This window comes from Nakamurella sp. GG22, assembly GCF_052976845.2.
The window spans coordinates 1-56,541 of sequence record NZ_JBRIIO020000028.1; the positions used below are offsets into that span (position 1 = coordinate 1).

Here is a 56,541-nt window from a genome sequence, read left to right on the forward strand (position 1 = left end):
TGTTGCCGGAGCGGGGACGGGAGTACCTGGACAGGAAGCCGGGGGCGGGCGTCCTGATGGCAGGGGACGCCGCCGTCCGGGCATTCGAGAGCCGCGGCTGGATTTGGGGCGGGTCGTGGACCGACCCGGTCGACTACCAGCACTTCTCGGTGTCCGGCCGCTGAACCGGTCTCAGCCGGTGATCGCCGGTTCCAGTCGATGGATCGTGAGCTGCCCGGGGTCGACACCGCTGACCACGACGTCGGTCTCCCTGTCGGCGGGCACCCTTAGAGCGGAACACCCGTCGCCGGCGAAGATCTCGACGATGCCGGCGTCGATGACGACCCGGATCACGTCGGCGGTCGCCGGCACGGTCGCAGCCTCGCCGAGACCGGGTCTGGTGATCGTCAGCCGGCCTTCCTCGGGCGAGGCCTCGATCGCGAGCACCTCATCGTGCCCGGCCGTGAGCGCGACTCGCCAGTCTGGTCGACGGCCCGGCAGTTCGATGTCGAGACCCCGACTCCCTCCCGCCACCACGAGCCCGCCGCGGCCGGCGTCGTGCGAGATGGGCACGTCCCGCCGCAGCGCTTCCAGATCCGGATGGGGCCGCAGGCGCACCGTCCGATCGTGGCCGACCTCGACCACCATCGGCAGCGAGAGAGCACCCGCCCAGGGTTTCGACACCGGCGCCTGCGACGGGTCCTCACGGAGCCAGGACATGACGCACGGCCGGCCGACGGAATCGGTGAAACTGGTCATGGCGTAGGCGGTCTCATCGTGGGTGAGCCGGCTCCACCGCTCCGCGGTGAACATCACACCGTCGTAGCGGCCGACCGCACCGGCGACGTAATACAGCGTGTCCTTGTCCCACACCGACACCACGAGCACCCAGTCGGCGCCGACCCGGAACAGCTGCGGGCACTCCCACATCGTGCCGGTCCAGACCCCGTCGACGTCCGCACTGCTGCGCGAACACAGCACCCCGCCGTAGGTCCAGTTCTCTCCGTCCGCCGAGGTGTACTGAACGGCGAGCCCAGTCCCATCGGTCACGCCCGCACCCACCACCATCGACCAGCCCCGTTCGGTGCGCACCAGGCAGGGATCGCGAAAGACCCTGGCCGCGAGGTCATCCGGCGGCCCGGCGATGAGGACACTGTCGGTCGGCCGTTCCCAACGCAGCAGTTCCCGATCGGGCAGGGCAACCGCGATCCGGCCGATGTCCCATTTGTCCGCGAGCACGCTGGTGTAGAGGATCCGGAGCACTCCGTCGGCGAGTTGGGTGGCGCCGGTCCAGCAGCCTTCCTCGTCCGCGCGGGGACTCAAGGCGATCGGTAAGCGTCGCCAGCGGAGCAGATCCGGCGCCACAGCGTGGCCCCAGTGAACAGCCGCGGCCCACTCGGTACCGGCCGGGACGTGCTGATAGAAGAGGTGGTACTCGCCGCCCGCCCAGATGATGCCGTGCGGATCGTTGAGCCAGCCGCGCTCCGGCGTGAAATGCAGCCGGGGCCTGACGTGGCCACCATCCTGAGAAACGACAACGGGCGGCGGATCTGTCGGCGACATCCCTCCATTCTCGGGCCTCGCATGCGAGCGCGGCCGACCCGTTCGGCGGTTGACCGGTTGAATTCGCCCGGCGCTACCGTGTTCGAGCCGGTCGGCAGTCAGCCGCCGACCCTGCTGAAAGGACCCCGATGCGGATCGCCCTGGCCAACGACCACGCCGGTTTCCCGTTGAAGGGCGAGATCTGGCAGCTCCTCGAGTCCGCCGGTCATGTGGTCGCCGATTTCGGCACCTTCGACGAGAACGCCTGCGACCTGCCTGATTTCGTCTACCCGGCAGCGCTGGCGGTCGCCCGCGGCGAATGCGAGCGCGGGATCTTTGTCGACGGCGTCGGGTACGGCAGCGCGATGATCGCCAACAAGGTGAGCGGGATCTTCGCGGCCGTCTGCCAGGACCCGTTCTGCGCCGGACTCGCCCGGTCGCACTCGAACACCAACGTGCTGTGCCTGGGCGCGAAGATCATCGGATCCGCGCTGGCGCTGGACATCGTCCGGGTCTGGCTGACCACCGACTACCTCGGCGGACCCGGCGGCGAGGAGAAATACCGGCGCCGGGTGGAGAAGGTGGCGGCGATCGACGACCGGCACCTCCGGCCGCTCACCGAACTCGACAGCCCGACCCTGGACTGACGGCGGCTCAGCGCGGGCGAGGCGGGGCAGGGAGACTGGGACCGTGCAGCTACCCGTCATGCCTCCCGTCTCGCCCATGCTGGCAAAGCCGGTCAGCGCCATCCCCGCCGACCAGTTGTACGAGCCCAAGTGGGACGGCTTCCGGTCGATCATCTTCCGCGACGGCGACGACGTGGAGATCGGCAGCCGGAACGAACGCCCGATGACCCGGTACTTCCCTGAGGTCGTCGAGGCGGTGAAGGCGAACTTCCCACAGCGGGCGGTGATCGACGGCGAGATCATCGTCGCAAACCTGGAGGGCAACACTCTCGACTTCGAGGCGCTGCAGCAGCGCGTCCACCCGGCCGCGAGCAGGGTCAAGATGCTGTCGAGCGCGACGCCGGCCAGCTTCGTCGCGTTCGACCTGCTCGCGATTGGCGACGACAACCTGATGGACCGACCGCTGATCGAACGCCGGCAGGCCCTCCAGGAGGCGTTGTCCGACGCGCAGCCGCCGATCCACATCACCCCCGCGACCACGGACATCACCGAGGCGGCGCGGTGGTTCGAGGAATTCGAGGGCGCCGGACTGGACGGGCTGATCGCGAAGAAGCTCGACCTGCGCTATCAGCCCGACAAGCGGGTGATGAGCAAGATCAAGCACGAGCGGACCTGCGACTGTGTGGTCGCCGGCTACCGGGTGCACAAGTCCGGGCCCGACACGATCGGCTCGGTGCTGCTCGGCCTCTACGACGACCGTGGCGTGCTGGCCTCCGTCGGGGTGATCGGCGCCTTCCCGATGGCGACCCGCAAGAAGCTTTTCGAAGAGCTGCAGCCGTGGGTGACGACGTTCGAGGGCCACCCGTGGAACTGGGCGGCGCACGAGGGTGGCGAGCGGACGCCGCGGAAGAACGAGACCAGCCGGTGGAACGCCGGCAAGGACCTGTCGTTCATCCCGCTGCGGCCCGAGCGGGTGGTGGAGGTCCGATACGACTACATGGAGGGCGTCCGGTTCCGGCACACGGCCCAGTTCGTCCGTTGGCGGCCCGATCGCGACCCAGAGTCCTGCACCTACGAACAGCTCGAGCGGCCGGTCCGGTTCAACCTCGCCGACGTCCTGACAAGCGGCTGACCGGCCGGATGGCCTCGACCGCGGATCCGCTCCGGTATCCCGCCGTCGTCGCCGAACTGCGTGCCGCGGGCTGCGTGTTCGCCGAGGACGAGGCGCGGCTGCTGCTCGCGGATGCGCGGTCGCCCGAGCATCTCGGGGAGATGGTCGTAAGGCGGGTGGCCGGCGACCCGCTCGAGTACATCCTGGGGTGGACGGACTTCTGCGGTGTGCGGATCGCCGTGCGGCCAGGCGTTTTCGTGCCGAGGCAGCGCACCGCCCTGATGGTGACCGAGGCGATCGTGCTTGCGCGGCAACGTCAGTCCGCCGCCAGCGGTCGGCCGGTGGTCCTGGACCTGTGTTGCGGCGCCGGAGCGGTCGGCGCCGCGGTGGCGGCTCGGCTGGGCCGCTGCGAGATCTACGCCTCCGACATCGATCCGGTCGCGGTGGCCTGCGCGCGGCTGAACCTGCCCCCGGACGCCGGCACGTTTGTGGGGGATCTCTATGCACCACTGCCGGACGCCGTCCGTGGACGGGTGGACGTCCTGGTCGCGAATGCGCCCTATGTGCCCACCGACGCTGTCCGGCTGATGCCTCCGGAGGCGCGGCTGCACGAACCGCGGGCGGCGCTCGATGGCGGCAGCGACGGCCTGGCGTTGGTTCGCCGGGTGATCCTGGAGGCTTCGGTTTGGTTGTCGCCCGACGGTGCGCTGCTCGTCGAGGCCAGTGACGGTCAGGCAGCCGCGGCGGTCGCCGCCGCTCGCGCCGCTGGTCTCGCGGCGCGGGTCGCCCAGGACGACGACATCGGCGCAACCGTGGTGATCGCCGGCCGGCGGGCGATGCACGAACCCTGATCGCAGAAGGCCCTGCGATGCAGGTGGCAGTCGACCGATGAGTTCCGGGCGGGTGCGGCGTCACGTCTGGAGGTAGACGCAACCCGCGGACGCCCACCACCACGTCGCTCCACCTGGAGGAACCTTGACGCTCAGCACCGGTACCGCCATCTCCGGCACCCTGACGGTGCCCGGAGCCAGGCTGTACTACGAGGTCAGGGGCACCGGTCCGGTGATCGCGTTGGTGGGTTCCCCGATGGACGCCCGGTCGTTCGAGCCGCTGGCCGAGATCCTGGCGGCCGATCACACGGTGCTCACGACGGATCCGCGCGGCGTCAACCGCAGCCCGCTCGACAATCCCGACGACGACTCCACTCCCGAACTGCGAGCGGACGACCTGTCGCGATTGCTCAGCCATATCCGGGCTGAGCGTGCCGTGGCGTTCGGATCGAGCGGCGGGGCAGTGACCGTGCTGGCCCTTGCCCAGGCCCGCCCCGACAAGGTGCACACGGTGATCGCGCACGAGCCGCCGCTGGAACAGTTGCTCGGCGACGCGGAGCAGCGCCGGGTCGCGATGGAGGACATGATCGCGACCTACCTGTCGGACGGGCCCGCCGCCGCCTGGGCGAAGTTCATGGCCGAGGCAAACATCGACATGCCGGAGGAGGGCGGGCCCACCGGCCCGATTCCGGAGCCGGCCGATCGCGACCCGCAGGAGGCCGCCGACGAGCGTCACTTCTTCCTGCACGAGTTGCGCGGCACAACCCTGTGGCGGCCGGATATCTCGGCGCTCCGGGCCGGCGCCACGCGCATCGTGGTGGGTATTGGTGAGGACTCCGCCGGCGAGGTCTGCGACGACACCTCACGGGCGCTGGCCGCCGCGCTCGGTATCGAACCCACGATGTTCCCGGGCGGGCACATTGCATTCGCGGAGGATCCCCCGAGCGCCGCCGACGCGCTGCGCGAGGTGCTGAACGCGGGCTGACCTTCCACGGGCCGGCAGCTAGCCGCGGCGGGCGGCGGCTTCTTCGTCCACGGTCCCGTCCCACTCCGACAGCGGCGCGGGGTGCCGGTGCCAGTGCACCTGACGCGGCCGGTCGTTGAGCTCCCGCCGGCCGTTTGCCCACAGCAGGGTCTGCCAGGTATCGGTGTCCTTCGGCGCCCAGGGGAAGAGTCGGCGGAGCACCGCCTGGCTGAGCACCTCCGATGGTTCGAACTCCAGACCGAGACCCAATGCAGCGTCGTAGGTGTGGATCAGGATCTCGTCACAGCCCATCGCCGCGAAACCCGTCGAATCGGCGAGCCCGTCCGGGTGCCAGCCGCGGTGTCCGGGTGGTACCCCGTCGGCGACGTAACCGAGCATCGCGCTGAACGCCGTGATGGTTCGGAGCAGGTCCGCCGGGTTGTCGGTCGGCCGGACCTTCAGGACCATCGTGCTGAGCTCCGTCTTCTCCGCGGACAGGTCGGTCGAGTACCAGAGCAGCACCTCACTGATGTGCGCGACGACCTCGCGCACCGACCAGGTCATGTCCGGGATCGGGCTGTCCCAATCCAGCCTCAGGGTCTTACTCAGGAACGATGTGCTGGCACGCGCTGACTGCTGAAGGCTCGATCCGTCCATGGCGGCAATTCTGAACCCAGGGCGCCCGCGAGGAGATTGTGGGTTCCGTCGGCGGTGAACGTCGTACGGCCTCGGGAACGTGACCTCGCTACCCCGGCATGGCCCGACCCCGGCAGATCGGCTTCGATTCATCGATTCTTGTCGTCGGCTCCGCCCAGTCTGCCGGATAGATCAAGGTGATGGACAAACTCGCATCGACCTTGCCGGTATTGGCGACAAAATGTGGACCGACTTCGGTGAAGCTCTCGCCTGGACCGAAAGTCTCCGCGCGTCCGCAACTCAGAGTTCGCTTGACTTTTCCGGTGATGACAGTGGCGATGACGATCCCTGGATGGCTGTGCCAGCCGGATGTGGCGCCGGGCTTATAGGTCAGCACGACATCATCGACCTTGACCGGCCCTTTGGTCTTCAGCTGGATCCCGTCGGCCTTCGACTTCTGCGGTCCATCGAGCACGCCGGATGATATTGGCGCCCGCCGGATGTCGCCGCTCGAAGGTGTTGCAGAGGCGGCGGTCGTCACGCCCAGCGCACCGGCAGTTGCGATGACGACCGCAGCGAACAACGCTTTCTTTCCCTGGCTGATGAGGTTGGGCATCTGAATTGGCCCCCTTTCATGAGGGTCCCATTCTGGCGTCGCAAGAAAACGCGGGCAATCCTGCCGTCAGAGTGATTCGGGTACGGACAGATGACTCATTCGGCGGTAGTCGTACGTCGGCGTGAGCCGCGTGTCATCTTGGACGGGATTGTCAGAAGGCACGGAATACGGGGGCCGCCTACTTCTCTATGCGGTTGCCCTCGTCATCCCAGTGCTCCGCAACCTTCTTGCTCGGCTGTACCCGCGGCGGTTCGCCCGGCTGCTTGGGGTAGTCAGGGGGCCAGTTCAATTCGCCGCCGGGCAGCGACTCCCAGAGCTGGAGCAGGGGTTCCAGCGAGTAGGCCTCCGCGTCCATCTCCGCCCACGGGTCACCGTCGGCGATGTAGTCCGGGATTGTCGTCAGGTTGAAGTCGCGAGGGTCCCCGACCTCCGACAGCCGGGCCCAGGACATCGGTGTGCTGACCGGTGCGCCGGGTCGGGCCCGAAGGCTCCAGGCGCTGGCGATAGTCCGGTCCCGGAGGTTCTGGTTGTAGTCCAGGAAGATCCGGGTGCCGCGCTGTTCCTTCCACCATGCGGTCGTCACGCCGCCGTCGCGTCGTTCGAGTTCGCGGCCCAGCCCGATCGCCGCGTGCCGCACCTCATCGAAGGTCCACCGGGGCTGGATGCGGACGAAGATGTGAATGCCCCGGTTGCCGCTGGTCTTGGCGAAGCCCCGCAGGCCCAGCTCCTCGAGCAACTCCCGGGTGACCTCCGCGACCCGCTGCGCGTCGGAGAACGAGGTTCCCGGCTGTGGATCGAGATCGAGCCGCAGCTCGTCGGGGTGGTCGACGTCGGGCCGCCGTACCGGCCACGGGTGCAGGGTCAGCGCACCCATCTGCGCGGCCCACACCAGCGACGCCACCTCGGTGGGGCACAGCTCCTCCGCGGTACGCCCGCTGGGAAAGGTGATCTTGACGGTCTCGATGAAGTCGGGCGCACCCTTCGGCAGCCGCTTCTGGTAAAAACCGTCGCCTTCCCGATCCATCGGTCCGGTGGCCAGCCGCATGCCCTCACGCCAACCGTCCGGCCATCGCTCCATGGCCGTTGGTCGCTCACCGATCGCCCGCATCAGCACGGTGCCGACGGCCGCGAAGTATTCGCAGACCTGGAGCTTGGTGATCGTCGGCGTCCGTTCCGTCGCCTCGTAGATGACCCGGTCAGGGCTGGAGACTCGCACTTCCCGCTCTCCGACCGTGACGAGCGCAGCGGGGGACTTGGCCATCGACGCAACCTATTACAGACCCGTAAGGAACGGGCCGGGAACGCCGAACCCGGTGTCGTTGTTGACTGAGGTATGACCACCAACAAGACCTACCAAGTTCAGAAGTCCGACGAGGAGTGGCGCTCGGAGCTCAGCCCGCAGGAGTACCAGGTACTCCGCAAGGCCGGCACGGAGCGGCCCTTCTCGAGTTCCTACGAGACCGACCCGACCGTCGGCGTGTACCGGTGTCGCGGCTGCGGCTCCGAGCTGTTCCGCAGCGAGCACAAGTTCGACGCGCACTGCGGCTGGCCGGCGTTCTACACCCCGCTGGCCGAGGACCGGGTGGAGCTGATCGAGGACCGTTCCTTCGGCTCCGTCCGCACAGAGGTGCGCTGCGCCACCTGCGGATCACACCTCGGGCACGTCTTCTCGGGTGAGGGCTACCCGACCCCGACCAACGACCGGTACTGCATCAACGGAGTGTCGCTGACCCTCGAGCCCGCCGAGGGCTGAGTGGCTGTGGCGCAATCGAGTGGGCGATTTCCGACGTTCCCGGGCCCGAAGAACGTCGGAATCTACCGAATGGATTGAACCCGGGGACGGGCGCTGCGTGGAAGGTCACCCCACGTGGCGCCCTTTCCGCGTCCGGACCCGCCCGCGCCGATGGAACACTCGAGACGTGAACTCCCGCATCGTGTCCGCCTTCCGCATCATCGCCGTCGTCGAGGCAATGACCTGGCTCGGCCTGCTCGTCGGCATGTACGTCAAGTGGGTCGCCGGCACCAGCGAGGTGGGCGTGAAGGTGTTCGGGCCGATCCACGGCGGCGTCTTCATCGCGTACGTCGTCCTGGCGCTGCTGACCGCGCGAATCCAGCGCTGGACCGTGTGGACGACACTGGCCGCGCTGGCCGCGTCCATCCCGCCGTTCTTCACCGTGTGGTTCGAACTCTGGGCGAAGCGGTCCGGCCGATTGGACCCCGTGCAGCAGCCCAGCGCGGCATTCGCCGGCTGACTGGCCACGGTCCTCCCGTCAGCGGACGATCGCTATCCCGTCCAGCAGTCGCTGCACGGACCAGACGAACTGCTCGGTGGAGATCCAGCCGGCAGTGACCTCTCTGGTGGCCACCGTCATCGGCCACTGACCACCGTCCAGCCATTCCAGCGCCGCCAGACGCCCGGCGATCCGGTCCTGCTCCGGCTGCAACGGCGGCTTTCCGTCCGTCTCCGCGACCTCCAGCGCGACCGCGCCGAGTACCTGGACGATGAGCGCGTAGCTGGCCCGGGACGCGTCTGCGGGTGTGAGCCCCCCGTCCACGATGGCCGCGATGAGCCGTTCGCCGACCAGCAGCGCCGTTGGTCCGTCCATCGGCGCTGTCATCATCAGCCGCGCAACTCCGGGGTGCCGCAGCAGCACCGTGCGCAGAGACGTCGCGTACTCCAGAACCGTTTGCTGCCAGGTCTTCTCGGAGCGGTCGAGCAGGGTGACGTCCGAATCGGACAGCACCCGCTCCACGATCTCCCGCTCGAGCGCCGCGCGGCTCGCCACGTAGGTGTAGAGCGCATTGGGCCGGACGCCGAGTAACGCCGCCACCGCGCGCACGGAGAGGGCGTCCGGCCCACCTTCGTCGACGACCTCGAGCGCGGCATCCACCACCTGGGCCAGGGCGAGGCTCCGCCGTGGACCACGCCGCCCTGGCGCCTTCCCGAGCTCGGCAGGTGCTTCGCCCACCCCATGGACAACTTCTGATTCGCCTCTTGACGTCTCGTCTGCCACGGGATTACTGTACAGCGTACAAACTCTGTACGCCGTACAACGAAGGAGCGGACATGATGACCACCACCCACCACGAGCAGCAGATCTCCCCGGTAACGCGCGACGGACGGCGACTGACCGCCGGACTGCTGATCGCCGGCGCCGCCGCCGTCAACCTGGCCTTTCTCGGGCTCGGGGCGGTCTTCGACTACCCGGACGTGCTGAACAAGCCCGCGGCCGAGGTGCTCGCCACCTTCGCGGCCAACCAACTGGTGATCAGCTTCTGGTTCCTGCTGCTGGCCGCCGGCGCCGGACTCCTCGCTCCGATCGCCATCCGGGTCGGGCGGCTGGGTACCTCGGCCGCGCTCCGCGCGTCGGTGCCGGTCGGAATCGCCGCGGCTGCCGTGCAGGTCGTCGGGTTGCTCCGCTGGCCGGTGCTGGTCCCCAGCCTCGCCGCACGAGCGGGTGATCCCGGTGCCGCCGACACCTTCGATTCCGCGAACCTGTGGCTGGGCACCGTGCTCGGAGAGTCCTTCGGGTACGCACTGACAGCCGCCTGGACAGTCCTGGTCGCCGTCGGCCTCTACAAGGCGGTGTTCCGCGGATCGCTGACCGGACGGGTCCTCGCCGTTACCGGCATACTGTCTGCCGCGCTGATCGCCGCCGGAATCGTGGAGCCGTTCGATGTCGCCGGGGCGGGGTTGGCCAACTTCGCCGGGTACGTCATCTGGAGCGGTTGGCTGGTCGCCGTGGCCGTCGTCATTCTCCGTGGAAAGTTCGCGGCCCCAGCTCCGGCGACCCGCAGCGCTGTCGAGGTCTGACCATGTCGCGCAGCCTCCTCGCTAACCTGACTTTCCGCAGCCGGGCGCTCTGGACCCTCGGATTTCTGGCTTTCCCGGTGGCCGGCATCGCCGGCGGCATCGTTGCCGGACCGGTGAACTCCCCCGCTGCCGCCCTGCTCGGCGGAATCGTCACCGGGGCAGTGATCGGCGCAGGTCAATGGCTGGCATCCCGCCGCCAACTCGAGTGGATCCGGTGGATCCCGGCCACCGCTGCGGGGATGGGCCTGGGCCTGCTGGCCGGTGCGGTCGCTGTCGACTTCGGCACCAGCCTGGCCGATCTGGCCCTGATGGGCGCCGTCACCGGTCTCGCCCTCGGTGGGGCGCAGGCCGTTGTCCTGCCGGTCGCGGCGCGACGACGCTGGATCTGGGCCGCTGCCCTGCCGGCGCTCTGGGCACTGGGCTGGACGGTCACCACCGCCGCCGGCGTCGACGTGGAAGCGCAGTACACGGTCTTCGGTGCCACCGGTGCGAGCACGGTGTCCGCGCTGAGCGGGGTGCTGTTGCTGTTCGTCCTGCCGCGCACTTCAAGGATCGCCGCGGGGAGTGCGGCATGAGTGGCCAGCACGTGGTCTTCGGTACCGGCGCCATCGGCCTCGCCCTGCTCGCCGCACTGCAGCGCCGGGACCTGGACGTACGACTTGTCAACAGATCGGGAGCAGCTCGGGTACCCGCCGACGTCGAGGTCGTTGCCGCGGACGCCTCCGACCCGGTACAGGCCGTCAGGGCGGCCCGCGGGGCCGCGGTGGTCTATCAGGTCAATGAACCCGCCGTACGCGGAGTGGTCGGCGAGATTCCCGGGCCTGCAGGCGGGCGTGCTGACCGCCGCCGAGGCGAGCGGGGCCCGGATGGTCAGCATGGAGAACGTCTACATGTACGGGCGTCCCGCCGGTCGGCCCTTGACCGAGGACCGGCCGAACGCCGCACACACCGCCAAAGGGCTGCTCCGCGGGCGAATGGCGGACGACCTGCTCGCTGCGCACCGGTCCGGCCGCGTTCAGGTCGCCATCGGCAGAGCGTCGGACTACTTCGGACCCGGCGGTGGTGCCCAGTCGAACCTCGGCGATCGGCTGTTCCCGCCCGCGCTGGCCGGGAGGACGGCATCGGTGCTGGGCGATCCCGATCAGCCACACACCTACAGCTTCATCCCCGACATCGCCGAAGGGCTGGCAGTCCTCGGCGAGCACCCGGACGCGGTCGGCGAAATCTGGCACCTGCCCAATGACCCGGCCACCAGTACAACGCGGGAGTTGGTCACCATCGCCTACCGGCTCGCGGGCCGGCCCGCCGCTCGACTGCGGACCATGCCGGGCTGGTTGCTGCGCGCGGGTGGATTGGTCAACCCGACGCTGCGCGAACTGGTCGAGATGCGGTACCTGTTCGACGAGCCGTTCGTCGTCGACAGCAGCAAGATCACCGACCGGCTCGGTGTCCGGGCCACCCCCGCCGAGCGGGCGCTGGCCATCACGTTGGCGAGCTACCAGGGCGTCAGGTAGAGCAAGATGCCGGTATGACGCCCCCGGACACCTACATCCACGGCCATCACGACAGCGTGCTGCGCTCGCACCGGTGGCGGACTGCCGAGAACTCGGCGGGCTACCTGCTCCCGCATCTGCGGCAGGGCCAGTGTGTCCTGGACATCGGTTGCGGCCCAGGCACGATCACCCTGGACCTCGCCCGGCTGGTCGAGCCCGGACAGACCGTGGGGGTGGACCGGGTCGGCCAGCCGCTGGTCGATGCCCGGCAGTCGGCCGCCGACGAGGGCGTGACCAACGTGGCGTTCACCGTCGGTGACGCCTATCAGCTCGACTTCCCGGCGAACACCTTTGACGTGGTGCACGCCCACCAGGTGCTTCAGCACCTGACCGACCCGGTCGCCGCCCTGAAGGAGATGGCGCGGGTGTGCCGGCCGGGTGGGGTGGTGGCCGCGCGCGACGCCGACTACGCGGCGATGACGTGGTATCCGCCGGATCCGCGGTTGGACCGCTGGCTGGAGCTGTACCACCAGGTGGCGGTGGACAACGGCGCGGAGCCCGACGCCGGCCGGCGGCTGCTGGCCTGGGCGCACCAGGCGGGGTTTGCGGACGTCGCCTGTTCGGCGTCGGTGTGGTGCTATTCGACCCCCGACGAACGCCGGTGGTGGGGGTCGACTTGGGCGGAGCGCGTGACCGAGTCGGCGTTCGCCCATCAGGCTGTGAGCGGTGGATTCACCGACCATGCCGAGCTGGAGCAACTGGCTGGGGCCTGGCGCGACTGGGGCTCGGCCGATGACGGCTGGTTCGCGATCCTGCACGGCGAGATCCTCTGCCGGGTTCAGTGACCTGAGCGGCCCCGATCAGCTGAAGCGCCACCTGGTCTGACCGTAGGTGCCCTTTGCGAATCCGTAGGCGGTCGACGGCCTGACCTCGTAGACATGGGCCCGGCCGGCGTGGTGGACGAACCCGCCGTCGGTCACCTCGAAACGCCAGTCGGAACCGTATTTCTCGAAGTAGGCGTCGGCAATCCTGCGCAGCCGTTCCGGATCCTCCACCGGGACGGCGTCACCTTCGACGACCAGGTCGAGGCCCTCCTTGAGCGAGTTGTTGCCTGTGGTGAGGACGACCTGCCGGTTCGCGTCCAGGTTCTTGGCCTTCCGCTCCTCCGGACCCGTACAGAAGTACCCCGCGCCGTCCAGCCACACCGCGATCAACGGTGTGACGTGCGGCCCTCCGGTTGGCCTGACGGTCGTCAGCCAGAAAAGTTCGGCTTCCGTGAGCTGCCGCCACGCGGTGTCCCAGGCGATTGCATCCGCCTCCGGATCGCTGTAACGGGCGTCGAGGTCGGTGCTCGGTGCTGTGCTGGCCATCGAATGATCCCTTCGGTCGGTCCAGCACAGACTGCGCCAACGTTGCCGATTCATCGGATCGGACCTCGATGGCGTGCGGTCTCACTGGGCAGGCACGGGCGCACCGAATCGAGCACCAGGCAACGTCGCAATAGGGAAACGTGGCAGTAGGGATCGTGGCAGCAGGGATCAGCGTGAACCCGGCTTCACGGCCGCCGCGAGGTCGACCCGTCGGTGCATGCCGAGCCCTTCGACGTCAGCGATGCGAGCGCTGCACGGCTCTCGGTCCTGCGCCGGCCGCACGGAGCAGGCCTCGTCCGGCGATTGCCAGGACAGCGACCGTGACCACCATCGGCGGCGAATTGGTGCCGCTGCGTTGCTCGCGCTTGTCGATCCACTTCGGGATCGCTGTGACGGTGAAGTGCATGGCATTGATGGTCGCCGGGAGGAGGTAATAGCGCCTCGGCAGGACGGCGACGGACGCCATCGACCTGCCGTACGTCAACGGCCCCTTCCGCCGAGGCTCGACGGTTGCACCGTCGCGCCGTCTGATGGATCGCACGGCCATGGGCGGTCTCCTCACGGTGCAAGGCTCAGCGGGCGGCGGTCCGGACCAGCCAGCTGCAGGTGCATCCATTCTCGGCCTGCTCCGGGATGGTGGCACCGCCCCAATTGGGTGATCCTCGCAGACCGGATCTTCAGGGCGTCCACCGTTGGACGGCTTGCCGCCGTGGCAGGTTGACCCGGAACCATGTGAGAGACGCTCGCCGGGCATTGGCGACGCGGAAGCGATGACGCGGCATCGGAGATGGAGAACGTCACCTGGTGCGATATATCAATCCGACTGTTGCGGCCTGACAGGCGTCCTGGTTGATCGGTTTGTTGTGGAATTCGATGGTGGCGCCGGAGAAGATGGCGGATTGACCGGGTGCGAGCGTACGTCCGATGTACATGTTGGGGTCACGAAGGTCGTAGTCGGTGCTGTCGCAGACACCGTCAACTGCGCCCGCCGCCTTCGTCACCGTCGCGATCTCCACTGAGATGGCCTCGACGTAGATCGCCTCGGGACCGCGATTGACAATCTGCCCGCTGATGGGCGTGGATGCGAGACCCGGCGCGATGTCGACATTCGTCGAGATCTGTCCGATGTCGAAGGGTGACACCGGGGCGTCGTCATTCCCGGGTGACCCCGACCCGGTCGGCGTGGGTTCGATGACGACATCGTCGGGGAGTCCAGCATCGCCGCACGGTGGCTCGGCCGCCCGGGCCTGGTTCGGCACGGCACCGCCCACGACGATCCCGGAACCGATCACCAGCGCGGCCACGAGCGCGACCCTCCGCCCTCTCCGGCCTCCTGCACCCACGGACAGCAGTACACCGACAATCAGCAAGGCCGCGGCCACCACCAGCAGAGTCGTGACGGGGGAGCCGGTGGCGGCCAGTAGGTCACATCCCGGACCTGACTCCGAGAGCTGCAACGCTGCAGCGCTTCTGACTTCGACGTGCACGCTCATGAGATGGTGAACCCCGAACTGGTGGCGCCGGTGAGTCCGGTGGCCGAGATTTGCAGGGTGTATCCGGTCCCGGCCGCTGGTGCGGTGATGTTCAGCGTGAAGGTGGCCACACCTGCCACGGCCGAGACCACCTTCGTGCCGTTGAGGGTGCCACCAACCGGATTGGTGGCGATCGCGATCGTCACCGGGGCGGTGCTGGTGGTCAGGTTGTTGAACTGGTCGAGGATCCTGGCGGTCACCGCCGGGGAGAGCGTCGCGCCTCTCGCCGTGGATGTCGGTTGCTGGCCGAACGCGAGTTTTGCCGCCGCGGCCGGCAGTACGGTGACTGCTTGGCCGGCACTGGTCACCCCGGCCCGGCTGACCGTGATGGTCGGCGTGCCCGCCCGGGTGTCACCGTAGTAGAACGTGGTGCTCGAGGTCCCGACCGGGATGGTGACGGTCGTGACGGACGTTCCACTCAGGGATGCCGCGAAGATCTTGGTCCCGGCCGAGGAAGACGACAACGTCAGGGCGGTCCCGCCGGCAGGCGCGTTCGCAAGGTTTCCGAACTGGTCCTTGGCCTGCACCGTGACCGGTCCGAGCGACGCAGTGGACGACGCTGTTCCCGACAGCGGCGCGGAGGTGATGAGCAATTGGCTGGCAGCGGCCGCGACGACCGTCTGATTCTGCGTGGCGCTGGTCAATCCACCCGCGGCGGCGGTGACCGTGGGCGTGCCTGCGGTGGTGTCCCCGTAGTAGAGGGAGGCACTCGACAACCCCGCACTGACAGTCACGGTGGCGATGGGAACTCCACTGGAGCTGGCCGAGAACACCGTCGTTCCAGTAGATGTGGACGTGGGGGTGATTGTCACGCCGCCGGTCGGCGCCGCCGCCGCGTTGCCGTAGGCGTCACGCAACTGGACCGACAGCGGACCCAGGGTTGCGTTGCTGGACGCCGCTCCGGACAGCGCCGTCGTGGTGAAGGCCAGGGCCACCGGTGCGCCGGCCGTGATGGTGGCCGTTTGGGTTGCACTGGTCAAGCCCGTGCCGCTGACTGTGATGGTCGGTGTGCCGACTTTGGTGTCCCCGTAGTAGACAGTGGCGCTCGATCCACCCGGGGCGATCGTCACGGTGGTGATGGAAGGACCGCCGAGACTGGCCGAGAACACCTTGCTGCCGGTGGATGTCGAGGCGAGCGTGAGCGTGTTCCCGGTCACCGGAGCGACCGCGGTGTTTCCGAAGGCGTCGCGCAGCTGCACGGTGATCGGCCCGAGCGATGCCGTCGCCGATGCGGCTCCGGATAGTGCCGTCGAGGTGACCGCCAGCACGGTCGCCGCTGCCGGCGTGATGGTGGTGATCTGGCTTGCGCCGGTCAGTCCGGTGGCCGTCAGGTTGATGGTCGGAGTCCCGACCCTGGTGTCGCCGTAGTAGAAGGACACCGTGGACGAGGCGGCGGAGATGGTTCTGGTAGTGACCGCCGCCCCGTTGGCGGTGGCCGAGAAGACTTTGGTACCAGTAGAGTTCGATGACAACGCGATGATCTGTCCACCGCTGGGGGCAACGGCGACGTTCCCGAAGACGTCCCGCAGTTGGGCGGTGTACGGGCCACGCGCCGCGGTGGAGGACGCAGCGCCGGTCACCGGAGCTGTGGAGAACACGACCGCCGACGCAGTCGCACCGGTGATGGTGGCGTTCTGGGTGGCGCTGGTCAGCCCCGGTGAGCTGGCGGTGATCGCTGCGGTCCCTGCTTTGGTGTCGCCGTAGTAGAAGGACACGCTAAACAAGGCGGCAGCGATGGTGACCGAGGTGGTGGCCGTTCCGGAGGCGGTGGCGGCAAAAACCGTTGCTCCGGTGGACGATGTCGACAGCGAGATGACGAGGCCACCCGCCGGCGCGACGGAGGCGTTGCCGTACTGGTCACGGCTCTGCACGGTGAACGGTCCCCGGGCGGCGGTGGCGGAGGCGGCTCCGGTGATGGCCGTCGAGGTGAAGGCCAGTTGCGCGACGGGACCGGCCGCTGTGGTCGTCGACTGGGTGCCGGTCGTCAGACCGGACGAGCTGACGGAGATGGTGGCCGATCCGGCCTTGGTATCGCCGTAGTAGAAGGTCGTGCTGGACGCCCCCGCCGGGATGGTCACCGTCGTCGTGGGCGTACCGGACAGTGCTGCCGAAAAGACCTTCGTGGTGCTGGTCGAGGACGAGGTGAGAGTCACCGTGCGGCCGCCTGTCGTGGCAAGCACGGGATTGCTGGTGGAGTCCTGCAACTGCACGGTGAACGGCCCTCGTGACGCTGTGGTCGACGGGGCCGCGAGGGTGATGGCCGTCGACGTGATGGCGAGTTTCGTGGCCACCGTCGAGAGGATCGTCTGCACCTGGGTGGCGCTGGTATAGCCGCTGCGGCTGACCGTGATCGTCGGTGTGCCCGCTCTGCTGTCGCTGTAGTAGAACGAGGCGGAACTACTACCGATGGCGAAGATCAGCGACGTCGTGGTCGGCGTGCCGCTGGCAGACAGCGAGAACCTTTTCGTACCAGTGGAACTCGATGCCATCGTCGCGGTGGTGGAGGACGTCGCGACCGCGGTGTTGCCGAAGGTGTCGGTCAGCCGGACGGTGAGCGGTCCCAGCGTCGGCACCAGCGAGGCGCTTCCGGTGACGGGTGCGGACGTGAAAGCAAATCTGGAAGGCGCTGCGGGGGTGATCGTCTGTGTCTGCCGTCCGGTGCTGAAGCCCGTCCGACTTGCACTGATCTGCGGTGTCCCGGCCAGACTGTCGCCGTAGTAGAAGGAGACACTCGACGCCCCTGCCGGAATCGTGATGGTGGTGATCGACGTTCCCCCCGAGGTGGCGGCGAAGATCTTCGTCCCGGTGGACGACGACGACAGCGACACGACGGTGCCGCCGGCGGGGGCACTGGTCGGGTTGTCGAACACATCCTGCGACTGGATGGTCAGCGGACCTCGACTGGCCGTCGATGTCGCGATGCCGGTGACCGGGGCGGTGGTGAACACGAACTTGTACCCGGAAGCGGGGGTGATGGAGAAGGTCGTCGACGTTGCGGTCGTCAACCCGGGACTTGCTGCGGTCAATGAGTAACCGGCGCCGGCCTTGTTGATGCTGACGTCCGGAAAGGAGGCCACCCCGGCGGCGTCGGTCAGCTCCGTCACGGTGCCGGCCAACGCGCCGCCGGCCGGGTTGGCCCCGAAGGAGAGCGTGATCGGCACCCCCGCCTGCGCTGCCGCGGTGCCGCCCGCTGTCCGCAGCGCCACCACCACCGGCGGGCCGATGTCCTCACCGGCAATGGTGCTGGTCGGCTGCGTGGTGATCGCAAGCGCAACGGGCTTGGCGACCAGCACGCTGTCGCTCGGGGCGCTTGCGGCCGTCCACGACCGGTAGACCGACGTGACGACGTAGGAGTAGCTGCCGTCCGGGATCGCACCGTCGACACAGGATGTCCCCACGACCGGCACGACCTGGCTGCTGCCGCAGGCAGGCACGGTGGTCGATCCGACCCGCTCGACGTAATAGCCGGTCGGCGCCGGCAGGGTCAGCGGCGGGGTCCAGCTGACGGTGAGCGTTGAACTGCTGTCTGTCGGCACGGTGACCGCAGTAGGCGGATCCAACGTGCCGGTGGCGACGGTATCGGCGTTGGCACCGGTCGAAGACCAGTACGCCGCCGCAGGGACCACCCCGAACATCAGCAGATTCAGTACGCCGAGCACGATGACCCGAGCTCGAGCGGTGTGCTTCTTCACCGCAGGCAGTCCTCACTGTCGCGCGTACCGAATGGCCGGGGCGGCGTCGGCAACGGCGACGACGCCCCGGACCCGGTCAGCTCGCGAGGAAGTAGAGCGGGACGGTGGCGCCCTTGCACCCGTCCTGGTTCGCCCCTGTGTCGTCCATGGTGATGGTCACCGTTCCGTCGACGGTCTCTCCCGGATCGAGGGAGCCATAAACAATGTCGGGGACGCCGACCGTGTAATCGGCCGCGGTACAGGTCAGGACAGGGGGGCCAGGCACAGTTCGAGTCCACTCCGCGCCGCCGGCGTTTGCGACGGTGACGGTCACATTGGCGAGCTGCTGCACACCGGAGCTGGGATTGGTCACCGTGAACGCAACCGTCTGCGTCGGCCCACCGGGAGTGAGCGGGTCGCCGGTCGCTGCCGTGCTGGCCACGATGAAAACGACACTCGTACCGGTGGTTGCCGTTCCGACACCCTGCCCTGACGAGGTCCAGTACGCAAACGCAGCACCGCCTCCCAGCAGGATCAGTGCGGCGGCGACAACGATGACGGTCAGTCGCTTCTTCGTGCTGCTGAGACGTGTGCTCACGGGGCGTCCAATCCTTGGTGAAAGGCGTTGCGGGCGTGCGACATCGGAACGACCCTGTCCCGATCCCTCGGGTGCAAAAGGGCCATACGTCAAACCGCGTCGGGCTGTATCGCGTGCCGAAAACTAGATGCACATGAATAGTTCGGCTGATGGACATACTGCATGGGCCGCTAGCGTAAAAGGGACATTTCTAGCTACAACCACTCAAAGCAGGGCAAAGTCACTCGCTCGGGATCTACGGGAGCAGCGGTGGGTCATGACGAGCGACACCCGGGGAGGCCGTCACGGCCTCATCAAGCCGAAGCGTCACCTGGTGTGACTGTCGGCGGGGAACACAGCCCGTGCACCTGGTACCCGGCAACCGATCGGCGTGCCTTCGGGAGAGTGGCTCAGCCGGTGGGCACCTCAGCGCCCACCCGACCGAGGAACGCGACGGTGGCGGCGGAGATCTGTGCGGACGCATCCCCCCGGCTGATCGAAGGCTGACCGTCCCCGGGTTGCTCGCTGTAGTCGCCGAAGTAGGCGTGCACCCCGCCCTCGATCTCGGTGAAGGTGGTGTCCGGCGGCAGTTTGCTCTTGCTGAGCTCGATGTCGGCGGGCGTGGCGAGCAGGTCGTTGCTGCCGGAGATCGACTCCACCTCGAGGGTGTCGTCGGCCGACATGTCGTCCTGGGGGAATGAGGCCCACAACAGCAGACCGTCAACGGCGTCGAGGTGATCGGCCGCGAACCAGGAAGCGCTCACCCCGCCGAGGGAGTGGCCGCCGACCGCCCAGCGGCCGATCTCGGTATGGTCGGCGATCGGGCCGGCCGACTGCCCGACCTGGGTGATCGCCAAGCCGTAAGGCTCCTTGAGGATGACCACGAGGTTGCCGGCTTCAGCCGCGGGCCGGAGCAGCGCTGCGTAGGCGCGGGCATCGACCCGGGCTCCCGGGGAGAACACCAACCCGACTCCGGTGGGCGCCGGCGTGGTCGGGATGAACTCGATGGAGGTCGGGTGGTCGACGACGGTGACCGATTGATCACTCTGCAGTGCGGCCAGCGCATCCGGTCCGGCGGTGAACGGTCGAAGCCAACCCAGCAGGCCGACCCACCCGATCGCGAGCAGCGCGATGACGACCCGGCCGGCCATCCACCAGCCGCACCGCCGAGGTGACGGTGCCTGCGGATCCCCGCCCTGGGCGGTGCGAGCGCCATCCTGTTCCCACGGCGCGCCGTCCGGTTCCGGGTCCCGCCGCCAGGGCGGGAAGGCCGTTGCGACAAGGGTTAGTCCGACGGCGACGGTCACCAACAGCGTCGCCGGATACGCCGGATGGCCGTTCCAGATCGCGTCGAGCCGGCTGAGCAGCGCCCATGACGGGACGACGAGCAGCAGGAGACCGACGCCCAGCCGGAACCACCGAGCGGGCGTCATCGTCCTCGAACCCCTTGCTGGTCGCCGGTTGTGCTGAGCCCGGTCATCATGAGCCACGCTCGACCTCGGTGCAGCGGGTGACACTCGTCAGCGGCGCCGGTAGCCGGTGGGCCGGCGGTCCTCGCGGTAGGACGGGTTGGCGCCCAACGGGTTGCGCGGCTTCCCGTCGTCGGTCGGCGTCGGTCCCGGCTGGCAGGACGGGCAGTAGAACGCCGGCCGCTCCTTCAGCACGGGGCCGATCGGCGCCACCCTGATGATCGTCCCGCAACGCTGACACGGCCGGCCGGAGCGGCTGTGCACCCAGTTCTCCAGCCCGCGGCGGGGATTGCCCGTCGTGGTGGGCTTGGCCTGGGTCGCGCCGCGGAGCAATTGCCGCCGCGCGGTCGCCAGCAGTGCGGGGACGTCGACCTCGCCGATGGGCATCCACGGGGAGGTCTTCTGCACGAACAGCGCCTCGGCCATGTACATGGTGCCGATGCCGGCCACAGTCGTCTGGTCGAGCAGCGCGGCACCGACGTGCCGCTCGGGGTCGACGGTGAGCCGGCGGGTCGCTTCGGCGAGCCCCACTGTTTCGAAGTCGTCGGCCATGATGTCCGGCCCGAGGTGCCCGACGAGCGTGTGCTCGTCCGCGGTCGGCAACAGGTCGAGCAGTCCCAGCCAGGTCCCGACCGCCGTCCACTCCGTGCCGCCCAGCACCGCCCGGACGCTGCCGCGGCCGCGCTGCGGCCATGGTTCGGCGTCACGCGCGTGCACGTACCAGCGCCCCTCCATCCGCAGGTGCGAGCGCAGCGTCAGCGGCACATCGGGGACGGTCGGGAAGCGCGGCCGAGTAGCTCCCTCATCGGCGGCGGCGAACCGGGTCAGGATCTGCTTGCCGTACGCCACCACTTCGGTGACCGTGCGGCCGGCGAGGTCCGCCTCGCCCAGCGTGGGCCAGCGCAGCTCGGAACGGACCAGCGGTCGACCGGCGAGCGCCTGATCCAGCCGGCGGGCGGTCCGCAGCACGGTGTCACCCTCGGGCATCGCTCACCTCCTGTTTCCAATGGGGCTCAATTGCGGCTTTGTCGTACGGGAGCGGAAACGGCGTCGAGTGATGTGTTCCCCGATCGCGGGACGTTCTCCGATCCCGCGGCGTTACCGATCTCGCGGCGTTCCCGATCGCGGGGATTCGGCCGATCGCCGAGGCAGATTGCCGTGGCCGGCTTCCGCTCACCGGGCGCTGCTGCGCAGGCGGAGTCCGCGCGGGGTCATGGTGAAGCCCGCCGCCGTCAGCGAATCCACCACCGGGCCAGTGGACGAGAGCGCGTCGGTGCCGTCGATCTTGGTGATCGTCAGCGATCCGATCCGGCCGGAGCGCACCCGCTCGGCGAGCGCTTCGGCCGCGACCGCGAGCAGCTCCGGCTGTCCGGAGAAGGTCAGCAGGGAACGCCCGCCGCGTTCGGCGAAGAACACCGCCTCGCCATCGACGAGCACGGTGAGGGCTCCGGCGCGACGGGCGGGTCGATGCCGGTCGGACGATCCTGCGGAGGGCTTCCCGTTCACCCGCTCGGGATCTTCGCCGGTGCCCGGCTCGGCCCTGGAACCGGTGCTCGCGCCGCCGACGGACGCACCGCCCGTGCTCGCTCCGCCGCTGGACACGCCGCCGCGACTCGCACTGCCGCTCGACGTACTGCCGGTGGTCGGCGGCCACGGGAGGGCGGCGCCGTACGGGTTCGCGGGATCAGCAGCGGCCAGCACGACGCCCTGCGGAACACCCTCCTGCTCACCCGGTCTCGCCGCGAACCCCCGGACCCGGTCGACCGCGCCGGCCGACGCGAACTGCGCGGCCCCGAGACCCTCGACGAAGTAGCCGCGGCGGATCCGGCCGGTCTCCTCCAGTGCGGCGAGCACCCGGTACACCGCGGCGAACCCGCCGACGGTGCCCTCGGCCACCACCGCGCCGCGGGTGACGATCCCGTGCCGGTCCAACAGCACCTCGGCGGCCGCATGCGCCCGCACCGTCGAGTCGGTCTCCTTCTCCGGGACCAGTGACCACCGGCCGGTCACCGACGGCGGGACACCGCGGCGGATCCCGCGCTCGCCCACCGGACGGCCGCGTTGCCCCGCCGAGAGCAGCGCCAGCCCGGACGGGCCGCGCATTCGGGCCCGCGGGGCAGGGGTTCTCGACCGGTGCGTGGTGCGGCCACCGACCAGCTTGGCGCGCAGCGGGGCAAGCGTGTCGCTGGTGACGAGCCCGGCGAACACCAGGTCCCACAAGGCGTCCGCGACGGACGAGTCGTCAGCGGCGACCTTCGGTGCCGATCCGTTGGTCGAGGTCGGGTCGCCGTTCGCAGTCCCGTGCTCCCGGTCGGCCGCGACGAACGCGGCGACCGCGTCGGCCAGCGACCGGAAGAAGTAGGCGCCGCCACCGGCCAGCACCTGCAGGATGGCAAAGTGCAGCTCGCCGGTCGGGGCGGGCGAGTCGGCATCCGGCAGCGGAATGGTGAGCGCCGATGTGTCGGCCAGGTGCAGTGCGATCCAGCCGTCGTCGCCGGCGAGTGAACCGTGCCCGGTCCACAGCACTTCGCCGGCGGTGGTGAGCTCGTCGAGCATTGCGGGGGTGTACCCCGAGACCCGGGCGGGCAGGATCAACGACTCCAGCGCCGAGGCGGGAACGACGGCGCCGGCCATCTGCTCGATCGCCCGCAGCAGCCCGTCGGTGCCACGCAGCGCCTCCGATCCACGGTGCACACCGATGCCGTTCCAGGCGGTGAGGAAGCGGGCCAGTGCCTGCTTCTCGACCGGTTCGACCTCAGCGCGCAGCGCGGCCAGCGACCGCCGGCGGAGCAGCCGGAGCACCTCGGCATCGACGAATTCCGGTCCGCCGGCGGCGTCTCCGCGCCGGTCGAGCGAGCCCAGCGGCCGGAACTCGCCTTCGGCGAGCCGGCCGGAACCGGCGAGGCGGCGCAGCGCGTCGGTGACGACGGCGATGCCGAGACCGAACCGGGACGCCGGCTCCGCCGCGACGAACGGCCCGTGAGTCCGGGCGTACCTGCCCAGCAGGCGACCGAGCGGGTCGTCGACCGACGTCAGCAACGATGCGGCGATGCCCGGCGGAAGTGCGGTGCCGAGGGCGTCACGGAGCACCGGCGCGTCGGTGGGATCGGCCCACATCACCTCGCCGCCGATCCGCACCTCTACCGCCCTGCGGGTGGCAGCGAGGTCGGCGAGGGCTCCGCCGACGTCCGGCACCGAACTCCGCAGGTCCACCTCGGTGGTCGTCAACGGGCCGATAATTCTGAGCAGGTCGGCGATCTCGTCGATGTTCCGGGCGCGCCGGTCCTCCGCGACGCGCTGCAGTTCCGCCTCGATGTCGGCGAGCGCCGTCGGGTCGAGCAGGTCGCGCAGCGCCAACCCGTCGCCGTGCCCGAGCAGTTCGGCGAGCAGGGTCGGGTCGACGGTGAGGGCGGCCGCCCGCCGCTCGGCGAGCGGCGAGTCACCCTCGTAGAGGAATTGCGCGACGTAGCCGAACAGCAGCGAGGACGCGAACGGGGACGGCGAGGGCGTCGTCACCTCGACGATCCGGACGGTCCGTGACTCCAGTTCCTTCATCAGGGAGACCAGCGACGGGACGTCGAAAACGTCGGACAGGCACTCCCTGACCGCTTCGGCGACGATCGGGAACGACGGGTACGCCGACGCGACCTCCAACAGCTGACTGGCCCGTTGACGCTGCTGCCACAGCGGTTGACGCTTGCCGATCTGCCTGCGCGGCAACAACAGTGCGCGGGCGGCACACTCCCGGAACCGGGCGGCGAAGATGGCGGCGCCGCCGATCTCCGCCGTCACCTCGGCTTCGAGGGTCTGCGGATCCAGGGCGACGAACTCGGCGAAATCCGGTGGCCCGTCCTCGTACTCGACATCGGGAAGCCGCAGCACGATCCCGTCGTCGGCGTGCATGGCCGCGACGTCGACCCCGTACCGCTCCCGCATCCGCGCCGAGATCACCAGCGCCCACGGCGCGTGCACCGCGGCCCCGTACGGCGAATGCAGCACGATCCGCCAGTCCCCCAGCTCGTCCCGGAAACGTTCGATCACCAGGGTCTTCTCATCGGGGACCACACCGATCGCGGCCTGCTGTTCGGCGAGGTAGCCGACGAGGTTGTTCCGGGCGTACTCGTCCAGGCCGGAGGCGGCGAGCATCCGATCGGCCACCTTCGGCTTCGCCGACGAGACCTCGCGGACGAACTCCCCGTGTGCGCGGCCGAGTTCGGCCGGCCGGCCGAGCGTGTCGCCCTTCCAGAACGGCAACTTGCCGGGCAGTCCCGGTGCGGGCAGCACGAGCACCTGATCGCGGGTGATGTCAACGATGCGCCACGAACTGGAGCCGAGCGCGAAGACGTCACCGACCCTGGACTCGTAGACCATCTCCTCGTCGAGCTCACCAACGCGCCGGCCCGGTCCGTCGCCACCGGCGAGGAAGACGCCGTACAGCCCGCGGTCCGGGATGGTGCCACCCGAGGTGACGGCCAGCCGTTGCGCTCCCGGCCGCCCGGTGAGCACCCCGGTGGTCCTGTCCCAGGTCAGCCGGGGCCGTAACTCGGCGAACTGCTCGCTGGGATAACGGCCGGACAGCATGTCCAGCACCGCTTCCAGCGCGCCACGGCCGAGCGCGGCGAACGGAGCCGACCGGCGGAGCAGTTCCAGCACCTCGTCGACCGTGATCGGTTCCATCGCACAGATCGCGACGATCTGCTGTGCCGCGATGTCCAGTGGGTTCGCGATGACGGAGAGCGATTCGATGGCCCCGACCTGCATGCGGCCGGCCACGACGGCGGCGGAGATCAGGTCCCCACGGAACTTGGGGAACATCACGCCGTGGCTGGGTGCGCCGACCTGATGCCCGGCCCGGCCGATCCGCTGCAGCCCACTCGCCACCGACGGGGGTGATTCAACCTGGATCACCAGATCCACCGCGCCCATGTCGATGCCCAGCTCCAGCGAGGAGGTTGCCACCACGGCGGGCAACAGTCCCGTTTTCAGCTCGTCCTCGATGAGCGCGCGCTGTTCCCTCGAGACCGACCCGTGGTGCGCCTTCGCCAGCACGGCGGGCGCACCGACGGCGGTGCCGGCCTGCGCCATCACTTGGGCCGCCGGGCCGGATACCTCCGCCGCCTCGCGGAGGTCCACCACGGCGAGCCGCTCGGCGTGGATCTCGTTGAGCCGTGCGGTGAGTCGTTCGGCGAGCCGCCGCGAGTTGGCGAACACGATCGTCGACCGGTGTGACTCGATGAGATCGACGACCCGCTCCTCGACGTGTGGCCAGATCGAGGTCCTGGCCACCTCGCCGGCGGCCTTACCGGTCAGGTCGCCGGTGGTCGTGCCGAGTTGGCTCATGTCCGCGACCGGCACCACGACATCGACGTCGATCTGTTTCGTGGACGGCGGCTGGACCACCGTCACGGGTCGGCCGCCGGCGAGGAACCGGGCCACCTCCTCCACCGGACGGACTGTGGCCGAGAGCCCCACCCGCTGGGCGGGCCGGTCGAGCAGCGCGTCCAATCGGTCGAGCGAGACTGCCAGGTGCGCGCCGCGTTTCGTCCCGGCGACGGCGTGCACCTCGTCCACGATGACGGTGCGGACGCTGGTCAGCATCTCCCGCGCGCGGCTGGTCAGCAGCAGGAACAGCGACTCCGGTGTGGTGATCAGGATGTCGGCGCCCTCCCGCGCGAAGATCCGGCGGTCGGATGCCGGCGTGTCCCCGGAGCGCACGGCGACGGAGATCTCCGGAAGCGGCAGCCCGCGCCGCGCGGCCACCTGGCCGATGCCGGTGAGCGGCGAGCGCAGGTTGCGTTCGACGTCGACGGCGAGGGCCTTGAGCGGGGAGAGGTAGAGCACGGTGCAGCGTTCCGCCGGCGGCGATGGCGCACCGGCCGCCGTCCGGGCCGAGCGCGAGACGAGGTCGTCGATCGAGGACAGGAACGCCGCGAGCGTCTTGCCCGATCCGGTGGGCGCCACCACCAGCGTGTGATCCCCGCGGCCGATCGCGTCCCAGGCACCGGTCTGCGCAGTGGTCGGCTCCGCGAACGCCGCGGTGAACCAGTCCCGGACCAGCGGATCGAACCGCGCCAGGGCAGCCGGGGACGCGGGGTCGCCGCCGGCCGCGTGCTTGGTCACCCAGCCATTGTGCTGGTGCCCACCGACAGCGGCGTCCGGACCAGGTGCCCGGCCCCGCCCACCCCGTTCGGGACCGCCGGGCCCATCCGGTTCGCGCGCAGCGCCAGGGGGAACTCCAGCACCATCGGCGACCGGAACGGAGTGCGTCCCGCATGCAGCGATCCAGCGACACCAGCACTGTCACCCGCCCCAGCGCAGCCAGGTCGATCCTGTCCGGTGTGCTGGTGGGCATCGGCGTCGCGGCGTTCGTCGACGAGGTGGTTTTCCACCAGTTGTTGCGCTGGCACCACTTCTACGACAAGTCGACGCCCGATGTGGGGCTGATCTCCGACGGGTTGTTCCATGCCGGTGGATGGCTGGCGATGGTCGCGGGCCTGTTCCTGTTCGCGGACCTGCAGCGGCGCCGGGCGACCGTGCCGAAACGGTGGTGGGCGGGCGCCTTCCTCGGCTGCGGAGGATTCCAGCTGTACGACGGCGTGATCCAGCACAAGCTGCTCGGACTGCACCAGATCCGCTACGACGTCGACCTGACGGCCTACGACCTCACCTGGAATGCGCTGGCGATTATCCTGGTGCTCGTCGGGGTCGCGCTGCTGTTCGGCACCGCCCTGGCGGTAGACGGCCGCCGCCCGTGACACCCCTCCGGGCCCCGGGCGTCCTGCTGTCGACGGCGCCGGTCGGGCATGCCGACATGACCCCGATGACGGGCCTGCCTGGTAGCGCGTTCTTCGTCATGAACGCAGTGCTGTTGGCCGCGGCCGGCTACGTGGTCGGCGTCCGCCGGTTGCGCGGTCGCGGAATCGGCTGGCCGGTGGCGAGATCGGCCGTGACGGCACTGGGGCTGGGCTGCGTGGTGATCGGTGTGCTGCCGGCACCCGGGCTCGATGCGTTTCCCGCGCACGTGCTGCAGCACCTGCTGATCGCGATGCTCGCGCCGTTGCTGCTGGCGCTGGGCGCGCCGATCACCCTCGCCCTGCGAACAGTGGGGCCTCGCGCCCGGCTGGGAATCCTGCGGCTCCTGCACAGTTCCCCGGTGCGGGTGATGACCCTTGCCCCGGTGGTGTTGGTGCTGCACATCGGGGGCCTGTACGCCTTTTACCTGACCCCGTTGTTCGACATCGCGCACGGCAACAGCATGGTCGCTGCGGTGATCCACCTGCACATGTTCCTGACGGGCTGCCTGCTCAGCGCTCTGCTCGTCGGCGCGGACCCGATCAGGAACCGACCGGGGCTGGTGACCTCACTGGTCGTGCTGTTGATCGCCGCGGCAACGCACGACATCCTGGCCAAGTTCATGTACGCGCATGGGTTGCCGGCCGGTGCCGGGCCCACCGATCAGCTCCAAATGGGCGCTCAGCTCATGTATTACGGCGGCACCGTTGTCGAGGTTGCACTCGGTATCGCGGTGCTGTCCCGCTGGTACGCCGCCTCGGGTCGGGAACTCCGTCGTCAGCAGCGCAGGCAGGTTGTCCCCGGATCCGCCTAGATCACCGAGCGGACCCCGACATTGCTTCGCTCACAGCAGTTCCCATGAAGCCAGGCTGACGGAAACGGCGATGCCGACGACGACAACTCCGGTCAGGGCGACGACCGGTACGAGAGTGATGGCGCTTTTCAGGATGCTCATGATGTCCTTCGGTGACAATGCAGGAGCGCGCACCGCGCCCGAGGATGAATCCGGGTGCCGGAGCGTGCGGGGCGAATACAGCAGCAGTACTTATTCACGGGTGCCGTGAAAGAAATGGCGCGGTGGGGAGGGCGGCTTGTTTCACCCGAGCAACTGGCTCACCGGGATACATCGTCAACGGTGACCGGCAGGCTGCAGTGCAAACCTCATTCTACGGTATAGGGATCGGTCACCGGCGCGACTTCGACCCGGTCAGCACCGAGCAGGCCACCGAAAGTGGCTGCCGCGACACAGAAACCGAGAAAGTCGGCCCGAGTTCGGGCGGTCGAGGCCCTCCTGCCCGTTTCCGAACCCACTGAAACCGGACGAGGTATCGCGAGTCTCACACCATTTCGGGAGCGGGCATGGGGGCACACCACCGCCCCGCCCCGCCCCGCCCCAGATCGAGCCCGAACCCCAGACCCAGACCCAGACCGGTGACAAGGTCCCTTGACACCTGTCCCGTGCAGCGGCATTCTGGGCTGATGATGACAAGGAACCTTGACAATGCCGACCGAAGCAACGGGGACCGGGCCAGGGCTCGGGCGTACCTGCGAGAGTTCATCCCGGGCATGGTGGCGTACGGCGTGGTGCTGATCTTGGTGATCAGCCTGGGCGGGCTCGACGGCACCGCGCCGTCACGGTTTGTCTGGGCGGTACTGCCCGCACTGCCGTTGCTGTGGGTCCTGGTTGCCGTGGTCAGGCATCTGCATCGGCTCGACGACTACCAGCAACGACTTCTGTTGGACGGCTTCGCGGTGGGGTTCGGCGTGGCGATGACTGCCGCGGTGACGATCGGACTGCTGGAGGCAGCCGGCCTGCAGAGTCGCATCACCGGGTGAGTGATCTTCGGGGCCGGCATGATCGGTTGGGGGGTTGCCAGCATCCTGGCTCCGCGGCGGTGAAGAACGCACTGAAGCTGCTGCGGGAACAGCGGGGATGGACCCAGGGCGCACTGGCAGATCAGTTGGAAGTGTCACGCCAGACGGTGAACGCACTCGAAACCGGTCGCTACGACCCGAGTCTCCCGTTGGCCTTCCGAATCGCAAGCCTCTTCGGAGTCACCATCGAGGAGGTCTTCTACCCGGAGAACTAGGCCAGCAGAGCAGAGCCGGCGGATCTCAGTCGGCCGCGTACTGCGCCGCCCCGTGCTTGAAATAGCCGTGGAAGCTGATGTCGCCGCGCGGGATGCCCTGTAGGACAAGCATTCTCCGGACGGCTGTCGTCATCCCGGACTCGCCGGACACCCAGGCGACCGGCCGGGCGCCCGCCGGACGCCACGACCGGACCGCCTCGGGCAGCAACGTCCCGGGACGGCTGCGCGGCGCACTCCGGATCAGATAGCGGATATCCGCGGCGCAGGAAGTCGGCAGGTCCCGCCTGTCACGCGGGTCGGGGACCTCGATCAGCACCGTGGCGTTGATCGCGTCCGGGAGCGCCGCCAGCAGTCCGGCCGCGGCGGGGAGCGCGCTCTCGTCACCGACGATCAGGTAATCGGTCGCCTGGCGCCGGATCTCGTGCAGCACGCCCTGGTCGATGAGTCCGACGTTCGCCCCCGGCACCGCGGTGGACGCCCACTCGCAGGCAGGTCCCGCCGGCTCGTGGCGGACGAAATCGATGTCCACCTCGGCGACGTCCGGCCGCACGTCCACGACCGTGTAGTTGCGCAGCACCGGTCGCTCGGCTGCGGGCATGGCGACCAACTCGGGCCACCACTGATCGGTGAGCGGCAGTCGCGGGGCGTCCTGGTGCTGCAGCGGGAACAGCATCCGCACGTAGTGATCACTCAGGAGGTACTGCCAGGCGGCGAACTCGGGCGCCGTGAGGGTGATCCTGATCATGTGGGGACCGAGCGGCAGCACGCGCCGGACCCGAGCCGCGACCGCATGCGGTGACCTCGTGACGGGAGCCCTGCGCGCCCGCGGGGCCACATCATCCGCCGTGTCAACGGCTGCATCGATCAGCGCCTGGTCCATGGATCTCCTCGAGAAGTGCGGCGGGGGGCGGATTCCGGATCCTCCGATGATGAGTTAGGTTAGCCTAACCTCGCCCATTCACCTAGCGCCCCGAAGGGTCCACACTCCATGCCCGCTCTCCGCTCCAGCCGCACCGCCGGGCCGATCGCACTCGCCACTGCCGCCCTGCTACTCGCCGCCTGCGGCAGCGATACCGGCTCGTCCGCCGCCCCAGCCCCGTCCAGCAGCACGGCCCTCGGCAGCGTCGGAGCGGATCCGGCCGGCTCCGCAGCCGCGGCCGCGGCCGCGACCTTCCCGGTCACCGTCACGCACGCGTTCGGCACGACCACCGTCGACGCGAAGCCGGAACGGGTGGCCACGGTCGCGTGGGCGAATCACGATGCCGCCCTCGCCCTCGGCGTCGTACCGGTCGGGATGGCCAAGCAGACGTACGGCGACGACGACGCCAACGGGATCCATCCCTGGACCGCCGAGCAGATGACATCGCTGGGGGCAGAGGAACTTCCGGTGCTGTTCGACGAGACGGACGCCATCGACGTCGAAGCGGTGGCCGAGACGCAGCCGGACGTCATCCTCGCGGCGTTCTCGGGGATCACCAAGGAGGAGTACGCGACGCTGAGCGAGATCGCGCCGACGATCGCGTACCCGGACGCTGCGTGGGGCGCTCCGTGGGACACGGCGTTGCTGACGAACGCGAAGGCTCTCGGACTGGAATCCGCTGCAGCGTCCTACATCGAGGGCATCGACGCCGACATCGCCACCGCCCTGGCGGAGTACCCGCAGATCGCCGGGAAGACCGCGATGTTCACCTACCTCGATCCCACGGACCTGAGTTCCGTCGGGTACTACAGCGCCATCGACGCGAGGGCGAGGTACCTGACGGACCTCGGCCTGACCACGCCTGCGAGCATCGAGAAGCTGTCCGCCGGGTCGGACGAGTTCTTCGGGTCGGTGAGCGCCGAGAAGGCCGACACCTTCGACGATGTGGACATCGTCTTCGGGTACGGCGACGAGACGCTGTTGGCCACCCTGCAGGCCGACCCGCTGCTCGGGACCATTCCCGCGATCAAGAACGGCGCCGTCGTCTTCATCGAGGACGGCACCCCGTTGGCGGCGGCGGTGTCCCCGCCGACCGCGCTGTCGCTGCGCTGGAGCCTGGACGACTACCTGCCCCTGATCGCGGCCGCCGCCGACAAGGTGCAGTGACCGCCTCGACGAAACCCGTGCACCCGCCGGACGCTGCCCGCACTCGGTCGGCGGGTGGCCGGTCGGGTGGGCGATCACGCACCCGCGGCCGGCGCATCGGCTGGCTCGCCGTCAGCGCCGGACTGGTGCTGATCGCCGCCACGCTGTCCGTCTCGCTGGGTGCGCGGACGGTCAGCGTTCCGGAGATCCTGTCGTCCTTTCTCGACCCGGCGCAGGAAGGCATCGCGCAGGCGGCCGTCCGCCAGCGACTTCCGCGGACCGTGCTGGCCATCGTGGTGGGCGCGGCGCTGGGGCTGTCCGGCGCCCTGATGCAGGGAGTCACCCGCAATCCGCTGGCCGACCCGGGCATCCTCGGGATCAACACCGGCGCTGCCCTCGCCGTCGTCGCCGGGCTGGCGTTCTTCGGCATTTCCTCACCTGCCCAGCACATGTGGCTCGCGATCGCCGGTGCGGGTGCCGCGGCGGTGGTCGTGTACCTGATCGGTTCGCTCGGTCGCGGCGGCGCGACGCCACTCAAACTCGCACTCGCCGGTGCCGCGACCATGGCGGCGTTGAGTTCGCTGCTCAGCGGGATCCTGCTGCCGCGGGTGGAGATCATCACCGTGTTCAGGTTCTGGCAGATCGGCGGCGTCGGCGGCGCCACCATGCCTGCCGTGCTGCAGATGCTGCCGTTCCTCGCCGTCGGCGCGCTGCTGGCGGCGTTCGCGGCCCGCAGCCTGAACAGCCTTGCACTCGGCGACGACCTCGCCGCCGGGTTGGGCGAGCGGGTCGCCCGGGCACGCCTGCTGGGCGGGATCGGGGCCGTTCTGCTCTGCGGCGCGGCAACGGCCGTTGCCGGCCCGATCGCTTTCGTCGGCCTCGTCGTGCCACATACGGCGCGCCTGCTGGCCGGGGTCGACCACCGTTGGCTGCTGCCGCTCTCGGCCATGATGGGCGCCGCATTGCTCACCGTGGCCGATGTGATCGGGCGACTGGCGGCCAGACCCACCGAACTCGAGGTGGGAGTGGTGACCGCGCTGATCGGTGCGCCGGTGTTCATCGCGATCGTCCGCCGCCGACGGGTCCGCGAGCTGTGAGCGCGCCGCCGATGGCGAGAACTGCGACGCCGACGACTCCTGGTTCGGGGACCACCCTGCGCCCCGCTCGGCGTCGCCGTGAGCGCCGCCGCGGGGTCGTGATGGCCGCGTTGGCGCTGTCGGTGGTGGTCCTGTTCGCCGTCACGCTCTGCTTCGGACGCACCGTCTACAGCCCGGCCGAGGTCATCCGGGTTCTCAGCGGCGAGCAGGTCGCCGGTGCGTCGTTCGCGGTCGGTCGGCTTCGGCTGCCCAGGGCGCTCACCGCGGTCCTGGCGGGCGTCGCCTTCGGAGTTGCCGGGGTCACCTTTCAGACGATGCTGCGCATGCCTTGGCCAGCCCGGACGTCATCGGCATCACGTCCGGAGCCAGCGCCGCCGCGGTGGCCGGGATCGTCGTACTCGGCCTAAGCAGCTCGGCCACCGCCGCGCTGGCGGTCGTTGCCGGACTGCTGACCGCCCTGGTGATCTACCTGCTGGCCTTCAAGGACGGTGTCTCGGGCGGCCGGTTGGTGCTCATCGGCATCGCGGTCGGCGCAATGCTGGACAGCGTTGTCGCCTACCTGCTGTTGCGCGCGAGCGCATGGGACGTCCAGGAGTCCCTGCGGTGGTTGACCGGAAGCCTGAGCACCGCCTCCTGGTCGCAGCTCCCGCCGCTGGCGATCGCGGTCGCGGCGGTGCTGCCGATCATGCTGGCGCTCGGCAGACGGCTGCAGATGCTGCAACTCGGCGACGACAGCGCCGCGGCGCTCGGTGTCGACGTGCAACCAACCCGGCTGCTGCTGGTGCTCGGTGCGGTCGCCCTCGCAGCCTTCGCCACCGCGACCACCGGCCCGATCGCCTTCGTGGCATTCCTCGCCGGGCCCATCGCGGTCCGACTGGTCGGCCCGGGCGGGTCCCTCGTCATTCCCGCGGCACTTGTCGGCGCGGCCCTGGTGCTGGCGGCAGACCTGTTGGGGCAGTTCGCGTTCGACACCCGATTCCCCGTCGGCGTGGTGACCGGCGCGGTTGGCGCGCCGTACCTGCTGTACCTGCTGATCAGGTCCAATCGCATCGGAGGCGCCCTGTGAGCAACCCCGACCACACGCAGCACGTTCCCACCCTCAACGTCGTCGGCGCGACCCTCGGCTACGGCGAGCGCACCGTCGTACAGGGCTTCGACCTCGAGGTGCCTGCGGGCCGGATCACGGTGATCGTCGGAGCCAACGCCTGCGGGAAGTCGACGCTGCTGCGGGCCATGGGTCGGCTGCTCAGACCGTCCGCGGGCACGGTCCTGCTGGACGGCAAGGACATCCACCGGACGCCCACCCGTGAGGTCGCCCGACGGGTCGGGGTGTTGCCGCAGACGCCGGTAGCGCCGGAGGGAATCGTCGTCGCCGATCTGGTCGGCCGTGGCCGCAACCCGCACCGCGGCCTGCTGAGCCGGTGGACCGCCGCCGATGACGACGCGGTCTATGCAGCGCTCACCGCGACCGGGGTCGCCGATCTCGCGGACCGCCCGGTGGACGAGCTGTCCGGAGGTCAGCGGCAGCGGGTCTGGATTGCGATGGCGCTCGCACAGGACACGGACATCCTGCTGCTGGACGAGCCGACCACGTTCCTGGACGTCACCCACCAGATCGACGTCCTGGATCTGCTCACCGAGCTCAACCGCCGCCGCGGCACGACCATCGTGATGGTGTTGCACGACCTCAACCTGGCCGCGCGTTACGCCGACGAGCTGGTCGCGGTCAAGGACGGTCGCTGCCACCGCCGGGGTACACCGGCCGACGTGGTGACCGTGGACTGCGTGCGGGAGGTGTTCGGCCTGGAATCGCGGATCATCGAGGACCCGACAAGCGGTGCGCCGCTGGTGCTTCCGCTGGGCCAGTTCCACGTGCGGCGCTGATCAGGCCGGGCTCGGTCAGCCGGCGTCCTGGCCTGCCTCCGCGCCGGCACTGTGGTCGGCGGCCGCGGCACGGGCCAGACCCTCCAGGATGACGTCGAGCCCGTACCCGAACTCGAGGCCGAAGTCGTAGCCGGGCACCATGATGTGCTGCATGGTGAAGTCGAGCAGGTGCGGGTAGGCGTCCGCGTCGAAGTACTGCTCCATCATCGAGGACGCCAGGTCCGGCACGCTCTCCGGACCGTTGATGGGCAGGGCCCGCTCGGACAGCGCGAACCCGTACACGTAGCTGTCGATGAGCGCGAAGGCGTGCGCGGTCAACCGCACGGAAAAACCTGCCGCCCGGAGTGTCCCGATGAAGGCGTTGTGGTGCCGCAAGGTCGCAGGCCCGGGATTCAGTCGCGACTGCAGCAATGCCGTCGCCCACGGATGACGGCGCAGCACCTCCCGCGCCGAGTCGGCCCGGCGCCGCATCTCGGTCCGCCACTCCCCGCCGATCACCGGGAGCTCGATCTCCGCGAAGACGAGATCCACAGCCGCGTCGATGATCTCGTCCTTGTTCGCGACGTAGTGATACACCGACATGGGCTTGACGCCGAGTTCCTGCGCCAAGGACCGGATCGTCAGCCCACCGATCCCGCCCGCGTCGGCGACGGTGACCGCGGCCCGGAATACCCGGTCGCGACTGAGCGGCGCCCGCTGCGGAGCACCCGACTCGACCGTGCTGCCCGAACTGACCGCTTTCGACATTTTCTCCCCGCTCCCTGGCGCCTTCGTACTAAGTACTATACAGTCTCGTACTAAGTAAGGTGAGACCGGCTCACCGGCTCGACAGGGAGTGAAGATCATGGGAACCGAAGCGCAGCGGACGACAGGCACCCAGACCACAGGCACCCAGACCACGGCCACCCAGACCCCAGGCACCCAGACCGGGACGGTCCTGCCGCGCTCCATGCGGGCGATCGTGCAGAGCACCTACGGCACGTCGGAGGTGCTGCAATTCGGCGAGACCGCGCCGCCGGCGATCGGCGAGAGTGACGTGCTGATCCGGGTCCGGGCCGCCGGCCTCGATCGCGGCACCTGGCACCGGATGACGGGCCGGCCGTACCTGATGAGGGTGATGGGCTTCGGGTTCCGCCGACCGAAGAATCCCGTTTCCGGTGTGGATGTCGCCGGCACGGTGGTCGCCGTCGGTGCCGCTGTCAGCAGGTTCGCGATCGGCGACGAGGTGTTCGGAATGAGCAGGGGCTCCTTCGCGGAGTACGCGGCGGCACCGGAGAACAAACTGGCGCACAAGCCGGCTGGAATCACGTTCGAACAGGCTGCCGCGTCACCGATCTCCGGCGGAACGGCGCTGCAGGCCCTCCGCGCGGGCAAGATCGAGCACGGGCAGGACGTGTTGATCATCGGGGCGTCGGGCGGCGTCGGCAGCTTCGCGGTCCAGCTGGCGAAGGCACTCGGGGCAACCGTCACCGGGGTGTGCAGCACCGACAAGACCGACATGGTGCGGGCGCTGGGCGCGGACCGCGTCATCGACTACCGGCAGGAGGACTTCGCCGACGGCACCCACCGCTATGACCTCATCATCGACATCGGCGGCAACGCACCGATCTCCCGGCTGCGCAGGGCCCTCACGCCCACCGGCACCGCCGTGATCGTCGGCGGCGAGAGCCGCGGCAACCTGACCGGCGGAATCGACCGGCAACTCCGCGGCGCCCTGCTCAGTCCGTTCATCGGGCAGCGGATCACCGGGCTCGTCTCGAAGGAACGGGCCAGCGACCTGGAAATCCTCTCCGGCCACCTCGAGGACGGCTCCGTCCTGCCGGCGATCGACCGCAGCTACCCACTTGCTCAGGCCCGGGACGCCATGCGGCGCATGGAGAACGGGCAGGTTCGCGGCAAGGTCGTCATCACCGTCTGACCCGGCGTCGGGCTCGACGCACCACATCACACCGCTCGCAACGGCTGCCGTCAGGGCAGGCCGGCAGTCCACCGCGCCCGCCGGGCCCGGGCACCCGCAACCACGGAAGGCACCGACATGATCGAGATCGACAACCTCAGCAAGCGGTACGGCGACAAGCTGGCGGTGGACGGCCTGAGTTTCACCGTCCAACCCGGAATGGTGACCGGCTTCCTCGGACCGAACGGCGCCGGCAAATCCACCACCATGCGGATGATCGCCGGGCTCGACAATCCCACCGCAGGAACGGTTCTGGTCAACGGCCGCGAGTACCGATCCGCCGCCGCACCGATGGCCGAGCTGGGGGTCCTGCTCGAGGCGAAGGCGGTGCACACCGGCCGATCGGCGCGCAATCACCTGCTGTCGCTGGCCCAGACCAACGGCATCGGCCGGCACCGGGTGGACGAGGTGATCGACCTCGTCGGTCTGCGTCAGGTGGCCGGCAAGCGGGTCGGCGGCTTCTCCCTGGGTATGGGCCAGCGATTGGGCGTGGCATCGGCCCTGCTCGGCAACCCACGAACCGTGGTGCTCGACGAGCCGGTCAACGGCCTGGATCCGGAGGGTGTGCTATGGATGCGAACGATGCTCAAGCAGTTGGCCGCGGACGGCCACACAGTCTTCGTGTCGTCCCACCTGATGAGTGAGATGGCCCAGACCGCAACACGACTCGTCGTCATCGGCCGCGGTCGGTTGATCGCCGACACGACGGTCGACGACTTCGTCGCCCGGGCGTCCAACAAGTCCGTCACGGTCCGCACACCCGAGGCCGCACGATTGACCGACCTGCTGCAGGGACCGGACGTCACAGTCGGCCGGACGCACTCCGACGTCCTGCACATCACCGGCCTGACCCCCGAACATGTCGGCACGATCGCGTGGCAGGCCCGGCTCGCGATCTACGAATTGACCATCCATCAAGCCTCCCTGGAAGAAGCGTTCATGAAGCTGACAGGCGATTCCGTCGAGTACCGCACGAACGGCACCGAGATCACCTCCGCCGATGACGTCGCCGCGGCGGTGGCGTCATGACAACCGCTGCGATGACGCGGGTATGGACCGGGTCGCCGGAACTGCGGGTCACCCAGGCGCGCGTCGTGCTCTCCGAGTGGACCAAGCTCCGCTCGCTGCGCTCGACCGTCACCACCCTGCTGGTCGCCGCCCTGCTGATGATCGGTCTCGGCGCAATGTTCGCGGCCATCACGGCGAGCGAGGGCGGCGGGTTCGCCCCCGGGACCAGCGCCATCTCCACCTCGCTCACCGGCACCTTCTTCGCGCAGCTCGCCGTCGGTGTGCTCGGGGTGCTGTTGATCAGCGGTGAGTACAGCACCGGGATGATCCGCTCGTCGCTGACGGTCGTGCCCGCGCGGCTGCCGATGCTCTGGGGAAAGCTGGCAGTCTTCGCCGGCACGGTGTTCCTGACGATGCTGGCGGCCGCGTTCGCCTCGTTCTTCATCGGCCAGGCCCTGCTCGGGACCGACCTCGACGTGTCGCTGTCCGATCCGGGTGCGCTGCGGTCGGTGGTCGGCGCTGCGCTCTACCTGACGGTCGCCGGCATGACGGCCCTCGCCCTCGGGGCCCTGCTGCGCAACACCGCCGCCACGATCACCACGTTCGTCGCCGTCTTCTTCGTCATCCCGCCCCTGACGAACCTGCTGCCCACCTCGCTCACCGACCACTTCGTCCAGTACCTGCCGTCCAACGCCGGCGCGATGCTGCTCGACGGGACGTACGGCGTCGCGAACCCGCTGTCACCGTGGACCGGGTTCGCGGTGATGGGCGGGTACGCGGCAGTCCTGATCGGGATCGCCGGATGGCGGCTGCGGCGGGTCGACGTCTGACCGTTCACCCAGCAGGAGCCCGATGGCGTCGCCGGTTCACGGCGGCGCCAGCGGGCTGTCTCCCCAGGCCGCGTGTTCGCCGAAAGAAAACCGACTGGCTGAGTGAGCACTCACTCAGTAGTGTCCTCGACCGTGACCCCCGCATCCTCGGCCTCCCGCGCCGCCCCCCTCCCACCGGACGAACGCCGGGCGGCCATCATCGCCGCGGCAGTGCCGCTGGTGTGCGACCACGGCGCCTCGGTGACCACCCGGGAGATCGCCGAAGCGGCCGGTATCGCTGAAGGCACGATCTTCCGGGTCTTCCCGGACAAGGACGCGGTGATCTCGGCGGTGGTGGCCAGCGTGCTGGACCCGGCGCCGCTGGTGGCCGACATGCGCGCGATCGACCCACAGCACGATCTGCGGCAGGTGCTGACCGAGGCCGTCGACGCGATGCGCCGGCGGATCGAGAGTGTCTGGCAGATCATGTGGATGCTGCGGGTCGCCGGACCGCCCGGACGCGAGTCGGACACCTCGAAGTTCGTAGTCGTGACCGCCGCGGGAGAAAACCAGAAACATCACCACGCGCCCGACCTGACCGAGGTCACGAACGCACTCGCCGACCTGTTGCTTCCCCACCGGGAGGAGCTCCGGACAACGCCGGCCGAGGCCGCGCGGCTGTTCCGGCTGATCACCTTCGCCGCGGCCCACCCCCGGATCACCGACGGACAGCCACTTTCCACCGAGGAGATCGTCCTCCTGCTGCTGAACGGCATCGGCCGGCACGACGGAGTTCCTGACGAACACGACGTAGCTCCTGAAGAACACGACGGAGCTCCCGAAGAAAGTAGCGCTGAGAAAACCGCTTCCACGCAGTCGGATCCGGCGACAGACTTCTCCCCCGGGGCACCCCCCGCCGGGGAGACGCACCACACCCCCACCCATTCCGATCCGGTCGGAGCCCGCTGATGTTGCTACGCCTGCTGCGCACCTACCTGCGCCCCTACCGCGGCCCGCTGACCGCAGTCGTGATCTTCCAGCTGATCGGAACGATCGCGTCCCTCTACCTGCCGGCGCTGAACGCCGACATCATCGACCAGGGCGTCGCCAAGGGCGACACCGCTTACATCATGTCGACCGGCGGCATCATGCTCGGCGTCACCGTGCTGCAGATCGTCTGCACGATCATCGCCGTGTACTTCGGCGCACGGACCGCGATGGGCTTCGGCCGGGACGTCCGCGCCGCGCTCTTCCATCAGGTCGGCAGCTTCTCCGACCGGGAGATCGCCAAGTTCGGTGCTCCGACGTTGATCACCCGGAACACCAACGACGTCACCCAGGTGCAGATGCTGGTGCTGATGACCTGCACATTGCTGGTCGCCGCGCCGATCATGTGCATCGGCGGCATCTTCATGGCCCTCAAGACCGACCTGGGCCTGGCCTGGCTGTTGCTGATCAGCGTGCCGGTACTGATCATCGCGATCAGCCTGATCGTCGTCCGGATGATCCCGCAGTTCCGCAAGATGCAGACCAGGATCGACGTGGTCAACCGGGTGCTACGCGAGCAGATCTCCGGCGTCCGGGTGGTCCGGGCGTTCGTCCGTGAACCGTTGGAGACCAAGCGCTTCGAGGACGCGAACGAGCAGCTGACCGACACCGCGGTGCGCGCCGGACGGCTGATGGCGTTGATGTTCCCGACCGTCATGCTGGTGCTGAACGCCTCCAGTGTCGCCGTGCTCTGGTTCGGCGCCGCGCGGGTCAACAACGGCGACATCGAGATCGGCGCACTGATCGCGTTCCTCAACTACCTGATGCAAATCCTGTTCTCGGTCATGATGGCGACCTTCATGGCCGTCATGGTGCCGCGGGCATCGGTGAGCGCGGACCGCATCACCGAGGTTTTGCACACCGATTCCTCCGTGGTGCCGCCGGCGAAGCCGGTGATGCCGGCTACCGCCACCGGCGAAATCGCCATGGAGAACGTCGAATTCAGCTACCCCGGGGCGAGCGAACCTGTGTTGCGCAACATCTCACTGCGCGCGCGACCCGGAACCACGACGGCGATCATCGGATCGACCGGAGCGGGCAAGACGACGCTGCTCTCGTTGATCCCACGACTGTTCGACGCCACCGGCGGTGCCGTCCTGGTGGACGGGGTGAACGTGCGCGACTACGACCCGGAAACCCTCTGGGACCGGATGGGGCTGGTGCCGCAGAAGCCGTTCCTGTTCACCGGAACCGTGGCCTCGAACCTGCGGTACGGGAACCCTGACGCGACCGACGAGGAGCTCTGGACGGCGTTGACCATCGCCCAGGCACGGGACTTTGTGGCCGCGATGCCGGAGGGCATCGACTCGCCGATCTCGCAGGGCGGCTCCAACGTGTCCGGCGGGCAGCGCCAGCGATTGGCGATCGCCAGGGCATTGGTGGCGCAGCCCAGCATCTACCTGTTCGACGATTCGTTCTCCGCGCTCGACCTGGCGACGGACGCCCGGCTGCGGGCCGCGCTCCGGCCGACCACCAGGGACAAGACGGTGGTCATCGTCGCGCAGCGGGTGTCCACCATCGCCGATGCCGACCAGATCATCGTTCTCGAGGACGGGTTGCTGGTGGGCGTCGGGACCTACGACGAACTGATCGAAACCTGCCCGACATTCATCGAGATCGTCCAGTCCCAGCTCGCAGCGGAGGTGCCGGCATGAGCACCTCGGCAACGAAACCGGATGTACCGAAACCAGCGGCGCCAGAACGTCCGAAGTTCGCCCCACCCGCGGGCCGCGGTCCCGGTGGGCACGGCCCGTTCGGCGGCGGCATCGGCATGCCGGCGGAGAAGTCGCTGAACTTCGGCCCGTCGGCGAAACGGCTGCTGCGCCGGATGAACCCGGAGCGGATCGGGCTGGTGTTCGTCATCCTGCTCGGTGTGCTGAGCGTGGTGTTCTCGGTCCTCGGACCGAAGCTGCTCGGCAACGCCACCAACATCATCTTCGACGGCATCATCAGCAAGCAGTTGCCGGCCGGGATCACCCAGCAGCAGGCCATCGACGGGGCACGGGCGCAGGGCAACGACACCTTCGCCGACCTGCTCTCGGGCATGACGCTGGTGCCCGGCCAGGGGATCGACTTCACCGCCCTGGGCACCGTGCTCTTGTGGGTACTGGCGCTCTACGTGCTGGCGTCGGTGTTCGGCTACCTGCAGGGCTATCTGCTGAACGGGATCGTGCAGCGGACGATCCTCAAGTTGCGCGCGGAGGTCGAGGACAAGCTCAACAAGCTGCCGCTGGCCTACCTCGACCGCAACCAGCGTGGTGAGGTGCTGAGCCGGGTCACCAACGACATCGACAACATCTCGCAGACCCTGCAGCAGACGCTGTCCCAGACGCTCACCTCGCTGCTCACCGTCGTCGGCGTGCTGGCCATGATGCTCATCATCTCGCCGGTCCTGGCCGTCGTCGCGCTGATCGCGATCCCGCTGTCCCTGGTGGTCACCACGGTGATCGCCAAGCGTTCGCAGCCGAAGTTCGTCGCGCAGTGGCGGAGCACCGGCGAGCTCAACGCCAGGGTCGAGGAGACGTTCACCGGGCACAGCCTGGTCAAGGTCTTCGGCCGGCAGGCCGACGCCGAGAAGGCTTTCGACGACAAGAACGCCGAGCTCTACCACAGCTCGTTCGGGGCCCAATTCATCTCCGGCATCATCATGCCGTCGATGATGTTCATCGGGAACCTGACATACGTCGCGATCGCCGTCGTCGGTGGACTGCGGGTGGCGTCGGGCACGATGTCGCTCGGTGACGTCCAGGCGTTCATCCAGTACTCCCGGCAGTTCACCCAGCCGCTGACCCAGCTGGCGTCGATGGCGAACGTGCTGCAGTCCGGAGTCGCTTCCGCAGAGCGGGTTTTCGAGTTCCTGGACGCCGACGAGCAGTCGCCGGACCCGGCGAACCCGAAGCGGGTCGCGACACCGCGGGGCCGGGTGGAGTTCACCGACGTGTCGTTCCGGTACGACGCGGAAACCCCACTGATCGACGACCTCTCGCTGGTCGCGGCACCGGGTCAGACGGTCGCCATCGTGGGCCCGACGGGTGCGGGGAAGACGACCCTGGTGAACCTGATCATGCGGTTCTACGAGATCGACGGCGGGCACATCACCCTCGACGGCGTCGACGTGGCCGAGATGACACGGGCGGACCTGCGGTCCCGGATCGGGATGGTGCTGCAGGACACCTGGCTGTTCGCCGGGACCATCAGGGACAACATCGCCTACGGCCGGCCGGACGCCACCGAGGACGAGATCCTGGCCGCCGCAAGGGCAACGTACGTCGACCGGTTCGTGCATTCGCTCCCCGACGGGTACGACACGCTGATCGACGACGAGGGCAGCAACATCAGTGCCGGCGAGAAACAGTTGCTGACCATCGCCCGGGCGTTCCTGGCCGACCCGGCACTGCTGATCCTGGACGAGGCGACCAGCTCGGTCGACACCCGGACCGAGGTGCTGGTGCAGCACGCGATGGCCGCGCTGCGCGCGGACCGAACGAGTTTCGTGATCGCGCACCGTCTTTCGACGATCCGCGACGCCGACCTGATCCTGGTGATGCAGGACGGGGCCATCGTGGAGCAGGGCACACACGACGAACTGCTGGAGCTCGGCGGGGCCTACGCCGACCTCTACAACGCGCAGTTCGCCGGCGCGATCGTCGACGCATGAGGTGACCGGCGCGGCGGCCGCTCCGGCGCCCGCCGCCCGGTCCCGCACCGAACCGCCCACCCCGAACGGGGTGATCTTGCCTACTGCGTGCCGGTTCCGGAGTCGCGGCCCGTAGGATGGACCGGACGCCGCCGGCATGGCAGCGTCGAGGTCGCTGCTGTGAACGCCGTCATCCCGACGAAGGGAAGGCGTTCCTTCTCTCTTCTTCGGTGTTCAGGCATCGCGAGTCGGTCAGCATCACGGCCAACCGCCCGCCCATCGATTGGACACCCCGCACTTCATGAGTTCTTCTTCGTTTTCTTCCGCGCGCCCCCAGTCGGCACAGTCGGCACACACCGCCCGCTCCAGCGCACAGCGTTCAGGCGCACAGCGCACCGGCGCCTTCTCGGTCGGCGCCTTCTCCTCGAGCATCCGCAGCACCGATACCGCAGGTTCCGACGCCGGGACCCGCCGGCCCGCCTCCTCCCGTTCGTCCGACCGGCTGAACCGGTCCGCCGGCGCGGCAGGCAACGGCGCGCAGGGTGGGAGTTCACCGCGCGGCGGTTCCGCCGGCAGCGGTGCCGCCCAGGGCTCGCAGTCCGCACAGTCCACCCAGGGTGGTGGCGAGGGTCGCCGTCGTCGTCAGCGTGGTGCCGAGAATCCGTCCGCGGGACGACCGGCCGGCTCTGGCAGGCAGTCCGCCCCCGCCCGGAACTCAGCGCCGCGACAGAACACAGCGCCGCGGCAGAACTCAGCGCCGCGGCAGAACACAGCCCCGCGGCAGAACAGCCAGCCACGCGTTGCCGAGACCGGCACTGCCTTCCCGGTCGCCGCGCAGCGCGTGACGACCGTCCCCGGCCAGCCGTCGGCCAGCTTTGCTGAGCTCGGCGTGCCGGCTCCGTTGCTCCCGGTGCTGACCAGGCTCGGCGCGATCTCGCCGTTCCCGATCCAGGAAGCCACCCTTCCCGAGACGCTGGCCGGGCGTGACGTGCTGGGCCGCGGCAAGACCGGCTCCGGCAAGACCATTGCCTTCGCCATCCCGCTGGTCACCAGGCTCACCGGCGGCCGCCGGGTCGCCGGCCGCCCACGCGGGCTGATCCTGCTGCCGACCCGTGAGCTCGCCCTGCAGGTCGCCCGCACCGTTGAACCGCTCGCAGCGGCCGCCGGTCTCCGCACCGTCGTCATCTTCGGTGGCGTCGGCTACGGCAACCAAACCTCGGCACTGCGCGCCGGTGTCGACATCGTCATCGCCTGCCCCGGCCGGCTCGAGGATCTCGTCAACCAGAAGGCCTGCGACCTCAGCACCGTCGAGGTCACCGTGCTCGACGAGGCCGACCACATGGCCGATCTCGGTTTCCTGCCGGTGGTTCGCCGGCTGCTCCGCACCACCCCGGCCGGCGGCCAGCGGCTGCTGTTCTCCGCCACCCTGGACAACGGGATCTCCGTGCTCGTCAAGGAGTTCCTGAACAACCCGATCCTGCACGCCGTCGACGACGAGACCTCACCGGTCGATCTGATGTCGCACCACGTGTTCGCGGTGAGCTCGGAGAACCGCCCGCAGGTCATCCGCGAACTCGCCGCCGGCGGCGGACGCCGGATGCTGTTCACCCGGACCAAGCACAGCGCGAAGAAGTGGGCAGCCGCTCTCTCCAAGCAGGGCATCCCCGCGGTGGACCTGCACGGGAACCTGTCCCAGAACGCCCGCGAACGGAACCTGGCAGCGTTCTCCACCGGTTCGGCGAAGGTATTGGTCGCGACGGATATCGCCGCCCGCGGCATCCACGTCGACGACGTCGAGCTGGTCGTGCACCTCGACCCGCCCACCGAGCACAAGGCCTACCTGCACCGCTCCGGGCGCACCGCCAGGGCCGGGGCCGGCGGCACCGTCGTCACCGTGATGCTGCCCGAGCAGGCGGCCGATCTCCGCAAGCTGATGAAGCTGGCCGGGATCACCGCCGCGACCACCCAGGTCGCCCCGGGTCACCCGGCGATCGCCAAGGTCTCCGGCTGATCTCAGTCCGAGTTCACGCTCAGGCTGATCTCAGCCGGAGTTCGGCAACCCGCTGGGCCTGTCCACTGCCATAACAGCAGGGAAATCCGCCGATCTGACGGCCGATTTCCCTGCTCCGGCGTCACTCGACCGGGGCGGGACTGGTGGCGTGGGCGGGACTGGTGGCGTGGGCGGGAATGGTGGCTTGGGCGGGGTGAGGCCGGGGGGCACAACGGCCTGTGGCAGGCCCCGTCAGTCAGGGGGCCGTGCGCCAGCGCTGGTCTTCCGGCAGCGCGGCGAAGAAGGCATCCACGTCCTCGTCGGTCACCTCATCCAGCCGGGCCGGTTTCCAGCGCGGGTTGCGATCCTTGTCGATCACCTGCGCCCGGATCCCCTCGGCGAGATCCGGGTGCGTCAGGAACCGGATCGCCAGCCGGTAGTCCTGTTCCAGAACCTCGTCCAGCGACATCGACGCGGCCAACCGGACAGCCCGCAGCGTCACCTTCAGCGCGGTCGGGGACATCGCCTTCAGCACCGCCGCCGTCTCACGCGCCGCGCTCTCTGGCGCAGCCCGAAGAGCCTGCACGATGTGCTCCACGTCGTCACCGGCGTAACACCGATCGATCCACTCCCGGTCCGCGGCCAGTTCCGGGTCGGGCGGGGTCCGTCCGATCGATGATGGGACCGTCCCCGCGCGCAGTGTGTCGGTGAGTGCCGCGAGGTCGGACCTCGGCACGAAATGATCCGCCAGCCCCGAGGCGATGGCTTCGCCCGGCCCGAGCCGGCACCCGGTCAGCGCGGCATGCGTACCCAGCTCGCCCGGCGCGCGGCTCAGGAGATACAGCCCGCCGACGTCGGGACAGAGGCCGATCGCCGTTTCCGGCATGCTCAGTTGGGAATCCTCGCTGACCACCCGAACACCGCAATGCCCGGAAATGCCCAATCCCCCACCCAGAGTCAAACCGGACATATAGGCGACAATCGGTTTGGGGTAGCGGGACAACAATGAATTCATCCGGTACTCGTCGGCGAGAAACGTCGCCGGCCCGGTCCCCCGGTCCAATCCCTCGTGCAGTTCCTTGATATCGGCTCCGGCGCAAAGCCCCCGTTCCCCGGCGCCGTCGATCAGCACCACGCGCACGGCGGGATCGTCGGCCCACCGGGACAACGCGGCGCTCACCCGGCGGACCATGTCGACGGTCAATGCATTGATCCGGCGCGGGCGGTTGAGGGTGATGTGTCCAAGCCGGCCATCGAGGCGGATGAGGATGTCGGGACTCGTCGCGGCTTCGTCGGTGGTCACCGGGTCACGGTAGCCAGTGGTCGTACGAGTCCGCCTCTCCCGGCCGGTCAGCGGCCGCTGAGGCCGGAATCCCCGCCGAGGCGCGCACTTTCCGAGACCAGTTCGTGATCATCGAACCGAGGTGACATGGCCAAACGGCACTCCGGGGCGTAATTCTCCATTTCGAGGTGCGGATCACATCAAGCGTGGAAAGCTCTCCTCCAGCCACCGTCGGTGAAAGGGGATGTCCATGGGTGAGCACGGTGCGTCCTTCAGCGGAGAGTCGATCTATGACGACACCGACGAAGGAAAGGGAGTCGTCCGAATAGCCTCTGTCGCGGCACTCGGCGGCTTCCTGTTCGGCTATGACAGCGCCGTCATCAACGGCGCCAACGCGGCGATCGAGGCGGAGTTCAATGCCGACGCCGCGTCGTTGGGATTCGCGGTCGCCTCCGCTCTGCTCGGTGCCGCGGCGGGCGCCCTGATGGCCGGGCGAATTGCCGACCACATCGGCCGGCTGATGGTGATGCGAATAGCGGCGATCCTGTTCTTCATCGCCGCGATCGGTACCGGCTTCGCGCCGAGCCTGTGGGTGCTGGTGCTCTTCCGGATCGTCGGCGGCCTCGGCGTCGGTATCGCTTCGGTGATCGCGCCCGCCTACATCGCGGAGATCGCACCGGCCAAACTGCGAGGGCGACTGGGCTCGCTCCAGCAGCTGGCCATCGTCACCGGCATCTTCATCTCGCTGCTGGTCGACTTCCTGATCGCTCAGGCGGCGGGCGGCTCCGGCGAGGTCTTCTGGCTGGGTCTGGAAGCGTGGCAGTGGATGTTCCTGGCGATGGCGGTGCCCGCTGTCGCCTACGGTCTGCTGGCGTTGACGATCCCGGAATCACCCCGGTTCCTGATCGCGAAACACCGGGTTCCTGAAGCGAAGGCGATTCTCACCGGACTGCTCGGGCCGCGCAACATCGACGCCAAGGTCGAGCGCATCCGGGAGACGATGGAGCGGGAGAAGGAACCGTCCTGGCAGGACCTCAAGAAGCCAGGGACGAACCGGATCGCGGCCATCGTCTGGATCGGCCTGGCTCTGTCGATCTTCCAGCAGTTCGTCGGTATCAACGTGATCTTCTACTACTCGAACATCCTCTGGGAGGCCGTCGGCTTCACCGAGGACCAGTCGTTCGTGATCACCGTCATCTCGGCGACGATCAACATCCTGACCACGTTGATCGCGATCGCGTTCATCGACCGGGTGGGCCGGAAACCGTTGCTGCTCATCGGCTCCATCGGTATGACGGTCACCCTGGCGACCATGGCCGTCATCTTCGGCACGGCATCGACATGTGCCGCGGTCACGGAGAACTGCTCGCAGGCCAACGTGGACGATGCCGTGCCGGATCTGACCACCGCCGCGCTCGGCAGCAACTCGGCCACCATCGCGCTGATCGCCGCAAACCTGTTCGTCGTGGCCTTCGGCATGTCCTGGGGCCCGGTGGTGTGGGTGCTGCTCGGCGAGATGTTCCCGAACCGGATGCGGGCTGCTGCGCTGTCCCTGGCGGCCGGCGGTCAATGGGTGGCGAACTGGATCATCACGGTCAGCTTCCCGAGCTTGAAGGACGTCTCGCTGGCGCTGGCCTACGGCCTTTATGCAACGTTCGCATTGCTGTCGTTCTTCTTCGTCCTCAAATTCATCGAGGAGACGAAGGGCAAGCAACTGGAGGACATGCACGGCTGATCGCCGTGGGGCACAACACCGTGCGACGAAATACTGTGCGGCGAAACACCGCGTGACAGCAGAACCCCCGGTGCGGCCCATCCGCACCGGGGGTTCTGTTTGTCACAGCCCCGGGAAGGCCCGCCGGGCCTGCCGGGGCGAGCGCAGCCGGAGCACTCCCGGACCGGTGGCGGCCGCCTCCCACTCGCGCATCGTGGCCCGCTTGCGCGCGAAGGATCGGAACTGGAAGACGAACAGCGAGTCCCGGCTGAGCACATTGCGCAGCGTCTCCCGGTTTCCGTTGCAGATGGAGCGCCCGTCGAGCACGCGCGCCGCGGTGCGTCTGGTCAGCCGAGCCAGTGATCTCCATCGGGCGTAGTCCAACCCGACGATCACCTGCACCCGCTCGAGCGGGATGTCCAGCCACGTGCTGTACGCCGCGTCGAGGATCCATTCGTCACGCTCGCAGATCGCCGAGATGCGCCGGCGCTGTTCGTCGAGCGGTACCGACACCCAACCCGGTTCCCAGGTCAGGTCGTCGACCGGTTGCCATGGGATACCGGTGACAGCGCTGAGGTGCGCCGCCAGGGTGGACTTCCCGGACCCCGTCACGCCGTACACGAAGATGCGTGACGCCGTGCCGAGGTCCGGGGCGATGGGCACGACCGGAAGGTACCGAACCGGTCACTCCCGGACGAACGCTATTCGGCCGTGATCGCCCGCAGCACGTCCATCCGCGCGGCGCGGCGGGCCGGCCACACCGCCGCCAGCACACCGACAATCCCTGCGAGTACGACGAAGATCAGTAGCTGCACGACCGGGACGTTGAGCACCGTGATGCCCTGGTCGGAGATCGCCTGCTGCAGGCTGATCCCGAAGATCAACCCGAGCAGGATGCCGAGCACAGCACCGAGCACCGAGATCGCGACCGACTCCAACCGGATCATCGAGCGCAGCTGACGCCGGCTCATCCCGACCGCACGCAGCAGGCCGACCTCGCGGGTGCGTTCGATCACCGACAGGGCGAGGGTGTTGACGATGCCCAGCACCGCGATGATCACCGCGAGACCCAGGAGGGCGTAGATGATCCCGAGCAACTGGTCCACCGGTGCCCGCTGCTGCTCGGCGAACTGGTCCTGGTCCTTGACCGACACGGTGGGCAGGTCGGCGAGCACGGCATTGATGCCGGCCAGGGTCGCCGCGGCATCGGCGTCCCCCGCGCGCTTGACGTAGACGATGGAGTCGACCGGCGCGATGCCGCCCTTCTCCAGCGCGGCGGGCGGCAGCACCAGGTCCGCACCGATGAACTGGCTCGCGGCGATGATGCCCGACACCTTCAGCGCCGCAGGACCGGCGGGGAAGTCGACCGTCACGGTGTCCCCCACCGACCAGCCCTCCGTTGCGGCCCGGTCGGAGGTGACCAGCATCCCGTCGGCCCCCGTTTCCAGGCTGCCCGATTGCAGGTCGATCGCGACCATCTCGCTCATCGCCGGGGCGTCGAAGGACGAGACGAACACCTGCTCGCCCTTCAGCTCGACCGCCGAGAAACGGAACGGCACCGCCGCGGCGACACCGTCCACCTCGGCGACCTCCGGTGCGACCGCGGCCGAAAACGGCGCCTGGATCGCGTTCGACACGACGTAGTCCGCCTTCAGTCCGGAGTCCACCAGTTCGTCGACGCTGGACTTCGTCGACTGGCCGAGGATCGCCATCGTGGTGACCAGCGCCAGCCCGATCATCAGGGCCGACGCGGTGGCCGCGGTCCGCCGCGGATTCCGCCGGGCGTTCTCCCGGGCGAGCAGGCCGACCGTGCCGAACAGCCGCGGATAACCGCCGGCGATCGCGGTGACGATCGGCTTGCCGATCACCGGACTGAGCAGCGCCACGCCGATGAACACCGCCAGCACACCGCCGCCGAGCGGCTGCAGGCCGCCGTCGAAGGCCAGCGCCCAGACCATCAGGCCGGCGCCGAGCACGGTGAGCGCGACCCCACCCAGGAGTCTGCGGTGCAGCGACGATTCGGGGATGGAGACGTCATCGCGCATCGCGGCCACCGGCGGCACCTTCGCCGCCTTGCGGGCAGGCAGGTACGCGGCCAGCAGCGTGACGATCACCCCTACTGCGTAGGCGGCGATGGCGGTCCGCGGCTCGAAGACCAGACCGGCCTCGCCGAGGTCCAGCCCGATGGCACCGAAGAGCGCCTTCAACCCGGCCGCGAGGGCGAATCCGAGGGCAAGGCCGACGGTCGCCCCGACGAGGCCGACGACCAGCGCCTCCAACAGCACGGACCGGGTGACCTGCGCCTTCGAAGCGCCGAGCGCCCTGAACAGGGCAAGTTCCCTGGTCCGCTGCGCGACGATGATCGAGAAGGTGTTGAGGATCAGGAAGGTTCCGACCACCAGCGCCACTGCCGCGAACACCAGCAGGAACGTGGTGATGAACGACAGTCCCTGTTGCAGCTGATCCTGGTTCTCGGTGGCGATCTGCTCGCTGTCCACGGCTTCGAACTCGGGTTGCAGGACGGCCGCGACCTCGTCGCGCAGGGCGACGTTGTCGATGCTGCCGTCGCCGGTGACCGCGACGTCGTTGAAGACATCGGCCCCACCGAGGTAGAGCTCCTGCGCGGTTCTGGTGTCGAAAAGTGCCAGCGTCGCGCCGATCAGGTTCCCGGATTCGCCGAACCGGACCGTCCCGACCAGCTTCCCGGTGACCGAGGGCTCGGCGCCGGTCGTCACCAGCCGGACGGTGTCGCCGATCTGGTAACCGCTGGACGCGGCGGACTTGTCGTCGATGACGAGCTCGCCCGGCCCGCTGGGCGCGGCACCCTGGGTGATGGTGATGACCGCCGTTCCGTCAGCGGACGGGGTGTCGGTGTAGTTCCCGCCGATACCCGGAGCGCCGCCGCCAGTTCCGACGACCTTGCCGTCTATGCCGATGATGTACGTGCCCTGGTCGGTGACGTTGCCGTCGACCCGGTCGACGCCCGGCAGGTCCTCCAACTCGGGAATGACGTCCGCCGGAACGGTCCGGGTGTCGGAGCCGGTGAACCCGCCCGACGAGGCGGCGGCGGCCTGTGCGGGCCGCACCGTGACGTCCGGTGCGGTCTGCCGGAACAGGTCCGTGAAGCTGCTGCCGAGGGTGTCGGTGAAGACGAACGTGCCGGCCACGAAGGCGACGCCGAGAACGATTGCGAAAGCACTCATGCCCATCCGGAGCTTGTGCGCCAGAAGGGATTTCAGTGTTGCTTTGAACATGTCAGGACCCGGCTGCGTGCTGCGGGGCGTGCTGCTGGGCGTGCTGCTGTGCTGAAGGGTGCTGTGCTGAAGGGTGTTGGGCATCGAAGTTCTTCATCCGGTCGAGCACCCGTTCGGCGGTCGGCTCCGTCATCTCGTCGACGATCCGTCCGTCGGCCAGGAACAGCACTCGGTCGGCGTATCCGGCAGCGTTCGGGTCATGGGTGACCATCACGACGGTCTGCCCGAAGTCGCGGACCGAGCCCGCGAGGAAGCCGAGGACCTCGGCGCCAGAGACCGAGTCGAGGTTGCCGGTCGGCTCGTCGGCGAACACGATGTCGGGGCGGCCGGCCAACGCCCGGGCACAGGCCACCCGCTGCTGCTGGCCGCCGGAGAGCTGGCTCGGCTTGTGGTTCAACCGGTCGCCGAGGCCGACGGTGCTGATCACGCTGTCCAGCCAGGCCTTGTCCGGCTTCCGTCCGGCGATGTCCATCGGCAGGGTGATGTTCTCGACGGCGGTGAGCGTCGGGACGAGGTTGAACGACTGGAAGACGAAGCCGATCCGATCCCGGCGGATCCGGGTCAGTTCCTTGTCGCCAAGGGTCGTCAGGTCGGCGTCACCGACGAATACCTGGCCGGACGTCGCCTCGTCCAGTGCTGCCAGGCAGTGCATCAGCGTCGACTTGCCCGAACCGGACGGCCCCATGATCGCGGTGAACTGGCCGGGGTAGAACTCGACGGTCACGCCGTCCAGCGCGGCGACCTTGGTGTCGCCGGAGCCGTAGATCTTGCGCAGGTCGACAGCTCGGGCAGCGGGTCTCCCGCCGTTCGTGGGCGGTGCTGTGGTCACATCGAGGGCGGGGGTGCTGCCGTCGACGAGGTCCGATGGGGTGGGTGCGGCGTGACTCATCTGTCTCTCCTGCAATGGGGGTCGGCGAGAACGGTAGGGCAATGGCCACCCCGACGACATCGGGTTTGTCCCTGATCCTCCCCCGCGACTGTTTCGGGGTCGCCGCCGCCTTGTTGCCCGAATGCTGCAGTTCACGCCCGTCGGGTCGGTCCGGGTCACCCCGAGGGGCATGCCCACCGGGCGCGCGAAACAATCAGTCCATGGAACATTTCGAGATCGCCACCGTCGCCGAGCAGAGCGGCGACTTCCGTCGCGTGCTGTGGACCGGCAAGCACACCCAGCTCGTCGTGATGACGATTCCGCCGGGCGGTGAGATCGGGCTCGAAACCCACGAGCACAACGACCAGATCCTCAACTTCCTGAGCGGGACCGGGGAGGCCTTCGTGGGCGGCGAGACGCGGGCCGTCAAGCAGGGCGACCTGGTGGTGGTCCCCGCGGGCACCGAGCACAACTTCACCAACACCGGCCCCAACCCGGTGGTGCTCTCCACGGTCTACGGACCGCCCGATCACGCCCCCGGCACCGTGCACGCCACGAAGGAAGAGGCCGACGCCGCCGAGGCCGCGGGTGAGGACGAACCGCCGAGCTGACGGGTCGGGATGCTCTGGTCCGGAGGCGGTTGGGTGCTCAGGTCCGGACGCGGTCGGGTCTGGGGTCGGGCGGGTGCGGTGGCGGGCGGGTGCGGGTCCGGGGCCACTCCCGGTGAAGGGCGTCCGGGTCCAGGAATGGGGCCGCTCCCGGTAAAGAGCGTCCAGTGCCACATCAGCAGTGAAAACCCGCGCCGGGACGGCCCATATCCCTGCTCACGTGACACTGGGCCGCGCCAGCACTCCCGCACAGGGCCAGCAGCACTGCCGCGCAAGGCCAGCCGCACTCGCGCGCCGGGCAGCAGCACTCCCGCGCCGGGCGCAGCACTCCCGCGCCGGGCGCAGCACTCCCGCGTCGGGCGCCTGCCGGCGAACAGCTACTACTGCTGCGGGGGCTCGGCCGGCCGCTCCCCCGGCTTCCACAGGTCCGACAGCGGCGGGGCGATTGACGCGCCAGGGTAGGCGTGTCCCAGTGCGGACGACCCGGTCTCTGCGGTCAGCCCCAACCGTTGGATGATTTCCGCCGCCTCCTCGGCCGGTCGCCGGCCGAGGTCGACCACCAGGGTGTTCTCGTCCGGTCCGGGCGGCTCCAGCGTGGCGAGCTGCGAATCGAGCAGGGTGCTCGGCATGTAGTGCCCGAGCCGGGCATTGAGCCGCTGGGCGATGGTTTCCTTGGTGCCGGCCAGGTGCACGAACACCACGTTGTCGCCGTCGCCGCGAAGCACGTCGCGATAGCTCCGCTTGAGCGCCGAGCAGGTGATGATCCCCGGCAGTCCGGCGTTGGTGTGATCCCTGATCCAGTCCGCGACTTTCTCCAGCCACGGCCATCGGTCCTCGTCGGTGAGTGGCGTCCCGGCGCGCATCTTCTCGACGTTCGACGCGGGATGCAGGTCGTCGCCCTCCTCGAGGTCCCAGCCGAGCTGGCCGGCGAGAATCGCTGCGACGGTGGTCTTCCCGGTGCCGGAGACACCCATGACGACCAGAACCGGCTGCTGTGCGTCGTCGTTGTGAGCCATCAGTTCCCCTTCGAAATGACGGTGTACTTGCTGAACAGTGCGTGCACCTGGCCGTGTTCGACGACCGGTTGTCAGGCGATGACGAACACCAACGACGCCAGCGCAAAGCCCATCAGGCCGATGGTCGTCTCCATCACCGTCCAGGTCTTGAGTGTGGTCTTGACGTCCATCCCGAAGAAGCGACCGACCAGCCAGAAACCGGAATCGTTGACGTGGCTCAGGCACACCGAGCCGGCGGCGACGGCGAGCACCACGGCGGCCAGTTCGACACCGTTCAACCCGGCGGAGGCGACCGCGGGCTCGATCAGTCCGGCCGCGGTGATCAGTGCGACCGTTGCCGAACCCTGTGCGACACGCAGCACCAGGGCGATGATGAAGCCGGCGACGATGACCGGGAGCCCGATGCCGTCGAGCACCTCGGCCAGCGCGTCTCCGATGCCGGAGGCGCGCAGCACCGCGCCGAACATGCCACCGGCGCCGGTGATCAGGATGACCGAGCAGACCGGTCCGAGCGCCGAGTCGAGGGTCTTCTCCAGTGCGGTCTTGTCCAGACCGCGCCGCCTGCCGAGAACGTAGGCAGCGACCAGGACGGCGATCAGCAGGGCAATCGGAGTGGTGCCGAGGGCGCGGAGGACGGCGACCCAGGTGTCGCCGCGGCTGACCCAGCCTGCTGCGGCGGCGAGGTCCAGGCCGGTGTTCAAGAAGATCAGCACCAGCGGGAGCAGCAGGACCAGCAGCACGGTGCGGAAGGACGGCGGGTTGGTGACGTCCTCGTCGTCGGCCGTACCCAGGAGCTCGGGCACCGGCAGTACCCAGCGCTTGCCCGCCCACAGGCCGAACAGGTAGCTGGTGACGTACCAGGTCGGGATGGCGATCAGCAGGCCGATGGCGATCACCAGTCCGACGTTCGCGCCGAGCAACTCGGACGCGGCGACCGGGCCCGGGTGCGGCGGGACGTAGATGTGCATGACGGAGAACGCACCTGCGACCGGCAGGCCGTAGAGCAGTACACCGCCGCCGAGGCGCCGCGCCACGGAGAAGACGATCGGCAACATGACGACAAGGCCGGCGTCGAAGAAGATCGGGAAGCCGAACATCAACGACGCGATGCCCAGTGCGAACGGCGCCCGCTTCTCGCCGAAGATGCGGATCAGGGTATCGGCGACAACCTTTGCCCCGCCGCTGGTCTCGATCAGTCTGCCGAGCATGGCGCCGAGTCCCACGAGGAGCGCAACAGTTCCCAGTGTGGTGCCGAACCCGGTGGTGAGCACCGGAACGATCGAGGCGAACGGGATACCGGTCGCCAGCGCCGTCAGGAAGCTGACCAGGATCAACGCCAGGAAGGCGTGCAGCCGCAACTGGATGATCAGGAACAGCAACAGCGCGATCGCGCCCGCCGCGATCAACAACAGCGGGGTTGCGGTCAGCGTCTGCGACCAGTCTTCCGGGACCATCAATTCCTCCGTCTGTGGAGCGCCGGTGGCGACGGCGCGGGAGCGCCGTCGTGCGGTCCCATGCGCCGATCGACCGGGATCGTTCGACCCGTGACCTGATGGACGTTTCACTGCGCCGGTCCATGGATACGTCGGAGGACAGCGCGGGAAGCAGCGGATAAGACATACGTAAGGTGCCGCACTCAGCCTATGTTTGCAAGGTTTGCATCCAATTCATACTATGTTTCACCCATATGGCCGTCGGTCGTCGCACACGTTGCGCACTTGCGAGCGCATACTTTCCTCATGACGGACGCGGATGGCATGCCCAACGGGCAGCTGCACGACTCGGTCGTGCAGCGCTGGGGCTGGGACATCGTCTCCGGCGCACTGCCACCCGGGACGCGCATCGTGGCGGACGACGCGGCGGCTCAGTTGGGGGTGTCCAGGACCGTCGTCCGGGAGGCCGTCCGGGTCCTCGAGTCGATGGGCCTGCTGACCGTCCGCCGCCGGGTAGGCATCACCGTCCTCCCGCCGCAGGACTGGAACCCGTTCGACCCCAACATCATTCGGTGGCGGCTTGCCGGTCCCGACCGGCTTTCGCACCTGCGGTCGCTGAGCGAACTCCGCTCGGCCATCGAACCGCTGGCCGCTCGACTGGCCGCCGCGCACGCCACCCCGGAGCAGTGCGGCGCGCTCACCGCGGCCGTGATCGGCATGTCGTCGACCGCCCGGTCGGCCAACGCCGCCTCCTACCTCGCACATGACTGCGACTTCCATCGGACGATGCTCGTGGCGTCGGGCAATCCCATGCTCGCCGGCCTGGCTGATGTCGTGGTCGAGGTCCTTGCCGGCCGCACCCGGCACTCATTGATGCCGACGGTGGCCGAGCCGGAGGCGATCCGCCTGCACGGGGTGGTGGCATCGGCCATTCAGGCCGGTGACGGCGCGGCGGCGGAACAAGCGATGCGCGCCATCGTGGTCGAGTCGGCCACCGCCATCACCGACATTGCAGGGGACCTGGCGACCGATGACGACCGTGCATCCCGAGCACCCATGCCGTCGATTCTGACCGCCTCGCCGCAACGCTGAGCAGCCGAGCCCGGCCTGGTGGCGTACGACAGGGGCCGTTCAGCGCGCGCCCGGGGCCCTTCAGCGCGCGCCCGGGGCCGTTCCTCACCAGATCGTTGCGCCGGGTCCTGGCTGCCTCGGCAGCTCCGGCCGCTTCGGCAGATCCGGCTGCCTCGGCTGATCCGGCTGCCTCGGCTGATCCGGCTGTCTCGGCTGATCCGGCTGTCGGGGGCCGGGAGTGGGCGGCAGATGCGGTGTGACGTCACCGGTCGTACTACGGCATGAAGGCCACCGGATACCTGTTCGGTGACAGCGCCAGGGCCGAGAACATCTTCAAGGCGATCTTCTGCGTCTTCACCCTGATCGGCGCCACGCTGTCGCTCGGCCCGGTGATCGGCTTCTCGGACTCGATGATCTTCCTCATGTCGGTGCCGAACGTGATCGGGCTGTACATCCTGGCCCGCGTGCTGAAGGCGGAGATCAACGGCTATTGGGCCAGGGTCAAGTCCGGCGAGATCCAGATGGTCAACAAGACCTGAAGGTCTCCGGGACAGCGACTCAGAACAGCGCCGCGGGCCGGCGGTCAAAAGGCGTCTCGAGGTCGAGCAGGAACGCCTTTCGCTGGACGCCACCGGCATATCCGGTGAGTTTGCCGTCGGCGCCGACCACCCGGTGGCACGGTACGACGA

General features: G+C 68.8%; 51 protein-coding genes and 1 pseudogene (1 of these 52 only partly in view). 30 read left to right on the plus strand and 22 right to left on the minus strand.

Translation table 11 applies throughout. From position 1 onward, the window contains the following. Nucleotides 1-2 precede the first annotated feature (2 nt). Complete coding sequence (locus tag ACVBEQ_RS22650; protein WP_447155716.1) at nucleotides 3-164, plus strand: M15 family metallopeptidase; 162 nt, start codon at nucleotides 3-5, stop codon at nucleotides 162-164. A gap of 7 nt (nucleotides 165-171) precedes the next feature. On the opposite strand, the gene ACVBEQ_RS22655 is transcribed toward ACVBEQ_RS22650, so the two are convergent. Next, nucleotides 172-1,542: a glycoside hydrolase family 32 protein gene (locus ACVBEQ_RS22655; RefSeq protein ID WP_447155664.1), complete on the minus strand. Its 1,371-nt coding sequence runs from the start codon at nucleotides 1,540-1,542 to the stop codon at nucleotides 172-174. Nucleotides 1,543-1,670: 128 nt separating this feature from the next. On the opposite strand from ACVBEQ_RS22655, the gene ACVBEQ_RS22660 reads away from it, so the two are divergent. The 4 genes from ACVBEQ_RS22660 to ACVBEQ_RS22675 all read left to right on the plus strand — a co-directional run bounded on the left by ACVBEQ_RS22660 (nucleotide 1,671) and on the right by ACVBEQ_RS22675 (nucleotide 5,073). Further along, entirely contained in the window at nucleotides 1,671-2,168 is a 498-nt protein-coding gene (locus ACVBEQ_RS22660; RefSeq protein ID WP_447155665.1) for an RpiB/LacA/LacB family sugar-phosphate isomerase, read from the plus strand. A gap of 43 nt (nucleotides 2,169-2,211) precedes the next feature. Continuing rightward, nucleotides 2,212-3,279, plus strand: a complete 1,068-nt coding sequence (locus ACVBEQ_RS22665) for an ATP-dependent DNA ligase (RefSeq protein ID WP_447155666.1) — start codon at nucleotides 2,212-2,214, stop codon at nucleotides 3,277-3,279. Nucleotides 3,280-3,287: 8 nt separating this feature from the next. Then, nucleotides 3,288-4,109 carry a putative protein N(5)-glutamine methyltransferase gene (locus ACVBEQ_RS22670; RefSeq protein ID WP_447155667.1) on the plus strand — a complete coding sequence of 274 codons (822 nt, stop codon included), beginning with the start codon at nucleotides 3,288-3,290 and terminating at the stop codon, nucleotides 4,107-4,109. Nucleotides 4,110-4,233: 124 nt separating this feature from the next. Then, nucleotides 4,234-5,073, plus strand: coding sequence for an alpha/beta fold hydrolase (locus ACVBEQ_RS22675; protein ID WP_447155668.1), 840 nt, complete (start codon nucleotides 4,234-4,236; stop codon nucleotides 5,071-5,073). An 18-nt stretch (nucleotides 5,074-5,091) separates the two neighbouring features. Here the strand turns inward: ACVBEQ_RS22675 and ACVBEQ_RS22680 are convergent, their stop codons facing one another. The 3 genes from ACVBEQ_RS22680 to ACVBEQ_RS22690 all read right to left on the minus strand — a co-directional run bounded on the left by ACVBEQ_RS22680 (nucleotide 5,092) and on the right by ACVBEQ_RS22690 (nucleotide 7,565). Beyond that, on the minus strand, nucleotides 5,092-5,709 hold the full coding sequence (locus ACVBEQ_RS22680; RefSeq protein WP_447155669.1) for a maleylpyruvate isomerase N-terminal domain-containing protein: 618 nt from the start codon (nucleotides 5,707-5,709) through the stop codon (nucleotides 5,092-5,094). An 88-nt stretch (nucleotides 5,710-5,797) separates the two neighbouring features. Continuing rightward, on the minus strand, nucleotides 5,798-6,304 hold the full coding sequence (locus ACVBEQ_RS22685) for a cupin domain-containing protein (RefSeq protein WP_447155670.1): 507 nt from the start codon (nucleotides 6,302-6,304) through the stop codon (nucleotides 5,798-5,800). A gap of 178 nt (nucleotides 6,305-6,482) precedes the next feature. Then, complete coding sequence (locus tag ACVBEQ_RS22690) at nucleotides 6,483-7,565, minus strand: DNA polymerase domain-containing protein (RefSeq protein ID WP_447155671.1); 1,083 nt, start codon at nucleotides 7,563-7,565, stop codon at nucleotides 6,483-6,485. Nucleotides 7,566-7,637: 72 nt separating this feature from the next. Between ACVBEQ_RS22690 and msrB the strand changes: the two genes are divergently transcribed. Together msrB and ACVBEQ_RS22700 are read left to right on the plus strand one after the other, a co-directional pair. After that, nucleotides 7,638-8,057, plus strand: coding sequence for a peptide-methionine (R)-S-oxide reductase MsrB (gene msrB / locus ACVBEQ_RS22695; protein ID WP_447155672.1), 420 nt, complete (start codon nucleotides 7,638-7,640; stop codon nucleotides 8,055-8,057). A gap of 166 nt (nucleotides 8,058-8,223) precedes the next feature. After that, nucleotides 8,224-8,556, plus strand: a complete 333-nt coding sequence (locus tag ACVBEQ_RS22700) for a DUF3817 domain-containing protein (RefSeq protein WP_447155673.1) — start codon at nucleotides 8,224-8,226, stop codon at nucleotides 8,554-8,556. Nucleotides 8,557-8,574: 18 nt separating this feature from the next. On the opposite strand, the gene ACVBEQ_RS22705 is transcribed toward ACVBEQ_RS22700, so the two are convergent. Continuing rightward, a complete protein-coding gene (locus ACVBEQ_RS22705; RefSeq protein ID WP_447155674.1) occupies nucleotides 8,575-9,318 on the minus strand; it encodes a TetR/AcrR family transcriptional regulator C-terminal domain-containing protein in 744 nt (247 codons plus the stop codon). 53 nt (nucleotides 9,319-9,371) lie between these two features. Between ACVBEQ_RS22705 and ACVBEQ_RS22710 the strand changes: the two genes are divergently transcribed. The 4 genes from ACVBEQ_RS22710 (at nucleotide 9,372) to ACVBEQ_RS22725 (ending at nucleotide 12,456) form a co-directional block, all read left to right on the plus strand. After that, nucleotides 9,372-10,118 (plus strand): DUF4386 domain-containing protein, encoded by a 747-nt coding sequence (locus ACVBEQ_RS22710; RefSeq protein ID WP_447155675.1) that lies wholly within the window; start codon nucleotides 9,372-9,374, stop codon nucleotides 10,116-10,118. A 2-nt stretch (nucleotides 10,119-10,120) separates the two neighbouring features. Then, nucleotides 10,121-10,693 (plus strand): hypothetical protein, encoded by a 573-nt coding sequence (locus ACVBEQ_RS22715; RefSeq protein WP_447155676.1) that lies wholly within the window; start codon nucleotides 10,121-10,123, stop codon nucleotides 10,691-10,693. Between the two features lie 204 nt (nucleotides 10,694-10,897). Continuing rightward, complete coding sequence (locus ACVBEQ_RS22720; RefSeq protein ID WP_447155677.1) at nucleotides 10,898-11,632, plus strand: NAD-dependent epimerase/dehydratase family protein; 735 nt, start codon at nucleotides 10,898-10,900, stop codon at nucleotides 11,630-11,632. A gap of 14 nt (nucleotides 11,633-11,646) precedes the next feature. Beyond that, nucleotides 11,647-12,456 (plus strand): methyltransferase domain-containing protein, encoded by an 810-nt coding sequence (locus tag ACVBEQ_RS22725; protein WP_447155678.1) that lies wholly within the window; start codon nucleotides 11,647-11,649, stop codon nucleotides 12,454-12,456. A 15-nt stretch (nucleotides 12,457-12,471) separates the two neighbouring features. On the opposite strand, the gene ACVBEQ_RS22730 is transcribed toward ACVBEQ_RS22725, so the two are convergent. The 8 genes from ACVBEQ_RS22730 to ACVBEQ_RS22765 form a co-directional block, all read right to left on the minus strand. Beyond that, nucleotides 12,472-12,981 (minus strand): pyridoxamine 5'-phosphate oxidase family protein, encoded by a 510-nt coding sequence (locus ACVBEQ_RS22730; RefSeq protein ID WP_447155679.1) that lies wholly within the window; start codon nucleotides 12,979-12,981, stop codon nucleotides 12,472-12,474. Between the two features lie 235 nt (nucleotides 12,982-13,216). After that, a complete protein-coding gene (locus tag ACVBEQ_RS22735; RefSeq protein ID WP_447155680.1) occupies nucleotides 13,217-13,528 on the minus strand; it encodes a hypothetical protein in 312 nt (103 codons plus the stop codon). 250 nt (nucleotides 13,529-13,778) lie between these two features. Next, nucleotides 13,779-14,474: a hypothetical protein gene (locus ACVBEQ_RS22740; RefSeq protein ID WP_447155681.1), complete on the minus strand. Its 696-nt coding sequence runs from the start codon at nucleotides 14,472-14,474 to the stop codon at nucleotides 13,779-13,781. After that, complete coding sequence (locus ACVBEQ_RS22745; RefSeq protein ID WP_447155682.1) at nucleotides 14,471-18,205, minus strand: hypothetical protein; 3,735 nt, start codon at nucleotides 18,203-18,205, stop codon at nucleotides 14,471-14,473. The genes ACVBEQ_RS22740 and ACVBEQ_RS22745 overlap by 4 nt, the downstream gene beginning before the upstream one ends. Nucleotides 18,206-18,281: 76 nt before the next feature. Then, nucleotides 18,282-18,782: a flagellar basal body-associated FliL family protein gene (locus tag ACVBEQ_RS22750; protein ID WP_447155683.1), complete on the minus strand. Its 501-nt coding sequence runs from the start codon at nucleotides 18,780-18,782 to the stop codon at nucleotides 18,282-18,284. Between the two features lie 389 nt (nucleotides 18,783-19,171). Next, a complete protein-coding gene (locus ACVBEQ_RS22755) occupies nucleotides 19,172-20,194 on the minus strand; it encodes an alpha/beta hydrolase (protein ID WP_447155684.1) in 1,023 nt (340 codons plus the stop codon). Between the two features lie 87 nt (nucleotides 20,195-20,281). Then, complete coding sequence (locus ACVBEQ_RS22760) at nucleotides 20,282-21,217, minus strand: DNA-formamidopyrimidine glycosylase family protein (RefSeq protein ID WP_447155685.1); 936 nt, start codon at nucleotides 21,215-21,217, stop codon at nucleotides 20,282-20,284. A 186-nt stretch (nucleotides 21,218-21,403) separates the two neighbouring features. After that, entirely contained in the window at nucleotides 21,404-26,350 is a 4,947-nt protein-coding gene (locus ACVBEQ_RS22765) for an ATP-dependent helicase (RefSeq protein ID WP_447155686.1), read from the minus strand. A 152-nt stretch (nucleotides 26,351-26,502) separates the two neighbouring features. Between ACVBEQ_RS22765 and ACVBEQ_RS22770 the strand changes: the two genes are divergently transcribed. The 4 genes from ACVBEQ_RS22770 (at nucleotide 26,503) to ACVBEQ_RS22785 (ending at nucleotide 29,112) form a co-directional block, all read left to right on the plus strand. Further along, nucleotides 26,503-26,985, plus strand: coding sequence for a DUF2243 domain-containing protein (locus ACVBEQ_RS22770; RefSeq protein WP_447155687.1), 483 nt, complete (start codon nucleotides 26,503-26,505; stop codon nucleotides 26,983-26,985). Beyond that, the gene (locus tag ACVBEQ_RS22775; protein WP_447155688.1) at nucleotides 26,982-27,836 is read left to right on the plus strand and encodes a cytochrome c oxidase assembly protein; all 855 of its coding nucleotides are present in this window, start codon (nucleotides 26,982-26,984) and stop codon (nucleotides 27,834-27,836) included. Before ACVBEQ_RS22770 ends, ACVBEQ_RS22775 begins: the two co-directional genes overlap by 4 nt. Nucleotides 27,837-28,501: 665 nt before the next feature. Further along, nucleotides 28,502-28,858 carry a hypothetical protein gene (locus ACVBEQ_RS22780; RefSeq protein ID WP_473163198.1) on the plus strand — a complete coding sequence of 119 codons (357 nt, stop codon included), beginning with the start codon at nucleotides 28,502-28,504 and terminating at the stop codon, nucleotides 28,856-28,858. A gap of 59 nt (nucleotides 28,859-28,917) precedes the next feature. Beyond that, nucleotides 28,918-29,112 (plus strand): helix-turn-helix transcriptional regulator, encoded by a 195-nt coding sequence (locus tag ACVBEQ_RS22785; protein ID WP_447155690.1) that lies wholly within the window; start codon nucleotides 28,918-28,920, stop codon nucleotides 29,110-29,112. Nucleotides 29,113-29,137: 25 nt separating this feature from the next. Here the strand turns inward: ACVBEQ_RS22785 and ACVBEQ_RS22790 are convergent, their stop codons facing one another. Next, nucleotides 29,138-29,992, minus strand: a complete 855-nt coding sequence (locus ACVBEQ_RS22790) for a siderophore-interacting protein (protein ID WP_447155691.1) — start codon at nucleotides 29,990-29,992, stop codon at nucleotides 29,138-29,140. A 108-nt stretch (nucleotides 29,993-30,100) separates the two neighbouring features. Between ACVBEQ_RS22790 and ACVBEQ_RS22795 the strand changes: the two genes are divergently transcribed. From ACVBEQ_RS22795 to ACVBEQ_RS22810, 4 genes and pseudogenes are all read left to right on the plus strand, one after another. Continuing rightward, on the plus strand, nucleotides 30,101-31,198 hold the full coding sequence (locus ACVBEQ_RS22795) for an iron-siderophore ABC transporter substrate-binding protein (protein ID WP_447155692.1): 1,098 nt from the start codon (nucleotides 30,101-30,103) through the stop codon (nucleotides 31,196-31,198). Further along, on the plus strand, nucleotides 31,195-32,274 hold the full coding sequence (locus tag ACVBEQ_RS22800) for a FecCD family ABC transporter permease (protein ID WP_447155693.1): 1,080 nt from the start codon (nucleotides 31,195-31,197) through the stop codon (nucleotides 32,272-32,274). The genes ACVBEQ_RS22795 and ACVBEQ_RS22800 overlap by 4 nt, the downstream gene beginning before the upstream one ends. Nucleotides 32,275-32,285: 11 nt before the next feature. After that, nucleotides 32,286-33,340, plus strand: a pseudogene (locus ACVBEQ_RS22805) (FecCD family ABC transporter permease). Then, nucleotides 33,337-34,158: an ABC transporter ATP-binding protein gene (locus ACVBEQ_RS22810; protein ID WP_447155694.1), complete on the plus strand. Its 822-nt coding sequence runs from the start codon at nucleotides 33,337-33,339 to the stop codon at nucleotides 34,156-34,158. Before ACVBEQ_RS22805 ends, ACVBEQ_RS22810 begins: the two are co-directional and overlap by 4 nt. Nucleotides 34,159-34,173: 15 nt before the next feature. On the opposite strand, the gene ACVBEQ_RS22815 is transcribed toward ACVBEQ_RS22810, so the two are convergent. Continuing rightward, nucleotides 34,174-34,905 carry a TetR/AcrR family transcriptional regulator gene (locus tag ACVBEQ_RS22815; RefSeq protein WP_447155695.1) on the minus strand — a complete coding sequence of 244 codons (732 nt, stop codon included), beginning with the start codon at nucleotides 34,903-34,905 and terminating at the stop codon, nucleotides 34,174-34,176. A 202-nt stretch (nucleotides 34,906-35,107) separates the two neighbouring features. Here ACVBEQ_RS22815 and ACVBEQ_RS22820 point away from each other — a divergent pair, with 202 nt between their 5' ends. The 7 genes from ACVBEQ_RS22820 (at nucleotide 35,108) to ACVBEQ_RS22850 (ending at nucleotide 44,627) form a co-directional block, all read left to right on the plus strand. Next, nucleotides 35,108-36,076, plus strand: coding sequence for an NAD(P)-dependent alcohol dehydrogenase (locus ACVBEQ_RS22820; protein ID WP_447155717.1), 969 nt, complete (start codon nucleotides 35,108-35,110; stop codon nucleotides 36,074-36,076). Nucleotides 36,077-36,193: 117 nt separating this feature from the next. Beyond that, nucleotides 36,194-37,144: an ABC transporter ATP-binding protein gene (locus tag ACVBEQ_RS22825; protein WP_447155696.1), complete on the plus strand. Its 951-nt coding sequence runs from the start codon at nucleotides 36,194-36,196 to the stop codon at nucleotides 37,142-37,144. Next, complete coding sequence (locus ACVBEQ_RS22830; protein WP_447155697.1) at nucleotides 37,141-37,953, plus strand: ABC transporter permease; 813 nt, start codon at nucleotides 37,141-37,143, stop codon at nucleotides 37,951-37,953. Before ACVBEQ_RS22825 ends, ACVBEQ_RS22830 begins: the two co-directional genes overlap by 4 nt. Before the next feature lie 132 nt (nucleotides 37,954-38,085). Continuing rightward, the gene (locus tag ACVBEQ_RS22835) at nucleotides 38,086-38,901 is read left to right on the plus strand and encodes a TetR/AcrR family transcriptional regulator (protein ID WP_447155698.1); all 816 of its coding nucleotides are present in this window, start codon (nucleotides 38,086-38,088) and stop codon (nucleotides 38,899-38,901) included. Then, on the plus strand, nucleotides 38,901-40,634 hold the full coding sequence (locus ACVBEQ_RS22840; protein ID WP_447155699.1) for an ABC transporter ATP-binding protein: 1,734 nt from the start codon (nucleotides 38,901-38,903) through the stop codon (nucleotides 40,632-40,634). The genes ACVBEQ_RS22835 and ACVBEQ_RS22840 overlap by 1 nt, the downstream gene beginning before the upstream one ends. Next, nucleotides 40,631-42,637 carry an ABC transporter ATP-binding protein gene (locus ACVBEQ_RS22845; protein ID WP_447155700.1) on the plus strand — a complete coding sequence of 669 codons (2,007 nt, stop codon included), beginning with the start codon at nucleotides 40,631-40,633 and terminating at the stop codon, nucleotides 42,635-42,637. The genes ACVBEQ_RS22840 and ACVBEQ_RS22845 overlap by 4 nt, the downstream gene beginning before the upstream one ends. Nucleotides 42,638-42,917: 280 nt before the next feature. Continuing rightward, on the plus strand, nucleotides 42,918-44,627 hold the full coding sequence (locus ACVBEQ_RS22850) for a DEAD/DEAH box helicase (protein WP_447155701.1): 1,710 nt from the start codon (nucleotides 42,918-42,920) through the stop codon (nucleotides 44,625-44,627). Nucleotides 44,628-44,862: 235 nt separating this feature from the next. Here ACVBEQ_RS22850 and ACVBEQ_RS22855 read toward each other — a convergent pair whose 3' ends face one another. Next, the gene (locus ACVBEQ_RS22855) at nucleotides 44,863-45,909 is read right to left on the minus strand and encodes an enoyl-CoA hydratase/isomerase family protein (protein ID WP_447155702.1); all 1,047 of its coding nucleotides are present in this window, start codon (nucleotides 45,907-45,909) and stop codon (nucleotides 44,863-44,865) included. Between the two features lie 229 nt (nucleotides 45,910-46,138). Here ACVBEQ_RS22855 and ACVBEQ_RS22860 point away from each other — a divergent pair, with 229 nt between their 5' ends. Beyond that, entirely contained in the window at nucleotides 46,139-47,623 is a 1,485-nt protein-coding gene (locus ACVBEQ_RS22860) for a sugar porter family MFS transporter (protein WP_447155703.1), read from the plus strand. 102 nt (nucleotides 47,624-47,725) lie between these two features. On the opposite strand, the gene ACVBEQ_RS22865 is transcribed toward ACVBEQ_RS22860, so the two are convergent. The 3 genes from ACVBEQ_RS22865 to ACVBEQ_RS22875 are packed head-to-tail and all read right to left on the minus strand — an operon-like array spanning nucleotide 47,726 to nucleotide 51,745. After that, nucleotides 47,726-48,265: a P-loop NTPase family protein gene (locus ACVBEQ_RS22865; protein WP_447155704.1), complete on the minus strand. Its 540-nt coding sequence runs from the start codon at nucleotides 48,263-48,265 to the stop codon at nucleotides 47,726-47,728. Between the two features lie 38 nt (nucleotides 48,266-48,303). Then, entirely contained in the window at nucleotides 48,304-50,805 is a 2,502-nt protein-coding gene (locus ACVBEQ_RS22870) for an ABC transporter permease (RefSeq protein ID WP_447155705.1), read from the minus strand. Nucleotides 50,806-50,857: 52 nt separating this feature from the next. Then, nucleotides 50,858-51,745, minus strand: coding sequence for an ABC transporter ATP-binding protein (locus tag ACVBEQ_RS22875; protein WP_447155706.1), 888 nt, complete (start codon nucleotides 51,743-51,745; stop codon nucleotides 50,858-50,860). A gap of 200 nt (nucleotides 51,746-51,945) precedes the next feature. Between ACVBEQ_RS22875 and ACVBEQ_RS22880 the strand changes: the two genes are divergently transcribed. Then, nucleotides 51,946-52,335 (plus strand): cupin domain-containing protein, encoded by a 390-nt coding sequence (locus ACVBEQ_RS22880; protein WP_447155707.1) that lies wholly within the window; start codon nucleotides 51,946-51,948, stop codon nucleotides 52,333-52,335. A 377-nt stretch (nucleotides 52,336-52,712) separates the two neighbouring features. Here ACVBEQ_RS22880 and ACVBEQ_RS22885 read toward each other — a convergent pair whose 3' ends face one another. Beyond that, entirely contained in the window at nucleotides 52,713-53,348 is a 636-nt protein-coding gene (locus tag ACVBEQ_RS22885; protein WP_447155708.1) for a gluconokinase, read from the minus strand. A gap of 71 nt (nucleotides 53,349-53,419) precedes the next feature. Further along, the gene (locus ACVBEQ_RS22890; protein ID WP_447155709.1) at nucleotides 53,420-54,802 is read right to left on the minus strand and encodes a GntP family permease; all 1,383 of its coding nucleotides are present in this window, start codon (nucleotides 54,800-54,802) and stop codon (nucleotides 53,420-53,422) included. Between the two features lie 285 nt (nucleotides 54,803-55,087). Between ACVBEQ_RS22890 and ACVBEQ_RS22895 the strand changes: the two genes are divergently transcribed. Continuing rightward, complete coding sequence (locus tag ACVBEQ_RS22895; RefSeq protein WP_447155710.1) at nucleotides 55,088-55,873, plus strand: FadR/GntR family transcriptional regulator; 786 nt, start codon at nucleotides 55,088-55,090, stop codon at nucleotides 55,871-55,873. A gap of 260 nt (nucleotides 55,874-56,133) precedes the next feature. Further along, nucleotides 56,134-56,391: an alanine:cation symporter family protein gene (locus ACVBEQ_RS22900; RefSeq protein ID WP_447155711.1), complete on the plus strand. Its 258-nt coding sequence runs from the start codon at nucleotides 56,134-56,136 to the stop codon at nucleotides 56,389-56,391. Between the two features lie 19 nt (nucleotides 56,392-56,410). Here ACVBEQ_RS22900 and ACVBEQ_RS22905 read toward each other — a convergent pair whose 3' ends face one another. Then, nucleotides 56,411-56,541: the end of a methylated-DNA--[protein]-cysteine S-methyltransferase gene (locus tag ACVBEQ_RS22905; protein ID WP_447155712.1), read on the minus strand. The gene runs 388 nt beyond the window's last position; 131 of the gene's 519 nt are visible here — the last part of the coding sequence; its start codon lies beyond the right edge, outside the window — the gene reads right to left on this strand; its stop codon occupies nucleotides 56,411-56,413.

Bases quoted from the DNA above. Each gene is read 5' to 3' on its own strand.
- ACVBEQ_RS22710 (WP_447155675.1), top strand. From the start codon at position 9,372: ATGATGACCACCACCCACCACGAGCAGCAGATCTCCCCGGTAACGCGC.
- ACVBEQ_RS22655 (WP_447155664.1), bottom strand. From the start codon at position 1,542: ATGTCGCCGACAGATCCGCCGCCCGTTGTCGTTTCTCAGGATGGTGGC.
- ACVBEQ_RS22790 (WP_447155691.1), bottom strand. From the start codon at position 29,992: ATGGACCAGGCGCTGATCGATGCAGCCGTTGACACGGCGGATGATGTG.
- ACVBEQ_RS22825 (WP_447155696.1), top strand. From the start codon at position 36,194: ATGATCGAGATCGACAACCTCAGCAAGCGGTACGGCGACAAGCTGGCG.
- ACVBEQ_RS22730 (WP_447155679.1), bottom strand. From the start codon at position 12,981: ATGGCCAGCACAGCACCGAGCACCGACCTCGACGCCCGTTACAGCGAT.
- ACVBEQ_RS22755 (WP_447155684.1), bottom strand. From the start codon at position 20,194: ATGACGCCCGCTCGGTGGTTCCGGCTGGGCGTCGGTCTCCTGCTGCTC.
- ACVBEQ_RS22770 (WP_447155687.1), top strand. From the start codon at position 26,503: ATGCAGCGATCCAGCGACACCAGCACTGTCACCCGCCCCAGCGCAGCC.
- ACVBEQ_RS22780 (WP_473163198.1), top strand. From the start codon at position 28,502: ATGATGACAAGGAACCTTGACAATGCCGACCGAAGCAACGGGGACCGG.
- ACVBEQ_RS22660 (WP_447155665.1), top strand. From the start codon at position 1,671: ATGCGGATCGCCCTGGCCAACGACCACGCCGGTTTCCCGTTGAAGGGC.
- ACVBEQ_RS22815 (WP_447155695.1), bottom strand. From the start codon at position 34,905: ATGTCGAAAGCGGTCAGTTCGGGCAGCACGGTCGAGTCGGGTGCTCCG.
- ACVBEQ_RS22820 (WP_447155717.1), top strand. From the start codon at position 35,108: ATGCGGGCGATCGTGCAGAGCACCTACGGCACGTCGGAGGTGCTGCAA.
- ACVBEQ_RS22845 (WP_447155700.1), top strand. From the start codon at position 40,631: ATGAGCACCTCGGCAACGAAACCGGATGTACCGAAACCAGCGGCGCCA.
- ACVBEQ_RS22795 (WP_447155692.1), top strand. From the start codon at position 30,101: ATGCCCGCTCTCCGCTCCAGCCGCACCGCCGGGCCGATCGCACTCGCC.
- ACVBEQ_RS22890 (WP_447155709.1), bottom strand. From the start codon at position 54,802: ATGGTCCCGGAAGACTGGTCGCAGACGCTGACCGCAACCCCGCTGTTG.
- ACVBEQ_RS22725 (WP_447155678.1), top strand. From the start codon at position 11,647: ATGACGCCCCCGGACACCTACATCCACGGCCATCACGACAGCGTGCTG.
- ACVBEQ_RS22850 (WP_447155701.1), top strand. From the start codon at position 42,918: ATGAGTTCTTCTTCGTTTTCTTCCGCGCGCCCCCAGTCGGCACAGTCG.
- ACVBEQ_RS22735 (WP_447155680.1), bottom strand. From the start codon at position 13,528: ATGGCCGTGCGATCCATCAGACGGCGCGACGGTGCAACCGTCGAGCCT.
- ACVBEQ_RS22670 (WP_447155667.1), top strand. From the start codon at position 3,288: ATGGCCTCGACCGCGGATCCGCTCCGGTATCCCGCCGTCGTCGCCGAA.
- ACVBEQ_RS22900 (WP_447155711.1), top strand. From the start codon at position 56,134: ATGAAGGCCACCGGATACCTGTTCGGTGACAGCGCCAGGGCCGAGAAC.
- ACVBEQ_RS22715 (WP_447155676.1), top strand. From the start codon at position 10,121: ATGTCGCGCAGCCTCCTCGCTAACCTGACTTTCCGCAGCCGGGCGCTC.
- ACVBEQ_RS22895 (WP_447155710.1), top strand. From the start codon at position 55,088: ATGACGGACGCGGATGGCATGCCCAACGGGCAGCTGCACGACTCGGTC.
- ACVBEQ_RS22680 (WP_447155669.1), bottom strand. From the start codon at position 5,709: ATGGACGGATCGAGCCTTCAGCAGTCAGCGCGTGCCAGCACATCGTTC.
- ACVBEQ_RS22720 (WP_447155677.1), top strand. From the start codon at position 10,898: ATGAACCCGCCGTACGCGGAGTGGTCGGCGAGATTCCCGGGCCTGCAG.
- ACVBEQ_RS22685 (WP_447155670.1), bottom strand. From the start codon at position 6,304: ATGCCCAACCTCATCAGCCAGGGAAAGAAAGCGTTGTTCGCTGCGGTC.
- ACVBEQ_RS22840 (WP_447155699.1), top strand. From the start codon at position 38,901: ATGTTGCTACGCCTGCTGCGCACCTACCTGCGCCCCTACCGCGGCCCG.
- ACVBEQ_RS22690 (WP_447155671.1), bottom strand. From the start codon at position 7,565: ATGGCCAAGTCCCCCGCTGCGCTCGTCACGGTCGGAGAGCGGGAAGTG.
- ACVBEQ_RS22860 (WP_447155703.1), top strand. From the start codon at position 46,139: ATGGGTGAGCACGGTGCGTCCTTCAGCGGAGAGTCGATCTATGACGAC.
- ACVBEQ_RS22830 (WP_447155697.1), top strand. From the start codon at position 37,141: ATGACAACCGCTGCGATGACGCGGGTATGGACCGGGTCGCCGGAACTG.
- ACVBEQ_RS22875 (WP_447155706.1), bottom strand. From the start codon at position 51,745: ATGAGTCACGCCGCACCCACCCCATCGGACCTCGTCGACGGCAGCACC.
- ACVBEQ_RS22760 (WP_447155685.1), bottom strand. From the start codon at position 21,217: ATGCCCGAGGGTGACACCGTGCTGCGGACCGCCCGCCGGCTGGATCAG.
- ACVBEQ_RS22885 (WP_447155708.1), bottom strand. From the start codon at position 53,348: ATGGCTCACAACGACGACGCACAGCAGCCGGTTCTGGTCGTCATGGGT.
- ACVBEQ_RS22880 (WP_447155707.1), top strand. From the start codon at position 51,946: ATGGAACATTTCGAGATCGCCACCGTCGCCGAGCAGAGCGGCGACTTC.
- msrB (WP_447155672.1), top strand. From the start codon at position 7,638: ATGACCACCAACAAGACCTACCAAGTTCAGAAGTCCGACGAGGAGTGG.
- ACVBEQ_RS22740 (WP_447155681.1), bottom strand. From the start codon at position 14,474: ATGAGCGTGCACGTCGAAGTCAGAAGCGCTGCAGCGTTGCAGCTCTCG.
- ACVBEQ_RS22870 (WP_447155705.1), bottom strand. From the start codon at position 50,805: ATGAGTGCTTTCGCAATCGTTCTCGGCGTCGCCTTCGTGGCCGGCACG.